A 57,671-nucleotide genomic window follows, 5' to 3' on the forward strand; every position below is an offset into this window, starting at 1 on the left:
TGACTTTCATCCGAAATCGGATTATAATACAAATTATCCGGTTTCGGATGAAATGGAGGGGCGAATGGCAAAGAACACGACCGATCCGCTTGCGGTGTTTAACCAGCTTTATAAAAAAATGGATGAGATATATCACCTCTATGCGAAACGGATGGGAATATCCGACACGGCGCTATGGTTGCTTTATTCTCTTTATGAGGAGGGCACGGCCTATACGCAAAGGGAGCTCTGTTCAATTTGGCAGCTCCCGCCGCAGACTGTAAATTCAGCATTGAAAGCGCTGGAACGGCAGGAAATCATCGCGCTGGTTCCCATTCCCGGAAACCAGAAAAATAAACGGATTGCTCTGACAAAAAAGGGAGAGGAGATGACGCGCGAGATCATTCATCCCCTGATTCTTGCCGAGCAGAGGACGTTTGCGGGGCTTACGGAAGCGGAAAGGGAGGCGCTGCTTTCGCTGACGCAAAAGCATGTGGATCTTTTGCAGGAGGAGATCGGCAAAATATAGGCGCCGCGGCAAACTTTTGCAAGTGTAATAGACAAAGGAAGGAGCCGCCCCTTTTCGGACGGCAAAAACGACGGGCACGCCCGGTTATTGCAAAAGATAATCGGGCATTTTTATGGCTAAATTGCAAAACACTCGAAAGGAAGAAGGAAATGATATGAAATCTACAGCATTATTTTCAAAAACACCGCCGCTGAAGCTGTTCTTTCTTGCCTCCATTCCTGGAGCAGTGAGCATGCTGGCTTCTGCGTTATATCAGACGATTGACGGCATTTTCGTCGGCCAGTTTTTAGGGGCGACAGCCTTTGCGGCCCTGAACCTCGCCATGCCGTTTGTGATTATCAATTTTTCGCTGGCAGATCTGATCGGCGTCGGCTCGGCGGTTCCCATATCCATCTGCCTGGGGAAAAAGCAGGAAGGGGAAGCCAACAACATCTTCACCTGCGCCTGCCTCATGATCGTGGGCACCAGCGTGGCAGTCGGCGGCATCCTGTTCGCGGCGGCTCCGCTTCTCATGCTGCTCATGGGGGCCCAAGGGGAATTTGCCAGGCTGGCGGTCCAATATTTGCAGGTGTATGCCCTTTGTTCTCCGGTGACGACGATTATATTTGCCGTGGACAACTATCTGCGGATCTGCGGCCATATCCGGGGCAGCATGCTCTTGAATATCCTGATGTCCGCCCTGAGCGCCGGCCTGGAATTTCTGTTCCTGGGGGTTTTCGGCTGGGGGATCTGGGGTGCGGCCCTGGCAACCTGCTCGGGCATGATGGTCTGCGCCGTCATCGCCTTTATTCCGTTTTTCCGCAAAAAGGCGCTGCTCCGGTTCTGCCGGCCGCGCTTTTCCGGACGGATGATCCGGCAGATTGTCGCCTGCGGAAGCCCGAACTTTTTAAACAACATTGCCGGCAGGGTCACGTCCATCATTATGAACGCCATTCTGGTGCGTCTGGGGGGAGAGACGGCGGTTTCGGTATATGGCGTTCTGATGTTTGCAGAAGGGTTCATCCAGCCGCTGCTTTACGGCATGTGCGATTCGCTCCAGCCCGCCGTGGGATATAACTGGGGCGCGCAGAAATTTTCCCGGGTGCGGGCCATTGAAAAATGCTGTTTTGCGGCAAGCGGCATTGTTTCCCTTCTGGCGGCGGCCGTCATTGCCCTGTTTCCGGGGCAGATTACGGCGCTGTTTATGCCGCAGGCCGGGCCGGAGGTCCTCGCCCTTTCCATCGCGGCGCTCCAGCTTTTCAGCCTTACCTATATTACCCGGTGGTTTTCCTTTGCCACGCAAAGCTACATGCTGGCCATCGAAAAGCCCCTTCCTGCGTCCCTCATTTCCGTGTCTACTGCGCTGGTATTCCCGGTGCTGCTGATCGGGGCCTTCTGGCCTTTGGGCTTGACGGGCATATGGCTGAATTTTGCGGGAACGTCGGTCCTTGCTGCCGTCCTTTCGCTGGTGATTTTGAAAAAGATGCGCCCTGAACTGAAAAGGCCGGATGCGGGCATAGAGGCCGCCTGAAAAGAGGAAACAAAACCAAAGATGATATAAAAAACCCCCGGGACAGCTTTGCTGCACCAGGGGTTTTTGCGACAAAACGAATATTTGGGAGATCTGTTTTTGCGCGTCAGGCCAGCCCCAGCAGCCGCGCGCCATTGGCCACGAGAAAGCAGAGAAGCAGGCCAGTGAGAGTGGGGATCAGGAAAGCGGCTCCCGTCCATTTCCAGCTTTGCGTCTCTTTTTTGATGGTCATGAGGGTTGTGGAGCAGGGCCAGTGCAGGAGCATAAACAGCATGGTGCAGACGGCGGTGAGCCAGGTCCAGCCGTTCTGGACGAGAAGGGTCTTGAGCTCCATGAGGTTCCCCATCTCCAGGAGACTGCCCGTGGAAAGATACGCCATCAAAATGATGGGAACAACGATCTCATTGGCGGGCAGCCCCAGGATAAAGGCCATGAGGATGACGCCGTCCATGCCGAACAGGCGGGCAAAGGGATCCAAAAAGGAGGTGCAATGGGCCAGGATCGTGACACCGCCGATCTGCACATTGGCAAACAGCCAGATAAGCAGCCCCGCCGGCGCGGCGACGGCCGCCGCCCGCCCCAGGACGAACAGCGTCCGGTCGAGGACGGAGCGGACGATGACTTTTCCCACCTGCGGCCGGCGATAGGGCGGCAGCTCCAGCGTAAAGGAAGAGGGAACGCCCTTTAAAATGGTTTTGGAGAGCAGCCGGGAGATGAGAAAGGTCATGAGCACGCCAAACACGATGACCGCCGTCAAAAGCAGGGCCGAGAGCACGGATTCTCCAAGGAAAAAGGAGCCGCCCACAAAGAACATGGAGATGATGGCGATGAGCGTGGGGAACCGGCCGTTGCAGGGGACGAAGTTGTTGGTGATGATGGCGATGAGGCGTTCTCTGGGGCTGTCAATGATGCGGCAGCCCACGACGCCTGCGGCGTTGCAGCCAAAGCCCATGCACATGGTCAGCGCCTGTTTGCCGCAGGCGCAGCATTTTTTGAAGGTATGATCCAGATTAAAGGCCACCCGGGGCAAATATCCAAGATCCTCCAGAAGCGTAAACAGCGGGAAGAAAATGGCCATGGGCGGCAGCATTACGGCGATGACCCAGGTAAGCGTCCGGTAAACGCCCAGCACCAGGACGCCATGGAGCCAGACGGGAGCATTGATGGCGGCAAACCAGGCGGTCAGCTGCTCCTGAATCCAGAGAAATCCCTCGGAAAGAAGCTGAGAGGGCAGGTTGGCGCCAGCGATGGTTATGTAGAATACGACGGCCAGCAGCGCCAGCATGATGGGAATGCCTGTCAGGCGGCTGGTCAAAATGCGGTCAATCTTCAGTTGGCGCTCGTTATATTTCGCGTCTTCATAGACGACGGCTCCGCGGCAGACATCTTCGGCGACCTGATAGACGCTGGTGACGATGGCATCCCGGAGAGCTTCTCCTTCCATGCCGTCTTCGGATAAAATTTCCCGGGCTTTTTGTATGGCTTCGGCGACGGCCGGGTTTTCCTGGGGGGCGAAGCCTAAAAAGCCCGCCATGGTATGAAGCAGGACGGGATCACCCTCCAGGAGCTTGAGCGCCGTCCAGCGAGGAGCCAGCCGGCCCTCCAGCAGAGGAGCCAGGGGTTGCTGCACCAGGGCCAGGGCGGCCTCCAGGGACTGTGGGTATTTCACCGACCGGGGAGCAGGGGCATCGCCCTGGGTTACTGCCTCCACCCGGTCCATCAAACGATCCAGCCCTTTATGGCTGCGGGCGCTGGCGGGAACCACGCTCACCCCCAGCCGTTTTTCCAGTTCCCGTATGTTGAGGCGGATATGCTTCTTTTTCGCTTCATCCATGAGATTTAAACAGACAACTACCCGGGGCGTGATCTCCATGGTCTGGAGAACGAGGTTCAGGTTGCGTTCCAGGCAGGTGGCGTCGCAGACGACCACCGCCGCATCCGCTCCGCCAAAGCAGAGGAAGTCCCGGGCGACTTCCTCTTCGGCAGACAGAGCCATCAGGGAATAGGAGCCGGGGATATCCACCAGGACATAGCTCCGCCCCTTGTGAATGCAGGTTCCCTGGGCGTTGCAGACGGTTTTCCCCGGCCAGTTGCCCGTATGCTGGTTCAGGCCGGTGAGCTCGTTGAACACTGTGCTTTTGCCGACGTTGGGATTGCCCGCCAGGGCGATCACCCGGTCCTCCGGGGATTTCTTCTGAATGACGAGCTGGCTGTCCTGGGCATTTTTCCCTGTGGAACCGACGGTCAGGCCCATGCGTGCACCTCCTTTTGCGAGACGGGAAGCACTGCCTGCGCCTGAACCCGGGCGGAATCCTCGCTGCGGAGCGCAATCACCGTGCCCCGGATCAGAAAGGCTTTGGGATCGCCGGAGGGCGCCGCATAGAGGCAGGTCGCCCGGGTTCCCCGGGTCAGGCCGATATCGAGAAGCCGCCGGCGGACGGCTCCATCCGCATGCAGCGATTCCACCCGCGCCGTCTGGCCGACACCTATATCAAATAAACGTGTTGTATACATATCTCATTTTCTCCCTTCATAAAAATATACATGCAGCATAAAAATGCTGGGGTTTTTCCCTCGTCTAATACTATGCGCCGGGGGAAAAATGTGTGAAGGAGGGAAAAACTTGAGCGAATACCGGACGATTTCCGGCTATACCCGGCAGGAGGCCAATCCTTTGACCCATACCATGGAGGATTATCTGGAGATGATCTGCCGGCTTTCCCGGGAGACTGGCTTTGTCCGCGTTCACCAGCTGGCGGAAACCCTGCATGTAAAACCCTCCTCTGTCACAAAAATGGCCAAACAGCTCCAGCAGCAGGGGCTGATCGAATACCAGCCCTATGGCTATATCCGCCTCACAGGGGAGGGCGCGGCAGAGGGAGAATACCTGCTATACCGCCATAATGTGCTTCTTCGATTCCTGCGCTTGGTAAACGGCGGAGATAATCTGGAAGAGGCCGAACAGATGGAACATTTCTTTTCCAAAAAAACTGTGCGGAATTTGGAACGGATTCTGGATGAATATGAGCGCCGGGGAATGCACCTGAAGAGTTAAAGATATATGTATATGATATGGAAAAAGGGGACAAGGGTTTCCGGAGGAAGGAGAGGGAGAACCTCTAAAGAAGCTGCAAATTTTCCGAAGGAATTGGGCGCATGAGGGATCATATTAAACGCCCGCAGCATCTTTCCGGTTTCTTTTAAAAGCATCCAGAGTTTATAGGGAGGCGAACCAGGCACATAAAATCTGTTAAAAAAGGGCGGCCAGTCCTGGAAAGACTGTTGAAACACATTCAAAAGAAAGAAAAAATATAGACTTTCCAACGCTTTCTTTGTGCAAAGATATTTGGGGGAGAGCTTATTTTCCTGCCCTGCGGCCCATATGAGGAAAAATAGTCCGGGAAAGTCCCGGCTATAGAATAATTTTCGTGCCTGGTTTCTTTTTAAAGAAAGCAGGTTGTATTTTGGAGGGAAGGTTGGTATAGTGGGGATATCCAAGGATGAAAAAGCCGGAGAGACTCCGGGAAATTAGGAGAGGAAAAGAAAATGGTAAAACAAGCGATTAAGGAGACGTATTTTGCCCTCAACGGGTTGATCGGCGTGGCGGGATTTGAACAGGACGTTGTCCGCTTCTGCCGTGACTGGCTTGCACCGCTGGCGGACGAGCTGACCGTGACAACGACGGGCAATCTCATTGCCACATTCCACGGCCGGCGGCCGGGATACCGGATGATGCTGGCGGCGCATGTGGATGAAGTGGGGTATATTGTCAAGCATATCCGGCCGGACGGATTTTTGCTGTTTGAGCGGCTGGGCAATCCGGTGGCAAAAACCATGCCTTCCCGCCGCCTGCTTTTGCAGGGTAAACACGGTGTTGTTCCCGGTGTCATCGGGCTGACGCCCGGGCATGTGGAGACGGCGGAGGAAGCGGGGCGGGTCAACGCTTCGAAAGACAGCTATATCGACGTGGGCGCGGCAGACGCGGCGGATGCGGCGGCTATGGGCATCGAGGTGGGAACTGTGGCCGTTCCGGACAGCCCGGCTATTGAAATGTATCACAAGGACCTTATCATGGGGCGCGCGGCGGACGACCGGATCAACTGCGCCGTGCTGCTGGAGCTGGCGAAGGAACTCAAAGAGATGGATTTCGCAGGCACGGTAGACCTGGTGCTGTCCGTACAGGAGGAAATCGGCGTGATTGGCGCCAAACAGGTGACGGCGGCGCTGCGGCCGGATTACTGCGTGGTGTTGGATACCTTCCCGGCTGGAGGCACGCCGGATGTGCCGGTAACCCGGCTGCCCGTGCGGATGGGCGGCGGCCCGGTTATCAGCCTGGTGGATACGCTGGTCGGCCCGATGACCTGCGGCTATGTCACCAATAAAAAGCTGGTGGAGCTGGCGCGGGATGTGAGCCAAAAGGAGGGGATTTCCCTTCAGTTTATCACCATGTGTGAGGATCACTATGGTACGGACGCCATCGGCATCACCAACGAGGGAAGCCATTGTCCCTGCGTATCCCTGGGCATGCCCCGGCGGTATTCCCATGCGCCCAACGAGATGTTCAGCGTGGCGGATGCGGCAGATATATACCGGCTGGTCAAGGGCATGGTGGAAAAAAACGGAGAGCTGAACCTTTCGTTTTTAGGCTGAGGATACAGGCAAGAAGAACGGCGGATCTGCCGTTCTTTTTTTGCGCCCGCCTATAATAGCTAAAGCGGGGGAGAAAACCGGCATAGGCATATGGGGTGACGGCAGAATAAAAAATAATCATGGCCGTCCGCAGCCGTTCCGAGCCAGAGAAAATAAAAAGAGCTGCACCGGATAGGGGACACCTTGCATCCATAGTTATTTCCAAACGAAAGATACGCCTGCCTGCCGGATATTCTGCGGGCAGGGCCGGGAGAATCCTCCGGGCCAAAGGGCAAACGGCTGGGAAGGTCATGCGCAATGGCCGGGCAAGGCAGGCGGGAGATAAAAAAGGAGGACGTGAAAGAACAGATAAGCGGGTTCCGGGGAAGCGGATGTGTAAAAAGGGTTCTCCCGTGGTATTATAACGTAGGCCGGCTTTGCCGCGCTGCATGACGGGGCAGGCCGTTTAGCGAAAAGCAGGACAAAAGAGGAGGATTGTTTTATGCTGACCATCGGATGCCATCTTTCGGCGGCCAAAGGATTTGCCCAGATGGGAAGGGACGCCGTGTCCATCGGCGCCAACACCTTTCAATATTTCACCCGCAATCCCCGGGGAAGCAAGGCCCGCGCCATCGACGAGGCGGATGTTGCGGCGCTTTTAAAGATCATGGAGGAGAACCATTTCGGCAAGTTGGTGGCCCATGCGCCCTATACGCTGAACGCCTGCTCAGCCGATCCCCACCTGCGGGAATTTGCCCGGGAGACGCTCCGGGACGACCTGCACCGGATGGAATACCTCCCGGGAAATTACTACAATTTTCATCCCGGAAGCCATGTGGGCCAGGGCGCGGAAACGGGAATCCAGGAGATTGCCGAGGCTCTCAACGAGATTCTATGGCCGGAGCAGCAGACAACCGTGCTGCTGGAGACAATGGCGGGCAAGGGAAGCGAGGTGGGCCGGAGCTTTTCCGAGCTGCGGGAGATTCTCGACCGGGTAGAGCTGCAGGATAAGATGGGGGTATGCCTGGATACCTGCCACGTTTCAGACGGCGGCTATGACATCATCCATAATCTGGATGGGGTTTTGGAGGAATTTGACCGGATCATCGGCATGGATCGGCTCAAGGCGCTGCATATTAACGACAGCATGAATCCCCCGGGAAGCCACAAGGACCGCCATGCCCGCATCGGGGAAGGAGAAATCGGGCTGGAGGCGATTGCCCGCGTTGTCTGCCATCCCCAGCTCAAGGGACTGCCCATGGAGCTGGAAACTCCCAACGATCTGGCGGGATATGCCCGGGAGATCGCCCTGCTGCGCGCCCAAGAAAACGGCTGACGCAGAAAAACCGGAGAAAAGGGAAAAATAAAGCGGCGGATGGAAATATCCGCCGCTTTCCTCATATATTTGGCGGCAAAAAAAGAGCTGCGCATTGCACAGCTCTTTTTGCTTGCAGGAATCAGGCCATTTCCTTGAAGGCTTTGCCCATGCTGTCGGCAGCCAGGATGGCGGCATATACCTTGTCCGGATCCACCGGGAAGGGCATATTGTGGAGCGTGTCGCCCTCGGCGCAGGCCAGCTTGGCGACCTCCATGATCTGCTCCTTGTTGACCTCCTTGATGCCCAGATCGGCCAGCGTCGTGGGCAGGCCGACGGATTCGCAGAAGTTGAGGACTTCGGCAAGCTCATCCATGCAGGCGTTTTGCAGGATCAGCTGCACCAGCGTGCCGAAAGCGACCTTTTCGCCGTGATACATGGCGTGGGTTTCGGGAATGGCGGTGAAGCCGTTGTGGATGGCGTGAGCGCCGGCCAGGCCCGCGCTTTCAAAGCCAATGCCGGAGAGGAGGGTGTTAGCCTCGATGATGTTTTCCACAGCCTTTGTGCAGACGTTGTTTTCCATGGCGATTTTGGCTTTCAAGCCATCGGAGATCAGCGTTTCATAGCAGAGCTTGGCCAGAGCCAGCGCCGCCATGGTGCACTTGCCGCCCGCGCAGTTGTCCGCGCCGGCATCCGCCGCCGCTTTTCCTTCAAAATAGGTGGCAAGAGCATCGCCCATGCCGGATACCAGCAGGCGAACCGGAGCCTTTGCCACGATGGCGGTATCTACCAGCACGATGTTGGGGTTCTGGGGAAGGAAAAGATATTCCTCAAAAACGCCGTCATCGGTGTAGATAACCGAAAGGGCGCTGCAGGGAGCGTCGGTGGATGCGATGGTGGGGACGATGGCCACCGGCAGCTTTTCATAGTAGGCGACCGCCTTGGCTGTATCCAGGGTTTTGCCGCCGCCGATGCCGACGATGCAGTCGCAGCCCTCTTTCTTCACAAGCTCCCGCAGACGGGCGATCTCATTTTTCGAGCATTCCCGGTTGAAGGCTTCAAAATGCAGCTTGGCATCCGAGCCCTCAAAGCTCTTTTTAATGGTATCTTCTACCCGCTTTAAACCCGAAGAGCTGCCCAGCAGGAAAAAGTTGTTTCCCAGGCCGCCGATATGCTTTGCGATGTTGCCAAGTTCGCCGCTGCCCTGCACATAGCGGCTGGGGCTGATGATAATGTTTGCCATTTGTGTTGTTCCTCCTATATGATATATGCTATATTTTTCTCGTACTGACATTATTATAATAACCGTATATTTTAAAGTCAATCCCCAAATGGAAAACTTTCCAAATCTTCACAAATTGTTTATATATAAGTAGAAAATCCCGAAAATACGGGAATTTTGGCTTTTTTTAAAAAAATAAAAAATAGGGGTTGCAATCTGTGAACAACATGTTATAATGTAAGTACAAAAGGACAATGAATGGCAAGGCCATTCTCAATATTTAAAAAATGACTGGGAGGATGAAACCATGAAAAAAATGACCGTTGCTGAACTGGCAAACATGATCGACCACACTCTTTTGAAGCCCTATGCGGAAGCGCAGGACTTCGTAAAGCTCTGCGCGGAGGCTAAGGAATATGGCTTTAAGATGGTTGCCATCAACTCCGGAGAAACCGCACGCTGCAAGCGGCTTTTGCAGGGAACGCCTGTACACGTCGGCGCGGCCATCGGGTTCCCTCTGGGACAGACGACCATTGAAACCAAGGCTTTTGAAACCCTGGATTCCATCCTGAAGGGCGCGGACGAAATCGACTATGTGATCAATATCGTGGAGCTGAAAAACGCCAACTTTGATTTCATCAAGGAGGAGATGGAACGCATCGTCACCATCTGCCGCCGCTATGGCGTCATCTCCAAGGTAATCTTTGAAAACTACTACCTCACCAAGGATGAGATCAAGGTAGTTGCCGAGATCGCCAAGGAAGTCAAACCTGACTTCATCAAGACGTCCACTGGCTTTGCTCCCGGCGGCGCTACGCTGGAGGACGTCAAGCTCATGAAATCCATCGTGGGCGACGAGGTTAAGGTAAAGGCTGCGGGCGGCATCCGGGATCTGGAAACCTGCCTGGCTATGATTGACGCTGGTGCGGAGCGCATCGGTACCTCCAGCAGCATCAAGATCATCAACGCATATAAGAAGATGCTGGCGGAAGAGAAATAAGCGGAAACACAGAGAAAATGGGCGCCGGGCACAACAAGCCCCGGCGCTTTTTTCTTCACCGGCAGAGGAGGCGAGAAAATGGACGCGATATATTACCAGTGTAAGCTGGACCGAAAGATCCCGGTTCCGCTCTATTATCAGCTCAAACAATTCATGGTGGATCAGATCGAGGCGGGTGTTTTAAAAGAGGGGGACCCGGTTCCCTCGGAAGAGGAGCTTTGCAGCATTTTGAATGTCAGTCGGGCCACCATCCGCCAGGCATTCAGCGAGCTGGTAAACGAAGGCAAGCTCAGAAGGCAGAAGGCCAAGGGAACGTTTATCGCCAAGCCAAAAATTCAGGGGAGCTTTTTCCAGACGATCTCCAGCTTCAATGACGAGATGCGCGCCAAAGGGCTGGTTCCCTCCACCAAGGTGCTGGACTTCCGGGTAGCCCGGGAGGAGGAAGCGGCAAAAAAGCTGGGCCTGGATGCTCAGGCGCCGATAATTCATCTCAAACGCCTGCGCTATGCGGATGCGGAGCCTATGGTATTTGTAGAAACTTATCTGTCCTATCAGAAATACAGTCTTTTGCTTCAGGAGAATCTGGAGGAGAATTCCCTCTATGCCGTCCTGGACAAATGCTATCAGGAAGCAGTGCATAAGGTATCGCGCATTTTGCATGTGGAGCTGGCAGACCGCCCGCTGGCCCGCCTGCTGCATATCGACAGCGGCTCTCCTATTTACACAGTCGCCACATCCTCTTTCACCAAAGCAGGGCAGCCGGTGGCCTATTCCATTTCCAAATATCGGGGGGACCGCAACGAATTTCGGGTGGATCTGTATCGGGAATAACCTACTTTCTTTTTAAAGAAAGTAGGCAAAGAAAATTTATGACAGGGCGATCTCTCCGCTATAATTTTAAAATAGAAGCGATAGAATGGATAAAAAAGATTGCTTTGGGATGCCTCCGGTTCTTTAAAAAAAGAGTAGGCAAAAAATCTGCGACAGGGCTTTCTCTCCGCTATAATTTTAAAATAGAAGCGATAGAATGGATAAAAAAGATTGCCTTGGGGTGCCTCTGGCTTTTTAAAAAAGTAGGCAAAAAAGCACTGTGATCCGCTGGTCCCCAGAGGAAGGGAATGAACTTTCATGCCCATGGGGAAAACAAAAAAACGGCAGAACGCGAACCCTTGGTTTTCACTTTTCTTCGGGCCTTTCAGCCTCAACCGGAGTGAAGCTGAAGTTCATCACGTCGAATAGGCCCATGTCCGTAAGCTTCAGCTCCGGAATGACCGGCAGCGACATGAAACACAGCGTCATGATCGGCTCAACCTCGCCCGCAATACCCAGTTCCTGGAACGCCGCCTTGTGAATTGCCGTCAGGCGCTCATCAACCCACTGGCCGCTCTGATCGCTCATCAGCCCCGCCACCGGCATCGGCATCCTCTCAATCACCCTGCCGTCGCGCACTAGGACGATGCCGCCCTCTTGTTCGACGAGGGCTTCGACGGCGCAGGCCATCTCCTCGTCGCTGACGCCGACGACAATGATGTTATGTGAGTCGTGCGCCACGGAGAGGGCCACGGCGCCGCGCCGAATTCCATAGCCGCCCAGCAGCGCCACGGCGACATTACCGGTGTATTTGTGCCGCTCCACGATTGCTACCTTCACAATATCGACCGATGGGTCGCGGCGGAAGTTGCCGTTTTCGTCGCGGCTGACGCGGGCAATGCGGTTTTTGGATACTACGCCGCCGGGAATGATTTGAATCACATGGGCATAGTCACTCTTAAGCGGCAGACGCAGGCGTTCTACGGAGAAATCCTTCAAGTGGAGGCTGCCCTTGACGGCGGAAATGTCATGGCGATGGACCTCCGGGAGGTAATCGCCGTCAACGGCGCAGAGCTTTCCGGCCAGCCAGACCTTGCGCACGCGGAAGTCCTTCAGGTCATCGAGCAGCACGATATCCGCCCGAAGACCCGGAGCGATCGCGCCGCGGTCGCTGAGATGCCAGCATTCGGCGGCGTTGAGCGTCGCCATGCGGATGGCGCTGATCGGGTCAAGTCCTTCTTCGACGCAGATGCGCAGATGATTGTCAATGTGGCCCTCCTTGAAAATGGTTTTCGGCTGCCGATCGTCTGAACAAAGAAGGCAGCGGCGGCTGTTTTCCGGCGTGACGCCCTTCAGCAGCGAGCGCAAATTATGGCAGGCAGAGCCCTGCCGCAGCAGGACGTACATACCGCAGGAAATCCGCGCCTGCATTTCCTCGACCGTAGCGCACTCGTGGTCGCCGCGGATGCCGGGAGCGCTGTAGGCGTTCAGGTCGTTGCCCATGACCGTGGGCGCGTGGCCGTCGATGAGCTTGCCGTGATTGATCGCGACGAGCAGTTTGTCAAGCACTGCGTCGTCTGCGTCGATCACGCCGGCGTAGTTCATAAATTCGCCGAGGCCGAGAATGTTCTCGCGCGTGATGGGCTCGCGCATCTGCTCCGCGTCGATTACTGCGCCCGCGTTTTCAAACGGAGTAGCAGGAACACAGGAGGGAAGCATGAACTTGATGTCCAGCGCTGCGTCCTGTGCCGCTTCCATCATGTAGTCCAGTCCGCAGATGCCGCAGACATTGACGATTTCATGCGGGTCGGCAATGATTGTCGCCGCTCCATGCGGGATCAGCAGACGGCTGATCTCCTCCGGCGTCACATAAGAAGATTCAATGTGAATATGGCTGTCGATAAAGCCCGGCGCGGCATAGCGGCCCTCCGCATCTATGACCTCTATGCCATCATAGGTGCCGACACCGGCAATTTTTTCATCGCAAAGGGCAATATCGCCCTGCCGAATCGTGCCGGAATAGACATCCACAACGCGGCAGTTCTTAATCACAACATCGGCGGGGATGCGTCCGGCGGCAATATCGATCCGTTTTTTCAGTTCCTGTTTTGTCATGCTTTGCAGCACTCCTTTCATCTTTCCTATAATATAGCACAACGAATCTGCCGCGTGTACAAAAACTTTTAGCATTTTGGAACTTTTGGCAGAAGAAACAAAAAGACGGCGAGGATTTTGACGGTGCAAGCCGGTGCTTTTGTGCGATTGGCGGTTTTTCAAGAATAACCCAGAGAAAAGCAATGTAAATAGGCAAAATAATACCGCCGGCGTATAATGGCCGGCGGAGAAGGCCAACCATTTTTTTGGATCGCTTATTGCTCGCTGTCGGAACTACCGTCACCATCCGTAAGGCAGGCTTCCCTAAGTCCGCCGCAGGTAGTGGTAACGAGTGGACAACGGCGGTGTGTCTGCCGGAACGGATTGAAATCCGCGCTTCGCAGATTTCTTTACACAAGAGAGCCTTTTAGTACATTCTGCTGGATGAGAGCTTATCGCAATTCTTCGAGCCGCAGCACAGGAATACTAAAAAAGACGGCAGAAATGCCGTCTTTTTGTATCGGGATATTTTTGCTTAGAACAGCGGAACAACGCCGCCCGCATATTTTTCTTCCATGAACTTTTTGACTTCGTCGCTTTTGAGGGCTTTGGCGAGCGCCTGGATGGCCTCGTCGTTTTCGTGCCCTTCCTTGACGCAGAGCACGTTGACATATGTCTCTCTGGCGGCGGAATCGTCCTCCTCATGGGCGATGGAATCCTCAGCAATGCTCAGGCCAGCCTGGAGGGAATAGTTGCCGTTGATGACCGCCATGTCCACATCCTGGAGAGAGCGGGGCAGCTGGGCAGCTTCCAGCTCCACGATATCGAGATTTTTAGGATTCTCCACAATATCCAGCTTGGTGGCGTTGATGCCCGCGCCGTCTTTTAATTTAATCAGTCCCTGCGCTTCCAGAAGCATGAGCGCCCGGGCCTCGTTGGTGGTGTCGTTGGGAACCGCGATTTTAGCGCCGTCTTTCAGCTCTGCAATGGAAGCCGTCTTTCCGGGATAGAGGCCAAAAGGTTCATAGTGAACCTCTGCCGCAATGGCGAGGTGTGTGCCGCGCTCAGCATTGAAGTTCTCGAGATATTGTTTGTGCTGGAAATAGTTGGCGTCCAGGTCGCCGTCCTCCACGGCAGTGTTGGGAATCACATAATCCGGGAATTCCTGGATCTGAAGGTCATATCCCTCTTTTGCGAGAATTTCTTTGGCAACCGCCAAAATTTCCGCGTGGGGCGTCGGCGAAGCGCCAACCTTGATGACTTTTGTATCTCCCGAAGCGCCGTTTTCTGCCGGGGCAGATGTTTCCGTGTTCTGGGGCGCGCCGCAGCCGGCAAACAGGCCGACGGCCAAAAGCAGCGCCAGCACCAGGGCTATTGTCTTTTTCATTGAAATGTCCTCCTCATGATTAAAAAATTATATTTCCAGCGGGACAATCATTTCCGCCGGTCGCTTTTGGTTGCAATCCACATGCCGACTTCCTGGAAAATCTGGACGATGATGACCAGAATGGCCACGGTGATGAGCATGATGGTGTTGTCATAGCGGTAGTAGCCAAAGCGGATGGCGATATCCCCCAATCCGCCGCCGCCCACAAAGCCCGCCATGGAGGAATATCCCAGAATGGTGGTGATGGCGATGGCGCTGCCCACTAAAATCGAGGGACGGGCCTCGGGCAGCATGACATGGGTGATGATCCGCATGGGAGAAGCTCCCATGGACTGGGCCGCCTCAATGACGCCGGGGTCGATCTCCTTGATGGAGGATTCCACCAGGCGGGCAATGAAGGGAGCGGCCGCCACCACCAGGGGAACGATGGTCGCCGTGGCACCGATGCTGGTTCCGACAATGGCACGGGTAAAGGGCAGAATCGCCACCAGAAAGATCAGAAACGGGATGGAACGGGCGATATTGATGATGACGTTTAAAACCGTATAGACAAAGCGGTTGGGCTTGATGCCGTCCTTGGCTGTGACCACCTGGATCACGCCCAGAGGCAGGCCGATGATATAGGCCAGAAGCGTGGCCACTGCGGTCATATAAAGTGTGTCGACGATGCCCTGCAAAAGCATCTGAATGGTTGCCGGATCCATTATAGCTGCACCTCCTCTGCCGTGAGACCCTGTTCCTGAAGATACGCGATCATTTTATTGGCCGTGAGGGTATCCTCCGGCAGCTGCACGACGATCTGGCCGAAGGCCTTGCCGTCAATATCCTTGGTGTCGGCAAACATGATGTTGACAGGCGCATGGCAGGCCAGGATCATGTTGGCGACCACCGGCTCAAAGGAGGAATTTCCCTCAAACACGATGCGACAGCAGCGGCTGCCGATATATTTGGCTTGGTTTTCCCCGTCCGGGAACACCAGCTTGCGTGCCGCAGCCGTCTGGGGCCGGGTGAAGATGGAATCCACGCGGCCGGTTTCCGCGATGCGGCTGTCGTCGATAATGGCGACGCTGGTGCAGATCTCCTCAATGACCCGCATTTCATGGGTGATAACCACGATGGTAATGCCCATGCGCGCGTTGATATCCTTCAAAAGCGCCAGAATCGAGCGGGTAGTTTTGGGATCCAGGGCGCTGGTGGCCTCGTCGCAGAGAAGCACCTTGGGATTGTTGGCCAGGGCCCGGGCGATGGCGACGCGCTGCTTCTGCCCGCCGGAAAGCTCCGAGGGATAGGCCTTGTCCTTTTCCTTTAAGCCCACCAGCTCCAAAAGCTCATAGGCCCGCTTGCGAGCCTCCTCCTTGGGAACCCCAGCGATCTCCAGCGGGAAGCAGATGTTCCCAATGGTGGTGCGCTGCATGAGCAGGTTGAACTGCTGAAAGATCATGCCGATGGACTGTCGGGTTTTCTCCAGTTCCCTGCGGCTGAGCTTGGACATATCCAGCCCGTTAAAGAACACTTTGCCCTTGGTGGGCCGCTCGAGATAGTTGATGCAGCGCACCAGCGTGGACTTCCCGGCGCCGCTCATGCCGATGATGCCGAAAATCTCTCCCTCCCGGATGGTGAGGTTGATATCCCGGAGGGCTGTGACGGTATTTTTCTTTGTGATAAAGCTCTTTTCCAGATTTTCAATCCGGATGATGGCGTTTGGTTCGCTCATATTGCCTCCTGTATCTCCGGGGAGAATTCCCTTTCAATTATATCAATTATATCGGCCCGGAGAACGCATGTCAAAGGAAAATCGCCGGAAACCGCCGGAAAACCGGGGTTTTTTCGAAAAACAGCCGGTTTTTTTGAAAGAGGGCGGTTCCGGGAGCCGTGCGCATGGGCCGCAGAGCAGCTCGGATAAAACCTTCTATTATATAAATATACTGTTTCGCGCAGATTTTCCAATAAAAAAACCGGGGCTTCTCCAAAGCTCCCGGGCAGACGGCGCATGCGCATTGTTCAGGCGCATATTGCAGGCGCGGCCGAAAACAGGCAAAGGCGCCTGGCCATGGAATATGCCCGGGAGAAACACATTCGGCAGCAACGCATCATAGGATTCCAAAGGGCAATGTTTCTCGCGGTCATTTTCTTCGCCTCCTCACATTCCAGTCTTTTAACCTTATGGGAATGTCATATGTCTATAAACCCATCTTGTCAATGGGTTTATGGGCTTTTTTGCGGAAAATTTTTCCGCGTCTGCGGTGTAATAGATTTATAAACAGGAGAAACGCGCGTAATTTCAACGAAGGGAAGATGCACCCTGCGAGGAACAGGCCTATGCCTCCTCGGGGAATCCTTCCGCCTCCAGGGCGGCAATGCGGGCCTCGTCTACCCGCATGGCCAGCAGGGTTTTCTGCAAAAGGTCGTCTAGGTTCCATCCCAGCATCTCCGCGCCCCGGGCAATGACCTCCCGGGAGCAGCCGGCGGCAAAGGAGGGGCTCTTATATTTCTTTTTCAGGGACTTCAGCTCCATATCCATAACGCTCCGGGAAGGGCGCATCAGAGCCGCCGCCTGGGTGAGGCCGGTGAGCTCGTCGGTGGCATACAGCACTTTTTCCATTTCGTGTTCCGGGCGAATGTCCACGGTGATGCCATAGCCATGGCTGGCTGTGGCGTGGATCAGCTCGGGGGAAAGGCCGCGCTGCGCCATGATCTCCTGGGATTTTTTGCAGTGTTCCTCCGGGAAACGCTCAAAATCCAGATCGTGGAGCAGGCCAACAATCCCCCAGAACTCCTCCTCATCTCCATAGCCCAGCTCCCGGGCAAAGACGCGCATGACGCCTTCCACTGTGAGCGCATGCTTTAAATGAAAGGCGTCCTCGTTATATTCCCGGAGAAGCGCCCAAGCCTGGGCGCGGGTGCAGTTGGTTTTCATGTCATCAGCTTCCTTCCTTAATAATATAACGGCAATAATATAACGGCCGCTGCGGCAGCCGCGGATGTATCCTATTTATTCCCCCAAAGGATATAGCCGGAACGCGGGATACGCATGGGAAAAACGGTACCCCAGCTTTTCCGCCAGGGCCTTGGAGGCCGGATTTGCCGCATCCCAGCTGGGATACAGGCCCCGGGAAAGGCATTCGAGAATCAGCCGGGAGGCACAGACGACGGCATAGCCCCGGCGCCAGAAGCCAGGCCTGGTGTCAATCTCGATCTCGATGCCCTGGGTATAGATGGTATAGGAGGAGGCGCCGGATACAAGAATGCCGTCCAGCCGCAGGCCAAAGCCCAGCCCCCGCCGGGCGTATTCCTCTGCGCTCCCGAATTGGGAGACGAGATCCGTGGACCAATCTTCGCTCCGCGCCTCTGCATAGCAGGCGGACAGGGGAACCAGCTCCCCGCCCGGCGGCAGTGCCCGGGCCCAAAGGGAGAGAAGCTCCGGGCGAAACCCGCCGGAATCCTTATGAAAGGCATAACGGGTGACGGGCTGCGCCCGTTTCCCATAATGAAGCTGCATGCGCCGCCGCCAGCCCTCTTCCGGCGGGACAGGGAATACGGTGCGGCGGGAGGGGGCGGCGTCCAGCAGCTCCTCTGCACCGGGAGCCTCCGGATCTCCGGCAAAAAAGCGGAAATCCCCAATAGCGATACAGCCGCAGGCCGATTCCGGCCCAGCCAAATAGCCCCGGCCCATATGCCCCTCCAGATAGGAGAGAATCATGGTGTTCTCCGTGGGGAGAAACAGAGGCTCGAGCTGTCTGCGCTCGGCGTGGGTCAGGGGAATCATAGGCAGGGCCTCCTTTGCATGCCAGGTTAGTGCAAGTATACCGCAATGCCTCCTAAAAAGAAAGAGATAGACGGCAAAAAACTCCCGAAAATGAAGGAATATTTTTGGGAACATGCAATTTTATTTGCGCCAAAAAGCAAAAGGAATTGGAAAATTGTAAAGGAACTGTAAAAAAATATGCAAGTTTTTTTTGCAAAAATTGTTGCGCCTTGCGGGGGAAGTGGTATATACTAAGAAAAAAGTGAGCAACGCCTTTCCCAAAGGCCGCTGCATGGGGAAAAACCGGCGCGGGCGGGAAAAGCGATTGTATAAAATTTTAATCAGGAGGACGGAAAATGAAAAAACGTGTTTTGGCAATTGCATTGGCGTGCATGATGCTGCTTCCGATGCTGGCTGCCTGCGGCGGGCAGGGCGGAAGTACGGGGGATGCAGACACCATTAAAATCGGCGGGCTGGCCCCTCTGACCGGCGAAGTTTCCCAATATGGCGTTGCCGTCAACAATGGCGCAAAAATGAAGGTAGAAGAGCTGAATGCGGCGGGCGGCATCAACGGCAAGCAGATCGATTATGTCGTATACGATGAAAAAGGCGATGCCACCGAGGCAGTAAACGCCTATAACCGGCTCCTTCAGGACGATAAAATCGTAGCTTTGGTGGGAGACGTTACCACACAGCCCACCCAGGCGGTTGCCCAGCAGGCCGCAAAGGACGGCATCCCGATGATCACAGCGTCGGCTTCGGCCCTGGCGGTCACGACGCCTGGAAAGAACATTTTCCGCGCCTGCTTCACAGACCCGGCCCAGGGCGAGATTCTCGCTTCTTATGCATATGAAGAAATGGGCGCAAAGACCGCCGCGGTGATCTATGACAACGGCAGCGACTATTCCGTCGGCCTGATGGAAACCTTCGAGAGCAAGGCCAAAGAGCTGGGCCTGGAAATCGTCGCCAAAGAGGCTTATAACACGGGCGACAAGGATTTCAAAGCGCAGCTGACCAACATCAAGGCGGCGAACCCGGATATCGTATTCATCCCGGATTACTATGAAACCGTGGCCCTGATCGCCGTGCAGGCAAAAGACGTTGGCCTTACCTGCCCCAAGATTGGCGCAGACGGCTGGGAAGGCGTTCTTGGAAAGCTGGATGCCAGCAACGTGGATGCGCTGGAGGGATGCTATTATTCCAGCCAGTTCACCAAGGAATCCACGGATGAGGCTATGCAGAACTTCTATAAGAACTATACGGAAAAATACGGCGAAGAACCCACGATGTTCGCGGCGCTGGGATATGACGCCATGGGCATGATGGCCCAGGCCATCGGCGAAGCGGGAACCACGGATTCTGCCGAGATTGTTGACGCCATGACCAATATCCAATACCAGGGCGTTACGGGCAGCATCACCTTTGATGAAAACCGCAACCCCACAAAGACCGTATTCATGATTTCGATTGAGGGCGGCGAATATAAATTTGCGGGCACCTATGACGCAAAGTAAAAAAACGTTGTCATACGAAACAGCAATATTGGCCGGGGGAGAATTCTCCCCCGGTTCAAAATATATGGCGGAACGCTCCCGGGAAACTTTTTGAAGCGGGGCGGAAGCCGCAAAGCAAGTCCGTTTCTGCACCAATGGTGTGGGAAAACAGGAAAAAAGCCATCTTTTTTTAACCGGAGCAGGCCCGGGAGGGCCAGGCAGGTGCCCGGGTTATAAAAAGATGAAAAAAACTCACGAATCTATGTAGATCGGATGGTACGAAGATGAATGTTTTATCCCAAATCATAAACGGCCTGCATATCGGCAGTATCTATGCGCTGGTGGCGCTCGGATACAGCATGGTATATGGAATTATCAAGCTGATCAACTTCGCCCATGGCGAGATCATTATGGTGGGCGCCTATGCCGTCTATGTCATGCTGGTGCTGGTGGGGACGCCGCTGTGGATTGCAGTTCTGGTGTCGCTCCTGTTCTGCGCCTGCATGGGCATGCTCATCGAGCGGGTGGCATACCGCCGGCTGCGCAATAAAAATGCCCCTCGCATTTCTCTTTTGATTACGGCCATCGGCGTCAGTATCTTTTTGCAGAACCTGGCCCAGACGATTTTCTCCTCCTCGGGGAAATCCTTCCCCAACGTTATGCCCCAGGGGAGCATCCGGCTGGGGGATGCCGAGATCAGCGCCCTCACCCTTATCACACTGGCGACAGCGGCGGTTTTGATGATCGGCCTGCAGCTTCTGGTCAGCAAAACAAAAATGGGCAAAGCCATGCGCGCGGTTTCTGAAGACGCCGGCGCGGCAAAGCTCATGGGCATCAACACCAACGTCACCATAACGTGGACTTTTGCCATCGGCTCGGCTCTGGCCTCCATCGCCGCGCTGCTCTATTCCAGCGCCTATCCCCTGGTGACCCCGTATATGGGTTCTACTCTGGGCCTCAAGGCTTTCATCGCCGCAGTCCTGGGCGGCATCGGCAGCGTTCCCGGCGCCATGCTGGGCGGCTTCCTTTTGGGCATTGCGGAGACGCTGGCCAAGGGATATATATCCTCGGTGGTGGCGGATGCCATCGTATTCGGCATTCTGATTCTGGTGCTGCTGATCCGCCCGGCGGGTCTTCTGGGCCGGAACGTAAAAGAGAAGGTATAGGAGGGGAATGGCATGATGAAGAAAAAAGGAAAATCCTATCTTATCAATTTTGCGTTGGTGGCCGTCCTGTTTGTGGTGCTGCAGGTGCTGATCTCTTCGGGGGTCATCAACCGGTATTATAACGGTATTCTGATGCTGGTGGGCATCAATGTGATCCTTGCGGTGAGCCTGAATCTGGCGACGGGGTTTCTCGGCCAGCTGGTTCTGGGCCATGCAGGCTTTATGGCTGTGGGCGCCTATACTGCGGCGCTGTTTACCCTCAATTCCAGCCTGCCCGAAGGTTTGGCCCTGGTCGTCGGCATGGTGCTGGGGGGCCTGGTGGCGGCAGTGTTCAGCGCGGTTATCGGCATTCCGGCCCTGCGGCTGCGGGGCGACTATATCGCCATTCTGACTCTGGGCTTTGGAGAGATTATCCGCGTGCTTTTGAACTCCCTGGAGTTTACCGGCGGGGCCAAGGGACTGAACGGCATTCCGGCCTATACGACCTTCCCCTCGGTGTTCATCGTGGCGGCGCTTACGGTCTATATAATCTATGCCTTCATCAATTCCCGGCACGGGCGGGCAGTTATCGCCATCCGGGAGGATGAGATTGCGGCGGAATCCGCCGGCATTCACACGACCTACTATAAAATGCTCGCGTTCATCCTCTCCGCCTTTTTTGCGGGAGTGGCGGGCGCGCTTTATGCCAACTATATCGGCGTGCTGGCGCCGGCAAAGTTTGATTTCAACTATTCCGTGGAGATCCTCCTCATGGTGGTTATGGGCGGCATGGGATCGATTACCGGCTCCATCGTGGCGGCGGTGGTTCTGACCTTCCTGCCTGAGCTGCTGCGGGGCTTCTCGGATTACCGCATGCTGATCTATTCGGCCATCCTCATCGCCATCATGCTCTTTAAGCCCACGGGGCTTCTGGGGCAGCAGGAATTTTCCCTGGCCGGGCTGGCAAAGCGGGGCAAACGCTGGTTTGCTAAACGGAAAAAGGGAAAGGAAGGAGCGTAAACCATGGCCAAATTGTTGGAAACAGAAAACCTGGGAATTGCATTCGGCGGGCTGCGCGCCCTTTCGGATGTGACGCTGGAGATCGGCAGGGGAGAGATCGTCGGCCTGATCGGGCCGAATGGCGCCGGAAAGACGACGGTATTCAACCTGCTGACGGATGTATATATGCCCACCGAGGGAACCATTACCCTGGAGGGCAAGAGCATCGTCGGGAAAAAGACATATCAGATCACCCGCGCGGGCATCGCCCGGACCTTCCAAAATATCCGGCTGTTCAAGGATATTTCGGTGATCGATAACGTGAAAATCGCCATGGAGGGGGATATGCACTATTCCGCTCTGGCCGGGATTTTGCGGCTGCCCTCCTATTGGCGGGAGGAAAAGGCGGCAGACCTGCGGGCGCGGGAGCTTCTGCGGGTGGTGGATCTGGAGGATTTTGCGGACGCCAAGGCCAAAAATCTGCCCTATGGCCAGCAGCGCAAGCTGGAGATCGCCCGGGCGCTGGCAACGCAGCCCAAGGTTCTGTTGCTGGATGAGCCGGCCGCGGGCATGAATCCGACGGAGACCCAGGAGCTGGCGGAAATGATCGAAAAGATCCGCAAAAAGTTTGACGTTGCCATTTTGCTCATTGAACACGACATGAGCTTTGTCATGGAGATCTGCGAAAAGCTCTATGTGCTGGACTACGGAATGGTGATTGCGCAGGGCAAGCCGGAGGACGTCCGCAAAGACCCAAAGGTAATCGCGGCCTATCTGGGAGGTAACGAAGATGAGTGAGATGCTGCGGGTCAAGGACCTGCATGTATATTATGATGCGATCCATGCCATCAAGGGCGTGAGCTTTGATGTGCAGGAGGGCGAGATCGTGACGCTCATCGGCGCCAACGGCGCCGGTAAGACCACGATTTTGCAGGCGATTTCCGGGCTTTTGAAGCCCAAAGAGGGCGAGATTGATTTTCTCGGGGAAAATCTGCTGGCCCTTCCCGCCCATACGATCGTGCGGCGCGGGGTGGCCCAGGTTCCCGAGGGACGGCGGATCTTCTCCCAGCTCACCGTGCAGGAAAATCTGGAGATGGGCGCGTTTTCCCGCAAGGATACCCGGAACTTCTCCAAGGACTATGAGATGATCTTTGAACACCTGCCCCGGCTCAAGGAGCGGCGCAAGCAGATGGCGGGAACGCTCTCCGGCGGCGAGCAGCAGATGCTGGCCATCGGCCGGGCGCTCATGTCCAAGCCCAAAATGCTCCTGCTGGACGAACCCTCCATGGGGCTGTCCCCGATTTTGGTGCAGGAAATTTTCCATATCATCGAAAACGTCAACAAGACGGGGATGACGGTTCTGCTGGTGGAGCAGAATGCCAAAATGGCCCTAAAGATCGCCAGCCGGGCCTATGTTTTGGAGACGGGAAAAATTGCCATGTCCGGCGATGCCGGGGAGCTGGCCAAGGACCCCAAGGTGCAGGAGGCATATCTGGGGGGCTGATCTGATAAAAGGAATGCCCGCCGTCGGCGGGCTTTTTTATACGGGGGAAACCGGACGGAGGAAAGGCCTGTGGTGCATGAAGCGATGGCCTGCCTGCTGAATCTTTTGGAGCAGCGGGCGGCGCTGGAAAAAAAGAAGAGGGGATGGGAGATCCTGCTGGATGGCCGGGAGCGGCTGGGGTGCTTGTTTGCGCAAACAGAGGCCCTGGTGTTTTGCCATGGTATCTGCCGGCCTTTTCCCTATCGGGCATATAAAAGGCCGGAGAAGCTGGCCCATGCCCTTTATGGGCAGCTTTTGCTGTTCCTGGACCGCACGGTCCGGTTTTCCTATCTCTATCAGGAAGGGGAGCGCAAAAAAGTGGCGCTGTTTGCCATGGATACCGGGGAAAAGCTGGCGGAGGTGCAGTTAGGGCGGCTGAACCGCGGCCCCCGGGTAGTGCATGAAGAGATTGTGCGTTTTGCCCGGCGTTATTGACGCTGATCTTGCAAAAGCCGCAAGAAAGGGCAGCTCCGGAGAAAGCCCCCTTCTATTTTCCCAAAGAAGGGAAAATCTGTTTTAAAATGTAATTCTCTCATAGTATACTATACTATACAAAAAAGGCAGCCGGGGCCACCTGCACGGCATAAGGAAAAAAACAGGAGAAAGGAAAAAGCCGATGAAAATATACAAGGATGTTACGCAGCTCATTGGGAGAACCCCTCTTTTGGAACTCTCGAATTACGAGAAGGCCCATCACCTGCCGGCCAGGATCGTGGCCAAGCTGGAGGGCTTCAACCCGGCGGGAAGCGCCAAGGACCGCATCGCCAAGGCCATGATCGAGGATGCCGAGGCCCGCGGCCTGCTGCGCAAGGACAGCGTCATTATTGAGCCCACCAGCGGCAACACGGGCATTGGGCTGGCCAGCGTGGCGGCGGCGCGGGGATACCGGCTGATTCTGACCATGCCGGAAACCATGAGCGCGGAGCGGCGCACGATGCTCAAAGCCTATGGAGCGGAAATTGTTCTCACCGAAGGCGCCAAGGGGATGAGCGGAGCGATTGCCCGGGCGGAGGAGCTGGCAAAAGAGATTCCCCATGCCTTCATTCCGGGGCAGTTTGAAAATCCGGCAAATCCAGCGGCCCACAAGGCGGCGACGGGGCCGGAAATCTGGGAGGATACGGAAGGAAAAATTGATATCTTTGTGGCTGGGGTTGGAACCGGCGGCACGGTCAGCGGCGTGGGAGAATATCTGAAGAGTCGGAACCCGGATGTCCGGATTGTAGCGGTGGAGCCGGAAAGTTCGCCGGTTCTTTCGGGAGGAGAGCCGGGGCCCCATGGTATTCAGGGCATCGGCGCGGGATTTATCCCAAAGACCTACCATGGCGAGTTTGTGGATGAAATCCTTCAGGTGAAGGATGAGGACGCTCTGGCGGCCGGCCGGGAGGTATCGAGAAGCGAAGGCGTGCTCATCGGCATTTCCGGCGGTGCGGCGGTTTGGGCGGCGGCCCAGGTGGCTGTGCGCCCGGAAAATCGGGGGAAGCTCATCGTTGTTTTCCTGACGGACGGCGGGGACCGCTATCTTTCCACCAAGCTGTTTCTGGATTAGAGAAATGGAGCGCCGCGCCCCTTTCCGGCGGGCATAGAATGCGGCCCTTTGGAATAGATATGGAAAAAACGCGGCGCCGTCCGCGAAAGGAGAAAAGGGATTCAGATGAAGGTGGAAAAAGCACAGCCCCAGGATGCCGCGGAGCTCTCCCGGTTGCTCTCGCTGCTTTTGGAGGAGGAAACGCCAGAGGAAACTGTAAAAGACCTGATCGAAAAGCTCTCGATCCGGGAGGAATATGCCCTTTTGGCCGCCAAAGAAGATGGAAAGGTACTGGGAACGGCCATGGGTGTTCTCTGCCAGGATGTCTGCGCGGGCGCACGGAAGTTTCTGGTGATTGAAAATGTCGTGGTAGACGAGCGCAGCCGGGGAAAGGGCGCGGGACGGGCGCTGATGGAAACGCTGGAGGCCTGGGGCAAGGCGGGCGGAGCCTACTATGCCATTCTGGTTTCCGGCCGGAAACGCCGGACAGGGCATGCGTTTTACCGTGCCCTGGGATTCCAGGAGGAGAAGGGATTCCGAAAGTATTTTTAGGCCTGGGGCAATACAAAAGAAAAGGAAAAATAGTTGAAGGATTTTTTACGGCGGAGCATTGGAATATTTCTGGGGGACTATGGCAGCCGGACCTTGCTGGTTTCGGCGGGATCGTCCATCCTTAATGCGCTCATCGGGGCGGCGAAACTGGTTTTGGGAATTGTATTTTTTTCGCCGTGGCTGATTGTGACGGGAATATACTATCTTGTGCTTTGCGCCGCCCGCGGACGGATTCTGAAAATATACAGCGGGATTCGCCGCATGAATGAGGAAGCAGACAGAGAAGCCCGGCAAACCGCCCTGTTCCGGCACAGCGGCTTTTTTATCTGCATGATTGGCCTGTCCTATCTGGGGGTGTGCCTTTGCATGTATTTTTGGGGCGAGGTCGTCACCTACCCGCCGTATCTCATCTATGGAGTAGCGGCTGTTGCCTTCTATAAGATCGGCATGGCAATCCGCGGCATGATCGTCACCCGGAAAATGCACAATCCAGTTCTTTCGACTCTGAAGATTATCAGCTTTATCGACGCCTGTGTTTCCATTATGATGGTGCAGTGCGCTCTTTTGGCGATGAAAGGATCTCCGGAAGCCTCCAGCAGCAGCGCGCTGCTGGGAATGGCGTGCAGCGTCCTCTTTTTAGGGATCGGCTTATATATGGTGTGCAGCCGGAAGGATAGAAAAGCGCCGCCTGCCGCAAATACCCCCTACTTTCTTTAAAAAGAGAGCAGGACGAATGATAGGATGGAATTTTTCTCTGCCCTGGATCTGTGCACTGACAGAAATTTCCCTGCGGGGTTTTGGTTTCGTTTTTTAAGTATGCGGGGAAAAATGCTGCGGCTGGGGTTAGGAAGCCGGGGATGATCCCGATTCCTATTGCCGCTGTCTCTGGATTTTTGAAGCTGCGGTCCTTCTGTGAGGCGGCAGGAGCTGCGGTTTTTTGTGACGGCATACTATAGGCGCCATTTGGGCGGCTGAAAAAGAAATCATTCCAAAGGATTCGGCGGGATGGCCCTGGTTCTCGGATACGATTTGGAAAGTGAAAAGCGGGGAATTTCCCTTCTTCCCGAAGGGGCAAAAATTCCTGCTGCCGGTTTTCTTCCAATAAAAAGAGCGCGGATGCTTTTTAAAAAGCTGCCGCGCTCTTTGGTTGTCTTTTCCTCTCTAGGACTGCCGCTTTAGGTTGGCCCGGAGCCGCATATTGTGATCCAGAATCCGCTTGCGGATGCGGATGGATTTGGGCGTGACCTCCACCAGCTCGTCATCCCGGATGAACTCCAGCGTTTCCTCCAGGCTCATGACCTTGGGGGGCGTCAGCCGCAGCGCGTCGTCGGAACCCGAGGCGCGGACGTTGGAAACATGCTTTTTCTTGCATACGTTCACGACGATATCGTCGCTCTTGGGGGAACAGCCCACCACCATGCCGCCATATACCTCCGTGCCCGCCCCGATGAAGAGCATGCCGCGCTCCTGGGCATTATAGAGGCCATAGGTGACGGCCTCGCCGGTTTCAAAAGCGATGAGAGAACCCAGATTCCGCCGGGGGATCTCCCCCTTGACCGGCTCATAGCCATAGAAAATGGTGTTCATGATGCCCTCGCCCTTGGTGTCTGTCAAAAACTCGCTGCGATAGCCGAACAGGCCCCGGGAGACGATATGGAATTCCAGGCGCATGCGGCTGCCGTTGGGGTTCATCTGGATGAGCTCAGCCTTGCGGGCCCCCAGCTTCTCGATGACGCTGCCCACCGCATCTTCCGGCACATCCACCACCAATTCTTCCACCGGCTCGCATAGCTTGCCGTCGATGGTCTTATAGAGCACCTTGGGAGCGCTGACCTGCAGCTCAAAACCCTCCCGGCGCATGTTTTCAATGAGAATAGAGAGATGCATTTCGCCCCGCCCCATGACGCGGAAGGAATCAGCGCTGTCCGTCTCTTCCACGCGCAGGGAAACATCCTTTTGCAGCTCACGCATCAGGCGCCCGCGCAGATGACGGGAGGTAACGTATTTCCCTTCCCGCCCGGCAAAGGGGCTGTCGTTAACCGAGAAGGTCATTTCCACCGTGGGTTCGGAAATTTTCACAAAGGGAATGGGTTCAATGGCCGCCGGATCGCAGATCGTGTTGCCGATGTTTACATCCTCGATGCCTGAGAAGGAGACGATATCTCCGGCTGTGGCATGGTCTACGGCCGTCCGCTTGAGCCCGTCAAACTGATAGATGGCCGTGACCTTGGCCTTGGCAGAAAGCTCGGGCGTGTGATAGTCGCAGAGGGCGACCTCCTGGTTCTGCCGCAGGCATCCCCGCTCGATGCGGCCCACGGCGATACGGCCCACATAGTCATTATAGTCGATGGAGGAAACCAACACCTGAAGCGGCCCCTCCGGATCGCCGGACGGCGGGTCAATATGGGAAATGATGGTTTCAAACAGGGGAGTCAGGTCGGTTCCTGCCTCACTGGAAGAGAGGCTGGCCGTTCCTTCCCGGGCCGAACAGAACACCACCGGGCTGTCCAGCTGTTCGTTGGTGGCGTCCAGCTCCAAAAGAAGCTCCAAAACTTCGTCCACCACGTCGTCCGGGCGCGCATCCGGGCGGTCTACCTTGTTGACGACGATGATAACCTTGTGGTTGAGTTCCAGTGCCTTTTGCAGGACAAACCGCGTCTGGGGCATGGGCCCTTCAAAGGCGTCCACCAGCAGCAGAACACCGTTGACCATTTTCAGGGAACGTTCCACCTCACCGCCAAAATCGGCGTGCCCGGGGGTGTCCACAATGTTGATCTTAACGCCATTGAATTCTGTAGAAGTATTCTTGGCCAAAATGGTGATGCCGCGCTCCCGCTCGATATCCCCGGAATCCATGACCCGTTCGTTTACAACCTGGTTGTCCCGGAAGATGCCGCCCTGTTTGAGCATCTGGTCTACCAGCGTCGTCTTGCCATGGTCAACATGGGCGATAATGGCGATGTTGCGCAAATCATTTCTAACTGTTTCCAAACTTTCTCCTTCTTTCAAATAAAAACTTTTGTATTCTCATCCGCCCGGGGCGGAATATGTCCAAAAACACTCATTTATTCTACACCGCCAAACCGGGATTGACAAGGGTTTGCCGGGAAAAAAGGGGAAAACCTGCGGCAGAAAAAGAAACGGCGTTGGGGAACGGGCAGGCGGGAGCCAGGGGACACCCGCCTGCCCTGAAACAAGATTGTTACAAACCTGCGGCCCGCGTTATGATAGAATAAAGACAATTCCGGAGGCCTGCACGGCGGCAGGGGTTTCCATCCGCCGCAAAATGCGGCATGTTGCCGGAATCCAAAAACACAGAAAACAGCCAAAAAGGAGCATATATCCATATGAAAATGGTTTTGGGTACTCTTTGGTCCTATATTCTTCAGGCTCTTCCCTATATCATTGTTTTCTTCCCTCTGTATATCGCCGCGCGGGCGGTGTGGCTGAAAGTATGCCGAAGGCGTGTGCGGTTCCGGCGGGAGATCGGCCTTTCGGCCTTGTGTCTGTATACGATTTTTGTGCTGACAGTAACCGTGCTGCCGGAAGTCAGCATGCAGCGCGGACTGAATCTCTATTATCCGGGAGGGAGCTTTGGGGCGCATAATGCAACCTCCTGGAACCTTGTTCCCGGCAATTTTTTAAACTATGTGGGAAATTCTCTCCAATACTACGGCGGGGCGGCGCTGTATGTATCCCTTCTTGGCAATGTGTGCCTGTTTGTTCCCCTGGGCCTTCTGGCAGTGCTTTGCTATGGAGGCGCCTGGTGGAAATATCTGGCGGCCGGGGCTGCTTTTTCAATATGTATTGAGATGTTTCAGCTGCTTTTGCCCCGGGCGACGGATATCGACGACGTTCTATGCAACACGGCGGGGATGCTGCTGGGATATTTGCTGGGCAGGCTGTGCCTGCGCCTTTCGGGCAGAAAAAAACTGCCCCACAAAAGCCGGCGGAGCAGGAAAACAGCAAAAGGGTTTATTTAAAATAATTCGGGCATTGCGCCTGTTTGCGGATGGGGAGCAGGGCGGCTGCAAACCGGGAAAGCCTATGTTTCCTCTTTCTGGACGTTTTCCAAAGCAACCCAGGCATAAACAAACCAGGCCAGATAGAGCCCGCCGAACAGAACATAATAGATGATATCCGTGGCCGGCGCTTCCACGCTGGATTCGCTCACATAATAGGGATAAAAAAGGGCGGAAAGATCCTCGTCGGTGACCGCTCCTTCATCCAGCCAGGCATCCAGCTGGGTCTTCAGGGTTTCCCGAAGGGAAGGGGTGATTTGCTCCAGCGTTCCCGTGACCTCCATCGTGACTCGCTGGGACTGTGTATTCCCGGGATTCTGCGACTGTTCCAAAAGGGCGGAAAGATCTTCATTCTGCTGGCTTTCCCGCAGGGCAATGACCGCTATGCGCCCTTCCTCCCCGTCCTGGGGAAGGAAAAAATAATAATAAAGATCGGGCTCCTGGGCGGCGAAAGGCCCCTGGAGCGCATCCAGCGTCAGCTGCACACGGCCTTCGGCTCCGGTTTCCAGCTGGGCAGCAGAAAGGGCAGCCGGCGAGAAACCATTTTTGCGCAGCAAATACTGATTGCCCACATAAGCCAGGATAGCAAGAACGGTGATGCAGGCAAAGGCGATGAGAATGTTTTTTCGGACGTCGGCGCCTTTCTGCGCTTGTTTCATAGCCAGACCTTTCCCCTGTCTTTTTGGAAAGAGCGATGATCTTCTGCCCTAACGTTAAACAGGCATTATTATAAAATGTATTGTAGCAATTTTTTGCCTTTTGCACAAGTTTTATGCTATACTATGTGTAAAATACACCGAGATTCCCGCCGCGGCGTCCCAGGGCCGTCCGGCGGAAAACGCGGCAGCCCGCCTTTTCCCCAGCCCCATGCCAAAGGGGCGGTTTCCGGGGAAACATCCTTTTTTCTATCGTAAAACTAAAAATAAGCGGAGGACTTTCATGAAACGAAAAACTGGCACGATACTCGCGGCCCTTTTGGTGATTGCCGGCGGCATCCTTTTGATTCTTCATGCCACCAATGTCATCCGGATCTCCCTCTTTCCCGGCTGGTGGACGCTGTTCATCATTATCCCGACGCTCATTTCCATGCTGAATACCCGGATCAACGCCGGGCATTTGATCTGTCTCAGTGTGGGGATTATTCTCCTGCTCCGGGCGAATGGGATTCTGACGGGGATCAACCTCTGGCTGCTGCTTCTGGGTCTGGTGGTGGTATGCGTGGGTATTTCGCTTCTCTGGCGGCGTCCGGCTCCCGGCCGGGAGGCCAGCGGCAAGGCGGAGGAGACGTATACCGCAGTATTCGGCGGGGTCGACGGCCTGAATAATTCCAAGGATTTTCACAGTGCCGCAGTCTATGCAGTATTTGGCGGCGTGGATCTGGATCTGAGGGAAATCGGCTTGCTGGGGGATGCTTATGTGGATGCGACGGCGGTATTTGGCGGCATCGAGATCTATGTCCCCGGCAATGTGCATGTGGAAATTTCCGGAACGCCGGTGTTTGGCGGCGCAGATGACAAGACCCGGCATGCCGTTTTGAACGGCCCCACGCTCTATATCCGCTATACGGCGGTTTTTGGGGGAGTGACGGTCAGCGAGGAGAAAAAATAACCGGGGGAGGCTCTCGGAGTTTTTATGAAATATGCAGAAGGCTTCCTCTGAAATTTCCGGGAAGCGGCGCACCTTTGAACCTGTGCAAGAGAACAAGCAAAGGACTTTTTCATAAGGAGGGGATATTATGAAAAAAATCATGGCGTTTTTGTTGGCAGGAATTCTTATCTTATCGCTGGCCGCGTGCAGCGGCGCCCCGATGAATGAAGCGGCGCCGTCCCAGGGCGCATCCCAAGACACAGAGGCGGAAGCGCCGGCGGAGGCTCCGCTTGAGGCGGGAGAGGTAGCCATCCAGGCACCGCAGAATGGGCAGAAGCTGGTCTATCGCGCCGAATATACCCTGGAAAGCCGGGATTTCGATGCCGACCGGCAGGCCATCCTGGCGGCAGTGAAGGAACAGGGCGGCTATGTCTCCATGGAACAGAACACCGGACGCAAGCCCACGCAGTACGGAGAGAATGGGAGAAACACCCAGATCGAGGCCCGCATTCCCTCGGAAAACTATGAGGCATTTTGTGCAAAACTGGAGACCGTTGGGGAGGTTCTGCATAAAAATTCCTCTGTGGAGGATGTTTCCGAGCAATATTACGACACGGAATCCCGCATTTCGTTTCTGGAGCTGCGCTACGCGAAGCTGGAGGAACATCTGAAACAGGCGGAAAAAATGGAGGATATCATCACTCTCGAAAAGGAGATGGCCCAGATTCTCACGGATCTGGATATATTAAAAGGCGAAAAGCGGCATATGGACAGCCAGGTGCAGTATTCCACCATATCCATCTATCTGGATGAAAATGCGTCGGCCGGACTGCCGGCTGGGAATGGCGATGTGGGAAACCGGGCGTCCGACGCTTTTTCGGGGACCATGAAAGGCATTGGCGCGTTCTTTGAGGATGCCGCGGTGGCTCTGGCCGGGGCGGCGCCGGTGCTGCTTCTTTTGGCAGGGATCGCGGGGGTCACGCTGGCCATTGTTCTCCCTCTGCAGCGGCGGAAGAAGAAAAAGCAGAAGAATGAGACGGATTCCTGAAAAAAGGCCGGAAATTTCCGGCCTTTTTTTCTTTTTGCGTTAAAACGGCGGGGGAATATGAAATTTTGCCCAGGCATCGCCGAACCTTATGTTTTTATGGTATAATACATAAATAGTCCTTGCCGGGCAGGAGCAGCAACGCGAAGTGCCGGGGAATATACCGGCTGTTCTTTTGTGCGCCGCCTGCGGGGGCCGGAGTATTTATATTTTTTATTTTGATTCGAGGTATTATATGGTAGAAATTAAAGAAGCAAACACGAAACGGCTGCGAAAAAAATTTATACAGTTTCAAAATGAGCTGTATAAAGACTGCCCGCAGTACATTCCCACCATGCTCTCCGACGAGATGGCGAACCTGAACCCGGAAAAGAACCCGGCGTTTGACTATTGCGATATGAAGCTGTTTCTGGCAATGCGGGACGGGAAGATCGTCGGTCGGGTTGCCGGCATCATCAGCCACAAGGCCAACGAGATTTGGAAGCAGAAGCGCATCCGCATTTCCCGATTTGACTTTATCGACGATGCGGAAGTGGTGGACGCCCTGGTTGGGGCCGTGGAGCAATGGGGACGGGAAAACGGCCTGAACGAAGTGGTCGGCCCCCTGGGTTTTTGCGACCTGGATAAAGAGGGAATGCTGGTGGATGGATTCGAGAAGAAAGGCCTGTTTATTACCTACTATAACCATCCCTACTATGTGGAGCATATGAACCGCCTGGGCTTTGAGAAGGATGTGGACTGGACGGAACACAAGGTATATGTGGAGTCGGTGGATGAGGAAAAGCTGGCCCGGATCTGCAGGCGTGTGATTGAGAAAAACAAATTCCGGGTCGTGCATGTAAAGAGCAAAAAACAGGTGAAGCCCTATATCGGCCGTATTTTTGAGCTGCTGAACAGCGAATATAAAAACCTTTATGGCGTTGTTCCCCTGACCGAGCGGCAGAAGGAATACTATGTCAGCCAGTTTTTGCTGCTGCTGAACCTGGATTATGTGGGGCTGATCGAAAATGAAGAGGGCGAATTGGTGGCCATGGGTGTGCTGGCGCCGGGAATGGCAGATGTGATGAAAAAGACGGGCGGCAGGCTGTTCCCCTTCGGCTGGATTCCGGTTCTGCGCAATATTCAAAAGCCCCGGTTTTTGGATATGTATTTCATCGCCGTGGATTCGAGATACCGCAACACCGGCCTTTCCGCCGTGCTGCTCCATGAGATCACCAAACGCGCCGCGGACAACGGCATTCTCTATGCCGAAACCGGCCCGCAGCTGGAGCAGAACTACAACATTCAAAAGCTCTTTGCGGCCTATAAGGTGGAGAGCAATTTTAAACGCCGTCGGTGCTTTAAAAAGGCGATTGGCGAATAAAAGATGGAATAAGAACCCGGGCAGACCAAAGCTGTCCGGGTTTTTTATGGGAAAATTTTCTGACGCAGGCAAGCCCGCAATATTTTGAAAAAGAAAATTTTTGTCCTGTAAGGGGGAGCGTTCGTCTGTTTGCAGTGGGCGGTTTATGGGATGAGCGCGGGAGATGAACGGCCAGACAGGGCTTGCATTGATGATAGAAATAACGATTAGAGGAACTGCCGGCTAAAAGCACCGGGGAAAGAACCGGGCAGAGGAGCTGCCTTGCGGGCCAAAATCGGCGGAGCAGAGGAAACCAGTCATACAATTTCTTTGCCTGTTTTCTTTTTAAGAAGCAGGAGAAAAAAGAGTTATCCACAATTCTGCGGAGAATTTTGTGGATAACTCTTTTTTTGTGTGGATAACTTGTGGTATTTCCGGGGAATCCCCGGGGATTGTTACAGCAAGGATGCGACGGCCTCTCCCATCTGTACGGTGGAAAGAATTTTTTCCTCCGGAGTAGAAGCGTCGGCAATATCCGCCGTGCGCCAGCCATCTGCCAAAGCGGCGGCGATGGCGCGGTCGACAGCGTCCGCAGCCGCCGGCTGATCCAGAGAATAGCGCAGCATCATGGCGGCGGAGGCGATGGTTGCCAAAGGATTGGCCAGGCCCTTTCCGGCAATATCCGGCGCAGAACCATGCACCGGCTCATACATCCCCAGCCGCGTCGCTCCGAGGGAGGCGGAGGGAAGCATGCCGATGGAGCCGGTGAGCATACTGGCCTCATCCGAAAGAATGTCGCCAAACATGTTGGTGGTGACGATTACATCAAACTGGGCCGGGTTATGAACCAGCTGCATAGCGGCGTTATCGATGAACATGTCGTCGGCGGTCACGTCCGGATATTCCCGGGCAATTTCGTGGAACACGGTCCGCCAGAGGCGCGAACTTTCCAGCACATTGGCTTTATCCACGCTGGTGACATGGCCCCTGCGCTTGCGGGCGGATTCAAAGGCGACCCGGCAGATGCGCTGGATTTCCGGAACGCTGTAGCATTCGGTGTCAAAGGCAGCAGGAGCGCCGTTTACCTTGGTGCGGCCCCGTTTGCCAAAATAAATGCCGCCCGTCAGCTCCCGGACGATAAGGATATCCATGCCCTCCCCAACGATTTCGGGTTTCAGAGGGCAGGCATGGGCCAGAGCCGGCTGGAGATAGGCCGGGCGCAGATTGGTAAACAGGTCGAGGCCGCTGCGCAGCCCGAGAAGAGCGCGTTCCGGGCGCTTCTCGCCGGGAAGGGTATCCCACTGCGGGCCGCCGACTGCGCCCAGCAGCACACTGTCGCTTGCCAGGCAGGCCTCCAGAGTCTCTTCGGGCAGCGCCTGGCCTGTGGCTTCAATCGCGCAGCCCCCGGCAAGAACCTCATGAAACTGGCAGAGAAAGCCGAATTTTTCTCCCGCGAGATGCAAGATCTTCATGGCCTCGGTCACAATCTCGGGGCCGATGCCGTCGCCCTTGATGACGGCAATATGATAGGTTGTTCTTCCGATTTTTCTCATACACGTCCCTCCTTGATGGCGTTCACCAGCCCGCCGGCGGTGATGATCTCCTGGATAAACGGCGGGAAGGGCTGAGCCTGAAAGGTTTTGCCCGTGGTGATATCCCGGATGGAGCCGGTGTCAAAATCCACCTCCACCTGGTCGCCGCCGCGGATCTCCTCCGCGGCTTCCGGGCATTCCAGAATGGGCAGGCCGATGTTGATCGCGTTGCGATAGAAAATCCGGGCGAAGCTCTTGGCGATGACGCAGGAGATGCCCGCCGCCTTGATGGCGATGGGAGCATGCTCCCGGGAGGAGCCGCAGCCGAAATTCAGCTGCCCCACCATGATATCGCCCTTCTGCACCTTGTGAATGAATTCTTTGTCGATATCCTCCATGCAGTGCGCAGCCAGTTCATCGGGATCGCCCGAGAGGAGATACCGCGCCGGGATGATTACGTCTGTGTCGATGTTGTCGCCATAGGCGAATACATTGCCTTTTGCCTTCATTTGCGTTTCCTCCTTTACAGATCTTCCGGGCTGGCGATATAACCCTTGACGGCGCTGGCAGCGGCAACGGCCGGGCTTGCCAGATATACCTTGGAATCCACATGCCCCATGCGCCCCACGAAGTTGCGGTTCGTCGTGGAAATGGCGGCCTCTCCCGAGGCCAGAATGCCCATATGCCCGCCCAGGCAGGGGCCGCAGGTGGGGGTGGAAACGGCGCAGCCGGCTTTCACGAGAGCCTGGACATAGCCCTTTTCAATGGCCTCCAGATAGATTTTCTGGGTGGCGGGGATGACAATGGCCCGAACGCCTTTCGCCACCTTCCGCCCGCGGAGGATCTCCGCCGCCGCTTTGATATCCTCCAGCCGTCCGTTGGTGCAGGAGCCGATGATGCATTGCTGAATGGCAATTTTTTCTGAAATCTCCCGCACCACATGGGCATTGCCCGGCAGGTGAGGGAAGGCTACCGTGAAATCCAGTTTGTCTAAATCGATATGCACGGTGCGGGTATATTCCGCATCCGGATCGGGCGCAAAGAACGTTCCGCTCTCCCGGGCATGCGCCGCAAGATAGGCCTTTGTCTTTTCATCCGCCGGGAAGATGCCGTTTTTGGCCCCCGCCTCGATGGCCATGTTGCAGATCGCAAAGCGGTCGTCCATGGAAAGAGAGGCGACGCCGTCCCCCACAAATTCCAGAGACTGATAGAGAGCGCCGTCCACGCCGATTTCGCCGATCAGATGGAGAATCAGATCTTTGCCCGAGACATGGGGGCGAAGCGCGCCCGTCAGCTCCACCTTGATGGCGGAAGGCACCTTAAGCCATGTGCGCCCCAGGGCCATGGCGCAGCCCATATCCGTGGAGCCGACGCCGGTGGAAAAGGCGTTGAGCGCGCCATAGGTGCAGGTGTGGGAATCCGCGCCGATGACGATATCCCCGGCCTTCACCAGCCCCTTTTCCGGGAGCAGAGCATGCTCAATGCCCATCTGGCCCACATCGAAGAAATTCACAATTCCCATTTCCCGGGCAAACTCCCGGCTCACCTTGCACTGCTCGGCGGCCTTGATATCCTTGTTGGGGGTAAAATGATCGAGAACGATGGCGATTTTCTCCCGGTCAAAGACATGTTCCCGGCCGCAGCGGCGGAATTCCCGGATGGCGACCGGGGTGGTGATATCGTTGCCCAGCACCATATCCGTGGGGACGGTGATGAGCTGGCCGGCCGTCACCTGGGGCAAACCCGCGTGGGCGGCCAGTATTTTCTGCGTCATTGTCATAGCCAAATGCGTTTCCTCCTTATCTTTATGCCTGCCGGTCTTCGTCCATGGCCAGCTTATATTCGATGGAATCCCGGAGGGCCAGGAAGCTGGCCTCGATGATATCCGTGGATACGCCGACCGTCGTCCAGGTATGCTCCCCATCGGTGGATTCGATGAGCACCCGGACGGTGGCGGCGGTAGTAGCGTCGCTTTCCAGTACCCGAACCTTGTAATCCGTCAGCCGGACCTGGGCCAGAGACGGATAGAAATGGGTGAGCGCCCCCCGCAGCGCCAGGTCCAGGGCGTTGATGGGGCCGTTGCCTTCGGCGGCCGAGATCTGCGATTCCTCGCCCACCCGGATTTTCACCATGGCGGAGGAAGGATGCAGGCGGCCGAAAAGCGGCTGTTCCCCGATGGTCTTGAAATGGTCCAGGGTAAAATATTTCCTTTGCAGCCCCAGAGCGCGCCGGATCACCAGGTCAAAGCTCTCCTCCGCCGCTTCAAACTGATATCCCCGGTATTCCAGGGCTTTCAGCTGTTCCAGAATCTCCTGGGTTTTGGGAGAAGTTTTGGTGAGGCTGGGGTCGTATTTCTGAATGCGGGCCAGCAGCCCGGATTTCCCGGAAATCTCGCTCATGAGGAATTTGCGCCGGTTGCCCACGCTTTCCGGAGAGACATGCTCAAAGGATGAGGGGATTTTGGTCACTCCGTCGATATGCATGCCGCCTTTATGGGCAAAGGCGCTCCCGCCCACATAGGGCCGGTTGCCAGGCAGAGAGAAGTTGGCGATATCGGCCACCTTCCGGGCCGTGGCGGTCAGGCTGGGCATGCAGTCCCTGGGAATGCAGGAATACCCCTGTTTGAGCTGCAAATTGGGGATGAGGGTGGAGAGATCGGCATTCCCGCAGCGCTCCCCGAAACCCAGCAGCGTCCCCTGCACATGGCTGGCCCCCGCCCGGACGGCCTCCATGCTTCCGGCCACCGCCAGGCCGCAGTCGTTATGGCAGTGGATGCCGATACAGACACCGGGAAAGGCCGCCGCTGCCGCCCTGGTCATCCCGGCAATGTCCGCCGGATACGCTGCGCCGTTGGTGTCGCAGAGGCAGAGGATCTCCGCCCCGCCCTGAAGCGCGGCGCGCAGGGTTTCCAGGGCATACTGGGGATCCAGGGCATAGCCGTCGAAAAAGTGCTCGGCGTCATAGATCACCCGCCGCCCCTGCTCCTTCAAGAAGGCGACGCTTTCCCGGATCATGGCCAGGTTTTCTTCCAATGTCGTCTCCAAAACCCGGCGGACATGCAGGGGAGATGTCTTTCCAAAGAGGGAAACCACCTGGGTTCCCGCCCGGAGCAGGCCTTTTAAGCCGGCATCCAGATCTGCCCGGCTGTTTTTTCGGCGCGTGCTCCCAAAGGCCACCAGCTGAGCATGGGAAAGGGAGATCCCCTGCAGGCTTTGGAACAGGTCGGCGTCCTTGGGATTGGAGGCGGGGTTGCCCGCCTCAATATACGCAATTCCCAGCTTGTCTAATGCCAGGATGACTTTTCTTTTATCGCTCTCGGAAAACGAGACGCCTTCGCCCTGCAGGCCGTCCCGCAGGGTGGAATCCAGAATGGTGAGCTTCATGCCTGTTTCTCCAGACTGATGAATTTATTGATGGCATGGAGATAGGCCAGGATGGAGGATTCCAGAATATCCGTCGAGAGGCCGCGGCCGGTGAGCGTCTTGCCGTTGCAGGTGACCTTGACAGACACCTGGCCAAGGGCGTCCTCGCCCTCGGTTACCGAGCGGATAGAATAATCCTCCAGCTTGAGGTTCAGGGGCGACATCTTCTCAATGGCCTTATAGCAGGCAAAGATCGGGCCGTCCCCAATGGCGACATCCTCGACCTCCCGCCCGTCGATCTGCAGGCGGACAATGGCTGTAGCCCGGATGGTGTTGCCGCTGTTGATGACGAACCGATCCAGCTTATAGTGCTCGGGAGTATGGGAGGTGCTCTCCACCAACGCCTCCAGGTCATAATCTGAGACGTCCTTTTTGCGGTCGCAGAGGACTTTGAATTTTTCAAAAAGCTTGGCAATGGCCTCCTCGGGCAGCTGATAGCCCAGGGAAACCAGGCGGTCCTCAAAGGCATGGCGGCCGGAATGCTTGCCCAGCACGATATTGTTTTTCACGATGCCGATGGACTCAGGCGTCATGATCTCATAGGTCTCCCGTTTGGCGAGAACGCCATGCTGGTGAATGCCGGATTCATGCAGGAAGGCGTTCGCCCCGACAATGGCCTTGTTGTTGGGGATATCCTGCCCGATGATCCGGGCCAGCCGGGTGCAGGAGCGGTAGATCTGGGTTGTGTCGATGCGGGTGGTGCAGTCGAAGAAATCCCGGCGGGTTTTGAGGGCCATGACGATCTCCTCCAGCGCCGCGTTGCCCGCCCGCTCCCCGATGCCGTTTAAGGTGCATTCCACCTGGGTCGCCCCGGCCTTGATGCTGGCCAGAGAGGTGGCTACGCCCAGCCCCAGGTCGTTGTGGTTATGGACGGAGATGGTGGCTTTGTCGATGTTGGGCACATTATTTTTGATATAGGAAATGAGGTCAAACATCTCCTCCGGCGTGGCATAGCCGACGGTATCCGGGATATTCACGGTGGAAGCGCCGGCACGGATGGCTCGCTCCAGGGCGCGGCAGAGGAAATCCCGGTCGCTGCGGCTGGCGTCCTCCGCCGAGAATTCCACATCCGGGCAGAGATTGCGGGCATAGGTGACCAGCTCGTCGATCTGGGAGAGGACGTCCTCGGGCTTCATCTTGAGCTTATAGCGCATATGCAGGTCAGAAGTTGCGATAAACGTATGAATGCGGGGGCTTACCGCGTTTTTCAGGGCTTCTGCCGAAGCGTCGATATCCTTTTTTACAAGACGGCTCAGGGATGCCACTGTGCAGTCCTTGATGGTTTGGGCAATAGCGGCCACGGACTCAAAATCCCCGGGGCTGGCAATGGCGAAGCCGGCCTCGATGATATCCACACGGAGGCGCTCCAGCTGGCGGGCCATCTTGAGCTTTTCATTCAGGTTCATGCTGCATCCGGGGGACTGTTCCCCGTCCCGCAGCGTCGTGTCAAAAATCTTGATCTGCTGACTCATAGGAAAAAATACACTTCCTTTCTGAATTCTCTTGAAAGAATAAATAATGAATATAGGAAAGAAACCCTCCGCCGCATCCGGCATGCGGTTTCTTTTTTACAAGGCGATACAATTATTTTTCCAGCGACAGATGCTTTTCGCCCCGCTGGAGGCCGGCGGCGCCCGTGCGGGCCACCTCTAAGATGCCATATTCGGCAAGCAGGTCCAAAAACGCGTTGTTTTTGGCGGGGGTGCTGGTCATTTCAATGGTGGCCGTAGTGGGAGAAAGGTCGGCGATGGTGGCATGGAACACATTGCAGATTTCGATGATCCCGGCCCGGCTGCCCGCCGACGCCCAGACCTTCACCAGCATCAGCTCCCGGAACACCGCAGAACTGGGCTCTACCTCCACGATTTTTTCCACTTCCTCCAGCTTGGCCAGCTGTTTTTTGATCTGCTCCAGGATATATTCATTGCCATAGAGCACGATGGTCATGCGGGAATAGCGCGGATCGAGGGTTTCGCCCACCGTCAGGGAGGTGATGTTATAGCCCCGGCGGCCGAACAGGCCGGATACCCGGCAAAGCACGCCGGCATTGTTCTGCACCAATACAGATAAAATATATTCTCTTTCCATTGTCGTTTCCTCTCCTGTCTATTTGGCGAACACGGCCTCTTCCGGATCAATGACGCATTCCACGACGCAGGGCCCCTGGCGGGATGCGGAAAGGGCGCTTTGCAGCACGCCTGCGATATCCTCCCGGGCCGCAATGCGATAGGCCTTGGCCCCGAAGGCCCGGGAAAGGGCCAGAAAATCCGTGGGGCGGTTCAGATCCACGGCGCTCAGCCGCCCGCCGCAGGCGGTTTTCTGCATCTGCCGCACCATGCCCAGAGTTTTGTTGTTGAACACGATCTCCAGGATGGGAAGGTGATAGGCCATGGCGGTGGAAAGCTCGGCCAGGTTCATATAGAAGCTGCCGTCCCCGGCAATGTTGATGATCCGTTCCCCCGTGCCGAAGGCTGCCCCGATGGCCGCTCCTAGGCCAAAGCCCATAGCTCCCAGTCCCCCGGGGGTCAGAAATTTGCGCGGCCCGCCAATGGGCAGGAAGGACGCCGCCCAGATCTGGTGTTCCCCCACCTCAGTGGTATAGATCTGGCCCGGCCCGGCCATTTTGCCCAGCCGGGAGAGAATCTGGGCCGGATGAAGTCCGGGAGAGGCGGGCATGGGAAGAAGGGGCGGCTCAATATGGGAGCATAACACATTTTCCTTTTTTTCCGAAACGCTTTGCAGCAGGCGTGACAGCAGTTCCTGCGCGTCCCCGATGAGGGAGATATCCGCCGGGAGATTCTTGTTGATTTCCGCCGCGTCGATATCGATATGCAAAAGACGGGCATCCGGGCCGATGCAATCCCGGCTGGGGATGGAGCGGTCGGAAAGCCGCGTGCCCACGGCAATGACGAGGTCGCTTTCTGCGAGACATTCTGCCGCCGCCGGCGTTCCAAACATGCCGAGCATGCCGGCATAGAGGGGATGGGTGGCGGGAAAGGCGCCGATGCCCATGAGAGTCAGCGCCACGGGAGCATGGAGTTTCTCGGCCAGGGCCAGGAGCTCGGCTTCAGCTCCGGCGCTGATGATGCCGCCGCCGGCGATGAACATGGGCCGCGCCGCCTCGTCGATCAGGGAGGAGGCGGCCAGCAGATCCACGCCGTCGGCATGCAGAACCGGCGCCGGACGGGCCGGGGGCCGCGGGGAAAATTCGCATTCCGCCTCGGCTACGTCCGACAGGATATCCACCAGCACCGGGCCGGGCCGCCCGGATGAGGCGATGCGGAAGGCGCTGCGCAGGGTATCCGCCAGGGCATGAACATCCTTTACCATATAATTGTGCTTGGTTACCGGCATGGAGACGCCATAGATATCCACCTCCTGAAAGCTGTCCTTGCCGATGGACGGCCGGTTGACGTTGCATGTGATGGCGACCACCGGCGTGGAATCCATATGCGAGGCGGAAAGACCGGTCAAAAGGTTGGTGGCTCCGGGGCCGGAGGTGGAGAGGGCAACGCCCGTCCTTCCGGTGGCCCGGGCATAGCCGTCCGCCGCATGGGCGGCATGCTGTTCATGGGTCATGAGCACATGATGGATGGAATCCCGGTATTCATAGAGGGCGTCATAAATTTTCAGGGCGGCGTTGCCCGGATAGCCGAACACCCGATCCACGCCCTGTTCCAAAAGGCATTCCATGACGATCTGCGCGCCTGTATACAGCATATGCACCCTCCTGCGATTCCCGTTGAATTTACAAAACGGCGGCGGATACGGCATGTTCCCCGCCGAACTTGCGTATATTTTAGCACAAAAGGGCGGTTTTTTACAGATTTTTGACCGGAAAACACGAAAGTTTCACAATTTGTTTTCGGGTCTATTTAATAAAGGAAGGGAATATCCTTCAAGATTATGGAAATACTAGGCGGAGAAACTTTTTTGAGGAGGGTTCAAAGCATGATTATCAGAGAGGTTACGGGCCGGGAAGTGCTGGATTCCCGGGGCTTCCCTACGGTATATGCCCGGGTCGTGAGCGAGGACGGCGCCGTGGGCGAGGCCAGCGTCCCCTCGGGCGCATCGGTCGGGAAATTTGAGGCGGTGGAGCTTCGGGACGGAGATCCGCGGCGGTTTGGCGGAAAGGGCGTGCTGAACGCCGTCCAGAATGTGAACACGGTCATCGCCTCCAAAATGGTCGGGAAGAACTTCACGGCCCAGGCCCAGGTGGACGATTTTCTCTGCCGCCTGGATAACACCAAAAACAAATCCTGGCTGGGGGCCAACGCCATTCTGGCGGTTTCCATGGCGGCCGCCCGGGTGGGGGCCAAAAGCTGCCGCATGGAGCTATATGAATATCTGCGGGACGAGCGGGGGAAATATATCCTCCCCACGCCCATGATGAACATTTTAAACGGCGGCGTTCATGCGGGAAATACCGTGGACATTCAGGAATTCATGGTCATGCCTGTGGGGGCGGGAAACTTCCGGGAGGCCATGCGCATGGGAAGCGAGGTCTATATGGCCCTGAAGGCCAACCTGAAAAAGGACGGCCTGGGGACGGCTGTTGGGGATGAGGGCGGCTTTGCCCCGGACCTGAAGGCGGATGAACAGGCCATCGAATATCTTTTGAAGGCGGCGGCAGACGCCGGTCTGTCCCGGGATATCGCCATTGCCCTCGACGCGGCTTCCAGCGAATGGGCCATTGGGGATGGAAAATACCGCCAGCCCAAGAGCGGGCGGGAGATGAACCGGGCGCAGCTGGCGGAATATTTCGCCGGGCTGGCAAAGGCATATCCCATCATCTCCATGGAGGACCCGCTGGCAGAGGAGGATTTCGCCGGATTTGCCATCCTGGGCGAGATGACGGATATCCAGGTCGTGGGCGACGATCTGTTTGTCACCAATGTCGAGCGTATTTCCAAGGGAATCGAAGAGAATATCGCCAACGCAATCCTGATTAAGCCCAACCAGATCGGGACAATTACAGAAGCCAAAAATGCCATTGAGCTGGGGCGGCGCCATGGCTATGCCTCCATTGTGTCCCACCGTTCCGGAGATACCGAAGACGCGTTTATCGCGGATCTGGCTGTGGCCACGGGCGCCGGGCAGATCAAGACCGGCGCGCCCTGCCGAGGGGAGCGCACGGCAAAATACAACCGGCTGCTGCAGATCGAAGACGAGCTGGGAAGCCAGTCCGTCTATCTGGGGGGCAAGGCTGTGAAAAACTATGGCTAAGGCGTTTTTCGCCTGCCGCCGGCTGTATAAGCTGGCCAAGGTCGTCTATTATTTGAACCGGCGGTGAGGGCAGCCTCGCCGCCCTTTTGCTTGACAAACGGAAAATCTTCTTCTATTATAAAGGGCAGTCCGGCGTGGAATCTTGACACAAAGGGCGCATATGATAAAATAGAGGGGAAAAGCTGCGGCTTACCAAAAAAAGGAGGAGCAAAAAACATGGAATTTGAAAAGATCAGGGATATCATCGCTGAAAAGATGGATATGGATCCTGCCGACATCACCATGGAATCTTCGTTTGAGGATATGGAGATTGATTCTCTTGATATGGTGGAAATCGTTATGGATATCGAAGAAGCCTTCGACATCTCCATTGAAACGGGCGATGGCCTGAAGACGGTTGCCGATCTGGTTGACTATATCAAAAACAACAAGTAAGGGAGCCGGCGGAAGCTCAATCTGTCATAAATTTTCTGCATTTGCACTTATCGCTTATCATGGATTTATAAAAGCTGACAGATTGGGCCCGCATGGGGCCTGCGCAGCATGGGCGGCGCAGGTCTTTTTTTGTGCCCGCGGATTCCCGGGGCGGCGGATAAAGAAAAAGTAAAGAAAAAGGGATTTTTTCCTTTGCAAACTTTGGCGAAAACGGTATAATGATGCTGTATTATGGAGGAAAACACATGAGCCTTAGCATTTCGCCTCTGTTCAGCAGCTCCAGCGGCAACTGCACCTATGTGGGCACAGAGAGAACCGGCCTGATCGTGGATGCGGGGCTGGCGGGGAACAAAGTGGAAGGGGCTTTACAAAATATCGGCAAGCGCCCGGGCGAGCTTTCCGGCATTCTCATCACCCATGAGCATACCGACCATATCCGCGGCGTGGGCGTGCTGAGCCGGAAATATGATCTGCCCGTCTATGCCAATGCCAAAACCTGGGAGGCCATGCAGGCCAAGGTGGGGGAAATTTCCCTGAAAAACACCCGGGTCATCGACCGGACCGAGTTTTACATTGGCGATATCTGCGTGGCACCGGTTCCCATCCACCACGATGCTGCCGATCCCACCGGCTTTGCCTTTTTCGGCGCGGGGCGTAAGGTGGGTGTGATGACAGACACCGGGCATATCACCCGGGATATGCTGGATGCCATGGAGGGGGCGGCGATTGTGCTTTTGGAATCCAATCACGATATCGAGCTTCTGAAAAACGGAAGATATCCATATTATTTAAAGAAACGCATCCTTTCAGGAAAAGGGCACCTTTCCAACGAAGCCGCGGGAGCGGCGGCGGGAGAGCTGGCAAAGCGAGGCGTGCGGGGGATTCTCCTGGGGCATTTGAGCCGGGAGAACAACCGCAAGCTGCTGGCCTATGAGACTGTGTTTGCGGCGCTCAAAAGCGAAGGGATTGAGCCGGGGCGGGATCTGGCCCTGGGGACGACGCGCAAAAGCCATGTCACTGGCTTTTATACATTGAAATGAGGCGGCGGGGTTGCAAAAGATCCGAATTGTCAGCGTAGGGAAAATGAAGGAGAAATACTGGCTCGCAGCCCAGGCGGAATATCAGAAGCGCCTGGGGCGGTATGCTTCCCTGGAAATCGTGGAGCTGAAGGACGAACCGACCCCCGAAAATCCCACGCCCCGGGAGCGGGAGGCCGTTCTCAAAAAGGAAGCCGGGCGGGTGGCCAAGGCCATGGAGGGCTTTGATGCGGCGGCTGTGATGGCCATTGAGGGCAGGGAGTTTACTTCGGAGGGCTTTGCCCAGGCGCTCAAGCCGTATGTGGACGGCGGAAAATCCATTTGCTTTGTAATCGGAGGGTCCCTGGGCCTGGCCCAGGAGATCAAGGAACGAGGAGAGCTGTTCTCCCTTTCCCGGATGACCTTTCCGCACCGGCTGGCGCGGGTGGTGCTGCTGGAGCAGATTTACCGGGCTTTCAAGATACTGAACAACGAAAACTACCACAAATAGGTCCTCGGCGGACGGCCATAAACGCACCCAATATGGAGGAAGCCGACAGGGATGCGCCCGGCATATAGGGCAGAAGAAACCGCGGAAACAGGAGTCCTCGGCGGACGGCCGCATACGCACGCAACGCGGAGGAAGCCGACAGGGATGCGCCCGGCATATAGGGCAGAAGAAACCGCGGAAACAGGAGTCCTCGGCGGACGGCCGCATACGCACGCAACGCGGAGGAAGCCGGCAGGGATGCGCCCGGCATATAGGGCAGAAGAAACCGCGGAAACAGGAGTCCTCGGCGGACGGCCGCATACGCATCCGACCCGGGGGAAACCGGCGGCAAAGCCCCCGGCATATAGGGCAGAAGAAACCGCGGAAACAGGAGTCCTCGGCGGATGGCCGCATACGCATCCGACCCGGGGGAAACCGGCGGCAAAGCCCCCGGCATATAGGGCAGAAGAAACCGCGGAAACGGGAGTCCTCGGCGGACGGCCGCATACGCATCCGACCCGGGGGAAACCGGCGGCAAAGCGCCCGGCATACGGAACAGAGCAGCCATATGGGAAGAACGGCCTTGCGGCGGGAGCCCCTTATATGCAATGCGCAGGCGGAAAGCGTGCGCCGCGGGGAATGAAACGGATAAAAGCCGTTCGTTAGATATCGGTTCATCGCGCAGGAGATGCGCTTCTTATAGAGGAAATTAGGAAAAAGGAAAGCGAAAAGATGGGAAAAACGAAAAACAGAGGCTATGTGTTCTTTGGATGCCTGCTGCTCTTTGCCCTGGGTTTTATTTCTTCGGGCAACCAGTTAATCCTGATGGAGGTGACTGAGGACTTTCAGATGGATGGGAATACGGGCGTCGGCATATTGGCGGCAATGTCGTATGCGGGGATGATCCTGTCAACGATTCTATTCGGCGGACTCACGGATCGATTTGATAAAAAAAAGGTGCTGTGTGCCTTTGGGCTCGTGGTGGTCGGAGGAACCGCTGTGGGATGTTTGTCCCAGAGCGCTTTTATGGTGGCCCTCAGCATTTTTATTTACGGCATCGGCTTTGCTATTGTCAACGGAACGGTGGGGGCGGCTCTCATGGAGACTGACCCCAGCCGCAGCAATACCTTTACCAACCTGAGCCAGATGTTTTTCAGCCTTGGGTCGGTCGTTTCTCCGCTTCTGATCGCATGGCTCATGGAACGGGGCATGAACTGGCGGGGGCATTTTGGCATCGGCGCCGGCCTGTTCCTGGCGGCGGTGATCTGCTTTTTCTTCACCAGGCGCCCGGCTGTCCCCGAAGGGATGAAAAGCGCCGGGGATAAGGGGAGCTTCCGGGCCATTGCCTGCGCGGCGCTCTTTCTGCTGGCTCTCTCTATCGGCATGTATGTGGCGATGGAATCCGGGCAGGTATTTTTCACCAAGCCCTATTTCATTCAGGAACTCAAGGACCCGCAGAACGCGGCCCTCTCCATTTCGCTTATCTGGATTATGATGATCCCCTCCCGCGTGATCGCCAGCCGCATTCATAAGAAAAAGACGCTTCTGGTCTGCGGGTGCTTTGCTCTGGCCTGCATAAGCTGTCTTTTGACGGCTCTGGTGCGTGTTCCGGGGCTTTCGCTTGTCTGGAGCGCCCTCTTCGGCTTTGCGGCAGGGCCGATCTTCCCGACCATCATGAGCGCGGCGATGGATGCGTTTCCGCATCATACCGGGCGCGCCTCCAGCGTTCTTGTCACGGCGGCGGGCATCTTCGGCGTGCTTTCCAACATCGGCATGGGCGCGGTTTCGGACGCCATCGGCCTGGGCAATGGGTTTTTCATGGTGGCGGGCTTCGCGGCTCTGGGCATTTTGCTGTTCTATCTGGCGCGGAAGAAATCCAGCCCGGGCAGGAAATAAGGGGAGGAAAAAAAGATGATGCAGAGCTTGAGCAAGGCGAACAAGCGGTTCGCGGTTTTCGGATGTATGATTATGTTTACCCTGGGCTTTGAGATCGCCGGCTTTCAGGCGGTTCTTCTGGATATCGCCCAGGAATTCTCCATGAATAATACGCAGATGGGCATGCTGGCCGCTGTGCAGTCGGTGGCATCGGTGATTTCCACGCTGTCCTTCGGCGGCCTGGCGGATAAAATGCGCAAGAAAAAGGCGGTCGCCCTGTTTGGATGCGTGCTGATGACGGGAATTATCCTGGCGGCCTTTTCGGGAAGCGCCCTCATGATTGGCTCCAGCATTTTCGTCCTGGGGCTGGGCTTTTCCATGGTGGAGGGGACGACGCCGGCAACGCTTTGTGAGCTGAATCCCCATAAAAGCGCCATGTATACCAACCTGGCCCACACCTGCTATAGCCTGGGGGCGGTCACCTCGCCGCTGATCGTGCAGGCGCTCATGAGCGCGGGCATGAACTGGCGGGGGCACTTCTGGATTGCCTTGGCGCTGGTGGCGCTGGTCATGTCCCTGTTCTATTTTACAAAAAATACCGTGCATCCCGATGCTCTGGCCCTGAAGGAAAAGGCGGGGGAAAAGGGCAAAGGGGACTTCAAGGCGGTGGCCTGCGGGGCGCTGTTTCTGATCGTCGGGTCCATGGCCATCTATGTGGCGATGGAATCCGGGCAGATTTATTTTACCAAGCCCTATTTCATCGAAGAGCTGCATGACAGCAGGAACGCGGCCCTCTCCATTTCGCTCATCTGGGCATGCATGATTCCCTCCCGGCTGCTGGCCAGCCGAATCCACCGGAGAAAAGGCCTGTTTATCAGCCTTTGCTTTGCCGTGGCGGCGGCCGCCTGCTTCCTGAAGGCCACGCTGCGAACGTCGGGCATGGCGCTCCTCTGGAGCGGATTGTTCGGCCTGGCGGCCGGCCCGATTTTCCCCACGGCCCAGAGCGTCTGCATGGATACCTTCCCGGGGCACACCGGGCGGGTTTCCAATCTGACGCTGACGGCGGGCAGCGCGGGCGGCATGCTGGCCAATATTAGCATGGGCGCGGCGGGAGACGCCTTTGGCCTGGGCAACGCCTATTATATCGTCGCCCTGCTGGCTCTTTCGGGCATTCTGGTCTTTGGGCTGGGCTTCAAAAAGGCAGAGATTCGGCGGCGGAAGTATTACGATTCACTGTAAAACGATAGAATAAAAAATGGGGAAAAGCGGCGCTTCTTTGGAGGAGGCCGGAATTTTCCCCTTCTTTTTTGAAAGGAGATAGGGAGGGGCAGGATGAAGAACGGACAGAACACCCGATTTGCGTTTTTGGGATATATGCTGTTGTTTACGTTGGGATTTGAGGTGGGCGGATACCAGGCAGTTTTGCTGGAGATTTCTCAGGAGTTTGCCATGACGGGGACGCAGATGGGGATTTTGGCGTCCGTGCAGTCGGCGGCGACCATTCTCTCCACACTGCTGTTCGGCGGCCTGACCGACCGGATGAGCAAGAAAAAAGCGGTGTCCCTGTTTGGCTGCCTGCTGATTGCCGGCTGTATCCTGGCGGCGCTTTCGGGAAGCGCCCTGATGATTGGAGCGAGCATTTTCGTTCTGGGGCTGGGGTTTTCCATGGTGGAGGGGACGACGCCCGCCGCCCTGTCGGAAACCGACCCGGAAAAGAGCACGCTTTTCAGCAATATGGGGCAGACATTTTTCAGCATGGGAGCGGTTTTGTCGCCCCTTATTTTACAGGCGCTCATGGGCGCGGGGATGAATTGGCGGGGGCATTTTTGGATATCCACGGCCCTGGCGGCCCTGGTGGTTTCCCTGTTCTATATGACCCGGCAGACACTGCATCCTGGAGTGACGGAGGCCAAAGAGAGGGAGTGCGGCGGCATCCGGTCTGTGCTATGCGGGGCGTTCTTTTTGGTGGCCGGGGCGATGCTGCTCTATGTGGCCGTCGAATCCGGGCAGCTCTATTTCACTAAGCCCTATTTCATCGAGGAACTGCATGACAGCGGGAACGCGGCTCTTTCCATTTCCCTCATCTGGGCGGCGATGATCCCATCCCGGCTGCTGGCCAGCCGCGTGCAGAAAAGGAAGGGAATATTCGTCTGCATCTGTTTCGCCGTTGCGGCGCTGGCCTGTTTTTTGACGGCGGCTGTGCGCGTACCCGGACTGGCCCTTGTTTGGAGCGCTTTGTTTGGACTGGCGGCAGGGCCGATTTTCCCGACGGCGGTAAGCGTCTGTATCGACACCTTCCCGGGGCACACTGGGCGGGTTTCCAATCTGATGCTCACGGCGGCAGGGATCGGCGGTGTGGGAGCCAATGTGGCCATGGGCGCATTGGGAGACGCTTTCGGCCTGGGCAACGCCTATTATATGGTGGCGCTGCTGTCGGCGGCTGGGGTTGTGGTTTTCGCATGGGGATATAAAAAGGCGAAGGCCCGGCAGAAAAAATATAGAGAAAGCATGTGATTCTCCCCCGCCGCCCCTTGCCGAATCCGCAAAAAAACGGTAATATGATAGAAAACCGCCTTGGCGGCGAAGAATAACAGCCGCGGGGAAAAGGAAATATAGAAACAGAAACAAACCAGGCGCACCTTGCCGGTGAGGCATGATGAGCGGGCGGGGAGAAACAGACGGAACACGCGAAAGAAGCGGGCGAAAAAGGAAGTGCCGCCGCGGAAACCTGCCGATTTGCAGGCTATTTCCGGGCGGGAACTGGATTTTGAAAAGCGAGTAATAAACCGAGCGAAAAAGGTGCCCCGCCGCACCTCGCCGGTGAGGCACGATGAGCGGGCGGGGAGAAACAGACAGAACGCGCGAAAGAAGCGGGCGAATAAGGAAGTGCCGCCGCGGAAGCCTGTCGATTTGCAGGCTATTTCCGGGCGGGAGTCAAATTTAGGCAAACAGAAATCAATTGAGCGAAAAAGGCGCCCCGCCGAGGGGCAGGAAGGATGCTGGATATGGAAAAAAACACCATGGAAACCAAAGAAGGAGCGGTGCGCTCCCGGAACTTTATTGAGGAGATCATCGACGCAGATCTGGCGGCCGGACGGCATGACCATGTTCTGACCCGGTTCCCCCCGGAACCCAACGGCTATCTGCATATCGGACATGCCAAGGCGATCTGCCTGAACTTTGGTTTGGCCCAGCAATACGGCGGCGCGTGCAATCTGCGCTATGACGACACAAACCCCGCCAAGGAGGATGAGGAATATGTCCGCTCCATTGAAGAGGATATCCATTGGCTGGGCTTTGCCTGGAAAAATAAGCTCTATGCATCCGATTATTTTGAATATATGTACGAATGCGCCGTCCGGCTCATCAAAAAAGGGCTGGCCTTTGTCTGCGACCTGAGCGCCGAGCAGATCCGCGAGACCCGGGGGACGCTCACCGAGCCAGGGAAGGAAAGCCCCTTCCGCAGCCGTTCGGTGGAGGAAAACCTGCAACTGTTTGAGGAGATGCGGGCCGGCAGATTCGCCGACGGCGAAAAGGTGCTGCGGGCCAAAATCGATATGGCTTCGCCCAACGTCAACATGCGCGACCCGGTGATCTATCGCATCAGCCATGCCGAACACCACCGCACAGGCAGCAAATGGGTCATCTATCCCATGTATGACTTCGCCCATCCCCTGGAGGACGCCTATGAGGGCATCACCCATTCCATCTGCACGCTGGAATTTGAGGCGCACCGGCCTCTCTATGACTGGGTGATCGAGAACTGCGAATGCGAAAATGTGCCGCATCAGTATGAATTTGCCCGGCTCAACCTGACCCGGACGATTATGAGCAAGCGGTATTTGAAAAGACTGGTGGACGAAGGGGTTGTGTCCGGCTGGGACGATCCCCGCATGCCCACGATTTCCGGCCTGCGCCGCCGGGGCTATACGCCCGCATCCATCCGGGATTTCTGCGAGCGGATCGGCGTGGCGAAAGCCAACAGCGAGGTGGACGCGCGCCTTTTGGAACACTGCGTCCGGGAGGACCTGAACGCCCATGCTCCGCGGCTGATGGGTGTGCTGCGCCCCCTGAAGCTGGTGATCGAAAATTATCCCGAGGGCCGGAGGGAAATGCTCGCGGCGGAAGACCTTCCCGGCGGCGAAACCACCCATGAGGTGCCCTTCTCCCGGGAGCTTTATATCGAACAGGACGATTTCATGGAGGAGGCTCCCAGCAAAAAATATTTCCGCCTGGCCGTGGGCAAAGAAGTACGCCTGAAAAATGCCTATATCATCAAGTGTGAGCGGGTGGAAAAGGACGAGGCGGGCCATGTGGTGAAGGTGATCTGCACCTATGACCCCCTTTCCAAGAGCGGCGACGTCAATGCCGGCCGCAAGGTGAAGGGGACGCTGCACTGGGTGGAATGCCAAACCGCCGTGCCGGCGGAGATCCGGCTTTATGACTATCTGCTGCGGGAGGACGACGCAGAAGGGGACTTCATGGAGCGGCTCAACCCGAATTCCCTGGAGGTTTTGCAGGGCTTTGTGGAGCCGGAGGTTTTGAAAGCCCGGCCGGGGCAGCAGTTCCAGTTCCTGCGCCAGGGGTATTTCTGCGCGGACGCCAAGGATTTCTCGCCGGAACATGTGGTGATGAATCAGATTGTCGGCCTGAAAGACAGCTTTTCCAAAACTTTGAAATAGACGATAGGAGAACGAGGAAAATGGAAGTACGGACGAGATTTGCGCCCAGCCCCACGGGCTATCTGCATATCGGCGGGCTTCGGACGGCGCTTTATGCCTGGCTGTTCGCCCGCAAGAACGGCGGAAAATTTATCCTGCGCATTGAGGATACCGACCGCAACCGGCTGGTGGACGAGGCCTGCGAGATCATTTACCGGACATTGAAGGACACGGGGCTTACCTATGACGAGGGCCCGGATGTGGGCGGGGACTTTGGCCCCTATATCCAGAGCCAGCGCCAGGAGATCTATCGGAAATATGCCGAGGAGCTGGTGGAAAAAGGCGCGGCCTATTACTGCTTCTGCACCAAAGAGCGGCTGGACGGCCTGCGGGAAGAGGCGCAGAAAAAAGGCGAGGTCGCCAAATATGACAAGCACTGCCTGCACCTTTCCAAGGAGGAAGTGCAGCGCCGCCTTGCCGCCGGGGAGGAATACGTTATTCGCCAGAATATCGGAACCGAGGGAGAAACCGAATATGAGGACCTGGTCTATGGAAAAATTACCGTGCCCATGAGCGATCTGGAGGACAATATTCTTCTAAAATCCGACGGCTGGCCCACATATAACCTGGCCAACGTCATCGACGACCACCTGATGGGCATTACCCATGTGATCCGGGGGATCGAGTATCTTTCCTCCACGCCGAAATACAACCTGCTCTATGACGCCCTGGGATGGGAGCGGCCGACGTATATCCATCTGCCCCCCGTGATGAAGGACAAGCAGCATAAGCTCTCCAAGCGCAATGGCGACGCTTCGTATGAGGATTTTATCGCCAAGGGCTATTTAAAGGAAGCGATTTTGAACTATATTGCCCTTCTGGGATGGAACCCCGGCGGCGAGCGGGAGATCTATTCTCTGGAAGAGCTGGCGGAGGTGTTCACGCTGGAGGGGATCAGCAAGTCTTCTTCGATTTTCGATGTGGAAAAACTGACTTGGATGAACGGCGAATATATCCGCGCCCTCTCTCCCGAGGAATTTGAAAAGCGGGCCCGGCCCTATCTGGACGAGGCGCTGGGCGGCAGCTTCGATTACAAGGCGGTCTGCGCCCTCATTCAGCCCCGGCTGGAGGTGCTGACGCAGATTCCCGAAAAGGTGGGCTTCCTGAAGGAAATGCCGGATTACGACCTTTCCCTCTATACCCACAAGAAGATGAAGACCACGCCGGAAAATTCCCTGCCGGTTTTGAAAAAGGCGAGGGAGGTGCTGGCCGCCCAGGAGGACTTTTCCAACGACGCGCTCTATGAGACGCTGCAGGGCATTGCCGGGGAACTGGAGGTCAAAAACGGCCGGGTGCTCTGGCCGGTGCGGGTGGCGATATCGGGCGTGGCAGTAACGCCCGGCGGCGCAACCGAGCTGGCGGCGCTTCTGGGGAAACAGGAGACGCTTGCCCGGATGGATAAGAGCATCGCCAAGCTGGAAGAAGCAGTGAATGCCCAATAAACGGGGAAATCACGGTATATTTTAAAAAGAAACTTGCAACAAAATTACAATTTGTATACAAAGCCATGCTACACTGGGAGAAAAGGATTTGCCTTTTCTCCCAGTTTTATTTATTTCAGCATTGGAATAGTCCTGGTTTTGCCCAGATGGGGTTCTGCACCGCGGCGGGAAACCACACCGGAGGAAGTTTGAGGGGAATTTGCTCGGGCTTCCAAGCGGCGGAGAGGGAAATATACGGCGAAAAGACAGCACGGCATCTTTGTGGGCAGAATGGCAGGAAGTATCCGGCGGGGAATCTGCCGGAAGGGATGTAAGTAAACATGTGCCGGCCAAATACGGCAAAGAGAGAAAGGAGAGAACTATGAAGAGACGCTTTTTCACGATGATGCTGGCCGCCGCCCTGCTTTTTTTGTATGCCTGTCAGCCGACGCCGGACACTGGCTATGTGCAGCAAAAACAGGGGGATTTGACGGAAAAGATTGAGGAGACGGCCAAAGCCGGGCAGGCGCCCACAGGCGTGGGGAGTCATTATACTCTGGAAAAAACCTATGCGGAATCCGGAAAAACACTGGTGGTGGATGCGGATATCACTGGCGGAGATGAAAGCCAAATGGCGGTGCTGACCGTAGCGCCTCGGTATTTTGAAAGCGGGGACTCTTTGCGGCAGATGACGGAAGGCCTGTTTCCGGGGTATACAAAATATAAGTATGGAATTTTCACAAAGATTGATTTGGAAGAACAAATCCGAGAAATGGAATTTCAGATATTCCGGGCAGAAAACGGACTGAATCCAGCGACCGGAGAGCCGGAAGATGGGGAAGCAGGGGATTATCACGGACCAATTCCCAGCCGCTTTGGGGATGGGGAATATCTAACGATGCTCCCTAAAGAGCTTCTTCGGATTTGGGCAGAGGAGGACGGGAAAAAGATGCTGCAAGAACTGCAGCAGGCGTATTTAAACGCACCGACAGATGAGGAACTTGGCGCGCCGGATTATATGTTTGCAGCGGGAGATGATGGAAAGGAGTGGGTATCCATTCTCTGCAAAAAAGACAGGGCCCGGTATTATGTGGGGTTTTGTAATCCGGAGGAAGGGGAGATGGATGCCATGCTCTGGGTAGACCGCCAGGATGGATATACAGAGATCGGAAATATGCTGGAAGAGAGTCTGCCTAAGAAATGGACGCCGGGGTCACAAGTGCAGGAAACCCCGGAACTTCAAAAAGTGAAAGAGATGCTGAAAATCGCTGGCATTGACTATATGGAACTATATGAAGCTAGACAAAGTGATAAAGGGGGCGAATACGTCTTCACCCGCTCCTATAACGGAGCTGTGGAGGACTATGCCGCCCAGTATCTGAATTTGAAACCTACGGACGGCGATGGTGTGGTGGTGCAGCGGCTCTGGGAGCCCGAGAGCTTTACAGTGGAGATGTATGAAGGGGAGATCTATACCATCCGGTGGTATAATCCGTCTAAAATTATAAAGGTAGATAATGAAAACACAAAGATCCTGTCCTGGCAGGAGATCCAGACGGTTTTTGAGCGCCAGATGGGCTATATGCTGACCCCGGGGGAGGAACAGCAGGGCTGGTGGGACCCGGATGAGGTGCGTGTGGAACGGATTTCCCTGGAGTTAGGAAAAGTGCTCATGAAGGATTCGGGGGAATATAAGCTGATCCCAGTCTGGAATTTTTTCGGCCGGGACGACAGCATCGGAAAAATCGAGGATGCGGAAGAAAAGTGCTATCTCTCGGTTAACGCTCTGGATGGGACAGTCATCGACCGAAATCTGATGTATTAACATTGGCGGGAAGGAAAAGAATAAGAGGAGGGCACCCTGCTCTCCCTTTTTCTTTGTGAAGGATGGAATTTTTGAAATTGCACAAGAAAAGCATGAAAGGCAGGGCCGGCATAAAGAAGAGACGCCCCGGAGGGTTTTCAAAATCCCCTGCTGGCGGCGATGATCTTAATAATATGGTTTTTTCGAGCAATTATGAATAAATGAAAAATAAATTGTAGATTTTTTCACAAATTTTTGATTCTAGGAAGGAAAAAAGGATTATATATAGAATAATAAAAATATGGGCAACGTTCTGGACGTTAGAGAATGCTGCCCGGAAAGCCCGCTTCTTTTTCTGCCTGAAAGGGGAAAAACAAGCGCAAAATTATAGCAACTATTATATTTTTAGGAGGTACATAATGGAGACTTATGGTCTGGAAAAACTGGGGATTCTGAACCCCACGGCGGTTTACCGCAATCTTTCTCCCGCGGCCCTTGTAGAGGCGGCTCTGCGCAGAGGCGAAGGCCAGCTGAGCGATAAAGGCGCCCTCACGGTGACCACCGGGAAATACACGGGTCGTTCGCCTAAGGACAAATTCATTGTGGACACGCCTGCCGTGCACGACACCATCGCCTGGGGCAGCGTCAACGTTCCTATCACCAAGGAAAAATTCGACGCCATCAAAAACAAAATGGCGGCTTATCTGCAGAACCGTGAGATCTTTATTTTCGACGGCTTTGCCGGCGCCGACCCGGCCTGCACCAAGAAATTCCGTATTGTCAATGAGCTGGCCAGCGAAAACCTGTTCATTCACCAGCTGCTGATCCGTCCCACTGCGGAAGAGCTTGCTGACTATGGCGAAGCTGATTTCACCATCATTGCGGCTCCCGGCTTCAAGTGCATCCCGGAAGTGGACGGAGTGAACAGCGAAGCGGCCATCATGATCGACTATGAAGCGAAGATGGTTATTATCGCGGGTTCCCAGTATGCAGGCGAGATCAAGAAGAGCGTATTCTCCGTTATGAACTATCTGATGCCCAAGGAAGGCGTTCTGCCCATGCACTGCTCTGCCAACATGGATCCCGAAACCGGCGACACCGCCGTGTTCTTCGGCCTCTCCGGCACGGGCAAGACCACCCTTTCCGCCGACCCGAACCGCAAGCTCATCGGCGACGACGAGCACGGCTGGTCGGATCGCGGCATCTTCAACTTTGAAGGCGGCTGCTATGCCAAGACCATCAACCTGGATCCCGAGGGCGAGCCGGAAATTTACGGCGCGATCCGCTTCGGCAGCCTGATGGAGAACGTAGTTCTCGATCCCGAAACCCGCGTTCCGGATTTCAATGACGGCAGCCTGACGGAAAATACCCGCGTGGGATATCCGGTGGACTTCATCTCCAACGCAGCCATTCCCGGCATCGGCAAGATCCCGAAGGTAGTTATCTTCCTGACGGCGGATGCTTTCGGCGTTCTGCCTCCCATCAGCCGGCTGGATGAAAACGCGGCGATGTATCACTTTGTAACCGGCTTCACCTCCAAGCTGGCTGGAACCGAGCGCGGCATCACTGAGCCGCAGCCCACGTTCTCGACGCTGTTCGGCGCTCCCTTCATGCCCATGGATCCCTCGGTCTATGCGGAAATGCTGGGTGAACGCATTGAGAAATACAACACCAAGGTATATCTGGTGAACACCGGCTGGTCCGGCGGCCCCTATGGAGTGGGCAGCCGCATGAAGCTGAAATATACCCGCGCCATGATCACCGCCGCTCTCAACGGCACGTTCGACAATGCAGAATATAAGCACGATGAGATCTTCAATGTCGACGTTCCCCAGAGCTGCCCGGATGTTCCTGCGGAAATCATGAACCCCCGCGACACATGGGCGGATAAGGCTGCTTATGACGAAGCCGCCAAGAAGCTGGCCCGGATGTTCCAGGAGAACTTTGCTAAGAAGTATCCCAATATGCCCAAGCACATTGTGGATGCCGGCCCGAGAGGCTAAAAACCGATATAACACAGAAAAAAGGCTGCCGAGAGGCAGCCTTTTTTATTAGATCACAAAAGAAAATTATAAAGGAATGAAAAGACGCGGGCATCATGCGCGGTGAAGCTCAGAAACCTGCGTCAACGGTCATTGCGGATAGCCACGGTTATTTGACTATAGTCATAGCGGACCGGGTCTAAAATCCTGGTCATGAGAATGCGGAGCAGCATTTCCGTGTCATAATGAGATTCCACAAACAGATTTCGGTCCA

Annotated in this window: 51 protein-coding genes (1 of these 51 cut by a window edge); 32 read left to right on the plus strand and 19 right to left on the minus strand. The window is 55.9% G+C overall.

Annotated elements, in window-relative coordinates; genetic code table 11:
- The first annotated feature begins 64 nt into the window (after positions 1-64).
- Both H8693_RS06195 and H8693_RS06200 read left to right on the plus strand, forming a co-directional pair.
- Positions 65-508 carry a MarR family winged helix-turn-helix transcriptional regulator gene (locus H8693_RS06195; protein WP_178620984.1) on the plus strand — a complete coding sequence of 148 codons (444 nt, stop codon included), beginning with the start codon at positions 65-67 and terminating at the stop codon, positions 506-508.
- Positions 509-662: 154 nt separating this feature from the next.
- Complete coding sequence (locus H8693_RS06200; RefSeq protein ID WP_249280269.1) at positions 663-2,018, plus strand: MATE family efflux transporter; 1,356 nt, start codon at positions 663-665, stop codon at positions 2,016-2,018.
- Between the two features lie 106 nt (positions 2,019-2,124).
- On the opposite strand, the gene feoB is transcribed toward H8693_RS06200, so the two are convergent.
- Both feoB and H8693_RS06210 read right to left on the minus strand, forming a co-directional pair.
- Entirely contained in the window at positions 2,125-4,272 is a 2,148-nt protein-coding gene (feoB, locus tag H8693_RS06205; RefSeq protein WP_249280270.1) for a ferrous iron transport protein B, read from the minus strand.
- The gene (locus H8693_RS06210; RefSeq protein WP_249280271.1) at positions 4,263-4,532 is read right to left on the minus strand and encodes a FeoA family protein; all 270 of its coding nucleotides are present in this window, start codon (positions 4,530-4,532) and stop codon (positions 4,263-4,265) included. Before H8693_RS06210 ends, feoB begins: the two co-directional genes overlap by 10 nt.
- 109 nt (positions 4,533-4,641) lie before the next feature.
- Between H8693_RS06210 and H8693_RS06215 the strand changes: the two genes are divergently transcribed.
- From H8693_RS06215 to H8693_RS06225, 3 genes are all read left to right on the plus strand, one after another.
- The gene (locus H8693_RS06215; RefSeq protein WP_249280272.1) at positions 4,642-5,073 is read left to right on the plus strand and encodes a metal-dependent transcriptional regulator; all 432 of its coding nucleotides are present in this window, start codon (positions 4,642-4,644) and stop codon (positions 5,071-5,073) included.
- 491 nt (positions 5,074-5,564) lie between these two features.
- The gene (locus H8693_RS06220) at positions 5,565-6,668 is read left to right on the plus strand and encodes a M42 family metallopeptidase (RefSeq protein WP_249280273.1); all 1,104 of its coding nucleotides are present in this window, start codon (positions 5,565-5,567) and stop codon (positions 6,666-6,668) included.
- Positions 6,669-7,149: 481 nt separating this feature from the next.
- A complete protein-coding gene (locus H8693_RS06225; protein ID WP_178621388.1) occupies positions 7,150-7,983 on the plus strand; it encodes a deoxyribonuclease IV in 834 nt (277 codons plus the stop codon).
- 121 nt (positions 7,984-8,104) lie between these two features.
- On the opposite strand, the gene H8693_RS06230 is transcribed toward H8693_RS06225, so the two are convergent.
- Complete coding sequence (locus H8693_RS06230) at positions 8,105-9,205, minus strand: glycerol dehydrogenase (protein WP_249280274.1); 1,101 nt, start codon at positions 9,203-9,205, stop codon at positions 8,105-8,107.
- A 286-nt stretch (positions 9,206-9,491) separates the two neighbouring features.
- Here H8693_RS06230 and deoC point away from each other — a divergent pair, with 286 nt between their 5' ends.
- The 3 genes from deoC (at position 9,492) to H8693_RS06245 (ending at position 11,278) form a co-directional block, all read left to right on the plus strand.
- Positions 9,492-10,184, plus strand: a complete 693-nt coding sequence (gene deoC, locus H8693_RS06235) for a deoxyribose-phosphate aldolase (protein WP_249280275.1) — start codon at positions 9,492-9,494, stop codon at positions 10,182-10,184.
- A gap of 78 nt (positions 10,185-10,262) precedes the next feature.
- Positions 10,263-11,015: a GntR family transcriptional regulator gene (locus H8693_RS06240; protein WP_178621394.1), complete on the plus strand. Its 753-nt coding sequence runs from the start codon at positions 10,263-10,265 to the stop codon at positions 11,013-11,015.
- 38 nt (positions 11,016-11,053) lie between these two features.
- Entirely contained in the window at positions 11,054-11,278 is a 225-nt protein-coding gene (locus tag H8693_RS06245; protein WP_249280276.1) for a hypothetical protein, read from the plus strand.
- An 82-nt stretch (positions 11,279-11,360) separates the two neighbouring features.
- Here H8693_RS06245 and ade read toward each other — a convergent pair whose 3' ends face one another.
- The 6 genes from ade to H8693_RS06275 all read right to left on the minus strand — a co-directional run bounded on the left by ade (position 11,361) and on the right by H8693_RS06275 (position 18,241).
- Positions 11,361-13,109: an adenine deaminase gene (gene ade, locus H8693_RS06250; RefSeq protein ID WP_249280277.1), complete on the minus strand. Its 1,749-nt coding sequence runs from the start codon at positions 13,107-13,109 to the stop codon at positions 11,361-11,363.
- Between the two features lie 514 nt (positions 13,110-13,623).
- The gene (locus tag H8693_RS06255; RefSeq protein ID WP_249280278.1) at positions 13,624-14,475 is read right to left on the minus strand and encodes a MetQ/NlpA family ABC transporter substrate-binding protein; all 852 of its coding nucleotides are present in this window, start codon (positions 14,473-14,475) and stop codon (positions 13,624-13,626) included.
- Positions 14,476-14,522: 47 nt separating this feature from the next.
- Positions 14,523-15,182 (minus strand): methionine ABC transporter permease, encoded by a 660-nt coding sequence (locus tag H8693_RS06260; protein WP_249280330.1) that lies wholly within the window; start codon positions 15,180-15,182, stop codon positions 14,523-14,525.
- Entirely contained in the window at positions 15,179-16,189 is a 1,011-nt protein-coding gene (locus H8693_RS06265) for a methionine ABC transporter ATP-binding protein (RefSeq protein ID WP_249280279.1), read from the minus strand. Before H8693_RS06265 ends, H8693_RS06260 begins: the two co-directional genes overlap by 4 nt.
- A gap of 603 nt (positions 16,190-16,792) precedes the next feature.
- Positions 16,793-17,392 carry a hydrolase gene (locus H8693_RS06270; protein WP_249280280.1) on the minus strand — a complete coding sequence of 200 codons (600 nt, stop codon included), beginning with the start codon at positions 17,390-17,392 and terminating at the stop codon, positions 16,793-16,795.
- Between the two features lie 75 nt (positions 17,393-17,467).
- Positions 17,468-18,241: a GNAT family N-acetyltransferase gene (locus H8693_RS06275; RefSeq protein WP_249280281.1), complete on the minus strand. Its 774-nt coding sequence runs from the start codon at positions 18,239-18,241 to the stop codon at positions 17,468-17,470.
- Between the two features lie 335 nt (positions 18,242-18,576).
- Between H8693_RS06275 and H8693_RS06280 the strand changes: the two genes are divergently transcribed.
- From H8693_RS06280 to H8693_RS06320, 9 genes are all read left to right on the plus strand, one after another.
- Entirely contained in the window at positions 18,577-19,734 is a 1,158-nt protein-coding gene (locus H8693_RS06280) for an ABC transporter substrate-binding protein (protein ID WP_249280282.1), read from the plus strand.
- A 263-nt stretch (positions 19,735-19,997) separates the two neighbouring features.
- Positions 19,998-20,879 (plus strand): branched-chain amino acid ABC transporter permease, encoded by an 882-nt coding sequence (locus H8693_RS06285; RefSeq protein ID WP_178619617.1) that lies wholly within the window; start codon positions 19,998-20,000, stop codon positions 20,877-20,879.
- A gap of 12 nt (positions 20,880-20,891) precedes the next feature.
- Complete coding sequence (locus tag H8693_RS06290) at positions 20,892-21,878, plus strand: branched-chain amino acid ABC transporter permease (protein WP_178619620.1); 987 nt, start codon at positions 20,892-20,894, stop codon at positions 21,876-21,878.
- Positions 21,879-21,881: 3 nt separating this feature from the next.
- Entirely contained in the window at positions 21,882-22,655 is a 774-nt protein-coding gene (locus H8693_RS06295; RefSeq protein ID WP_249280283.1) for an ABC transporter ATP-binding protein, read from the plus strand.
- Between the two features lies 1 nt (position 22,656).
- The gene (locus H8693_RS06300; protein ID WP_330605721.1) at positions 22,657-23,361 is read left to right on the plus strand and encodes an ABC transporter ATP-binding protein; all 705 of its coding nucleotides are present in this window, start codon (positions 22,657-22,659) and stop codon (positions 23,359-23,361) included.
- A gap of 69 nt (positions 23,362-23,430) precedes the next feature.
- Complete coding sequence (locus H8693_RS06305) at positions 23,431-23,835, plus strand: hypothetical protein (RefSeq protein WP_249280285.1); 405 nt, start codon at positions 23,431-23,433, stop codon at positions 23,833-23,835.
- A 181-nt stretch (positions 23,836-24,016) separates the two neighbouring features.
- Entirely contained in the window at positions 24,017-24,946 is a 930-nt protein-coding gene (gene cysK, locus H8693_RS06310; protein ID WP_249280286.1) for a cysteine synthase A, read from the plus strand.
- A gap of 105 nt (positions 24,947-25,051) precedes the next feature.
- Positions 25,052-25,477, plus strand: a complete 426-nt coding sequence (locus H8693_RS06315; protein WP_249280287.1) for a GNAT family N-acetyltransferase — start codon at positions 25,052-25,054, stop codon at positions 25,475-25,477.
- A 33-nt stretch (positions 25,478-25,510) separates the two neighbouring features.
- Positions 25,511-26,194: a hypothetical protein gene (locus H8693_RS06320; protein WP_249280288.1), complete on the plus strand. Its 684-nt coding sequence runs from the start codon at positions 25,511-25,513 to the stop codon at positions 26,192-26,194.
- A gap of 444 nt (positions 26,195-26,638) precedes the next feature.
- Here H8693_RS06320 and typA read toward each other — a convergent pair whose 3' ends face one another.
- Positions 26,639-28,468: a translational GTPase TypA gene (gene typA / locus H8693_RS06325; RefSeq protein ID WP_178621229.1), complete on the minus strand. Its 1,830-nt coding sequence runs from the start codon at positions 28,466-28,468 to the stop codon at positions 26,639-26,641.
- A gap of 356 nt (positions 28,469-28,824) precedes the next feature.
- Here typA and H8693_RS06330 point away from each other — a divergent pair, with 356 nt between their 5' ends.
- Positions 28,825-29,460, plus strand: coding sequence for a VanZ family protein (locus H8693_RS06330; RefSeq protein ID WP_249280289.1), 636 nt, complete (start codon positions 28,825-28,827; stop codon positions 29,458-29,460).
- Between the two features lie 62 nt (positions 29,461-29,522).
- On the opposite strand, the gene H8693_RS06335 is transcribed toward H8693_RS06330, so the two are convergent.
- On the minus strand, positions 29,523-30,158 hold the full coding sequence (locus H8693_RS06335) for a DUF6709 family protein (RefSeq protein WP_249280290.1): 636 nt from the start codon (positions 30,156-30,158) through the stop codon (positions 29,523-29,525).
- A gap of 280 nt (positions 30,159-30,438) precedes the next feature.
- On the opposite strand from H8693_RS06335, the gene H8693_RS06340 reads away from it, so the two are divergent.
- The 3 genes from H8693_RS06340 to H8693_RS06350 all read left to right on the plus strand — a co-directional run bounded on the left by H8693_RS06340 (position 30,439) and on the right by H8693_RS06350 (position 33,494).
- On the plus strand, positions 30,439-31,107 hold the full coding sequence (locus H8693_RS06340) for a LiaF transmembrane domain-containing protein (RefSeq protein WP_178621235.1): 669 nt from the start codon (positions 30,439-30,441) through the stop codon (positions 31,105-31,107).
- A 127-nt stretch (positions 31,108-31,234) separates the two neighbouring features.
- A complete protein-coding gene (locus H8693_RS06345; RefSeq protein ID WP_249280291.1) occupies positions 31,235-32,134 on the plus strand; it encodes a DUF4349 domain-containing protein in 900 nt (299 codons plus the stop codon).
- A gap of 232 nt (positions 32,135-32,366) precedes the next feature.
- On the plus strand, positions 32,367-33,494 hold the full coding sequence (locus H8693_RS06350) for a GNAT family N-acetyltransferase (protein ID WP_249280292.1): 1,128 nt from the start codon (positions 32,367-32,369) through the stop codon (positions 33,492-33,494).
- Positions 33,495-33,928: 434 nt separating this feature from the next.
- On the opposite strand, the gene leuB is transcribed toward H8693_RS06350, so the two are convergent.
- The 7 genes from leuB to ilvB form a co-directional block, all read right to left on the minus strand.
- Positions 33,929-35,026: a 3-isopropylmalate dehydrogenase gene (gene leuB, locus H8693_RS06355; protein ID WP_178621240.1), complete on the minus strand. Its 1,098-nt coding sequence runs from the start codon at positions 35,024-35,026 to the stop codon at positions 33,929-33,931.
- The gene (gene leuD / locus H8693_RS06360; protein ID WP_178621242.1) at positions 35,023-35,514 is read right to left on the minus strand and encodes a 3-isopropylmalate dehydratase small subunit; all 492 of its coding nucleotides are present in this window, start codon (positions 35,512-35,514) and stop codon (positions 35,023-35,025) included. The genes leuB and leuD overlap by 4 nt, the downstream gene beginning before the upstream one ends.
- 14 nt (positions 35,515-35,528) lie before the next feature.
- Positions 35,529-36,791: a 3-isopropylmalate dehydratase large subunit gene (gene leuC, locus H8693_RS06365; RefSeq protein WP_249280293.1), complete on the minus strand. Its 1,263-nt coding sequence runs from the start codon at positions 36,789-36,791 to the stop codon at positions 35,529-35,531.
- A 19-nt stretch (positions 36,792-36,810) separates the two neighbouring features.
- Positions 36,811-38,388, minus strand: coding sequence for a citramalate synthase (cimA, locus tag H8693_RS06370; protein WP_249280294.1), 1,578 nt, complete (start codon positions 38,386-38,388; stop codon positions 36,811-36,813).
- Positions 38,385-39,899: a 2-isopropylmalate synthase gene (locus H8693_RS06375; protein ID WP_249280295.1), complete on the minus strand. Its 1,515-nt coding sequence runs from the start codon at positions 39,897-39,899 to the stop codon at positions 38,385-38,387. The genes cimA and H8693_RS06375 overlap by 4 nt, the downstream gene beginning before the upstream one ends.
- A gap of 112 nt (positions 39,900-40,011) precedes the next feature.
- Complete coding sequence (ilvN, locus tag H8693_RS06380) at positions 40,012-40,515, minus strand: acetolactate synthase small subunit (protein WP_249280296.1); 504 nt, start codon at positions 40,513-40,515, stop codon at positions 40,012-40,014.
- Between the two features lie 18 nt (positions 40,516-40,533).
- Positions 40,534-42,147: a biosynthetic-type acetolactate synthase large subunit gene (ilvB, locus tag H8693_RS06385; protein ID WP_249280297.1), complete on the minus strand. Its 1,614-nt coding sequence runs from the start codon at positions 42,145-42,147 to the stop codon at positions 40,534-40,536.
- A gap of 231 nt (positions 42,148-42,378) precedes the next feature.
- On the opposite strand from ilvB, the gene eno reads away from it, so the two are divergent.
- From eno to pckA, 11 genes are all read left to right on the plus strand, one after another.
- Entirely contained in the window at positions 42,379-43,653 is a 1,275-nt protein-coding gene (gene eno / locus H8693_RS06390; protein ID WP_249280298.1) for a phosphopyruvate hydratase, read from the plus strand.
- 216 nt (positions 43,654-43,869) lie between these two features.
- A complete protein-coding gene (locus tag H8693_RS06395) occupies positions 43,870-44,088 on the plus strand; it encodes an acyl carrier protein (RefSeq protein WP_178619783.1) in 219 nt (72 codons plus the stop codon).
- 245 nt (positions 44,089-44,333) lie between these two features.
- Positions 44,334-45,128 (plus strand): MBL fold metallo-hydrolase, encoded by a 795-nt coding sequence (locus H8693_RS06400; protein ID WP_178619785.1) that lies wholly within the window; start codon positions 44,334-44,336, stop codon positions 45,126-45,128.
- Between the two features lie 10 nt (positions 45,129-45,138).
- Complete coding sequence (gene rlmH, locus H8693_RS06405) at positions 45,139-45,615, plus strand: 23S rRNA (pseudouridine(1915)-N(3))-methyltransferase RlmH (protein ID WP_249280299.1); 477 nt, start codon at positions 45,139-45,141, stop codon at positions 45,613-45,615.
- A 711-nt stretch (positions 45,616-46,326) separates the two neighbouring features.
- Positions 46,327-47,490: an MFS transporter gene (locus tag H8693_RS06410; protein WP_249280300.1), complete on the plus strand. Its 1,164-nt coding sequence runs from the start codon at positions 46,327-46,329 to the stop codon at positions 47,488-47,490.
- A 15-nt stretch (positions 47,491-47,505) separates the two neighbouring features.
- Positions 47,506-48,708 (plus strand): MFS transporter, encoded by a 1,203-nt coding sequence (locus H8693_RS06415; RefSeq protein WP_249280301.1) that lies wholly within the window; start codon positions 47,506-47,508, stop codon positions 48,706-48,708.
- A 93-nt stretch (positions 48,709-48,801) separates the two neighbouring features.
- Complete coding sequence (locus H8693_RS06420) at positions 48,802-49,983, plus strand: MFS transporter (RefSeq protein ID WP_249280302.1); 1,182 nt, start codon at positions 48,802-48,804, stop codon at positions 49,981-49,983.
- A gap of 491 nt (positions 49,984-50,474) precedes the next feature.
- The gene (locus H8693_RS06425; protein WP_249280303.1) at positions 50,475-52,151 is read left to right on the plus strand and encodes a glutamine--tRNA ligase/YqeY domain fusion protein; all 1,677 of its coding nucleotides are present in this window, start codon (positions 50,475-50,477) and stop codon (positions 52,149-52,151) included.
- 20 nt (positions 52,152-52,171) lie between these two features.
- Positions 52,172-53,632, plus strand: a complete 1,461-nt coding sequence (gene gltX / locus H8693_RS06430) for a glutamate--tRNA ligase (RefSeq protein WP_249280304.1) — start codon at positions 52,172-52,174, stop codon at positions 53,630-53,632.
- A 361-nt stretch (positions 53,633-53,993) separates the two neighbouring features.
- Positions 53,994-55,436, plus strand: a complete 1,443-nt coding sequence (locus H8693_RS06435) for a DUF6034 family protein (RefSeq protein ID WP_249280305.1) — start codon at positions 53,994-53,996, stop codon at positions 55,434-55,436.
- A 398-nt stretch (positions 55,437-55,834) separates the two neighbouring features.
- Entirely contained in the window at positions 55,835-57,418 is a 1,584-nt protein-coding gene (gene pckA, locus H8693_RS06440; protein WP_249280306.1) for a phosphoenolpyruvate carboxykinase (ATP), read from the plus strand.
- A 122-nt stretch (positions 57,419-57,540) separates the two neighbouring features.
- Here the strand turns inward: pckA and H8693_RS06445 are convergent, their stop codons facing one another.
- Positions 57,541-57,671: the final stretch of a hypothetical protein gene (locus H8693_RS06445; protein WP_249280307.1), read on the minus strand. The gene runs 397 nt beyond the window's last position; only the last 131 of its 528 coding nucleotides appear in the window; the start codon falls outside the window, past its right edge — the gene reads right to left on this strand; its stop codon occupies positions 57,541-57,543.

This window comes from Guopingia tenuis (genome assembly GCF_014384805.1).
GTDB lineage: Bacteria > Bacillota > Clostridia > Christensenellales > Christensenellaceae > Guopingia > Guopingia tenuis.

Bases quoted from the DNA above. Each gene is read 5' to 3' on its own strand.
- H8693_RS06195 (WP_178620984.1), top strand. From the start codon at position 65: ATGGCAAAGAACACGACCGATCCGCTTGCGGTGTTTAACCAGCTTTAT.
- H8693_RS06200 (WP_249280269.1), top strand. From the start codon at position 663: ATGAAATCTACAGCATTATTTTCAAAAACACCGCCGCTGAAGCTGTTC.
- feoB (WP_249280270.1), bottom strand. From the start codon at position 4,272: ATGGGCCTGACCGTCGGTTCCACAGGGAAAAATGCCCAGGACAGCCAG.
- H8693_RS06210 (WP_249280271.1), bottom strand. From the start codon at position 4,532: ATGTATACAACACGTTTATTTGATATAGGTGTCGGCCAGACGGCGCGG.
- H8693_RS06220 (WP_249280273.1), top strand. From the start codon at position 5,565: ATGGTAAAACAAGCGATTAAGGAGACGTATTTTGCCCTCAACGGGTTG.
- H8693_RS06225 (WP_178621388.1), top strand. From the start codon at position 7,150: ATGCTGACCATCGGATGCCATCTTTCGGCGGCCAAAGGATTTGCCCAG.
- H8693_RS06230 (WP_249280274.1), bottom strand. From the start codon at position 9,205: ATGGCAAACATTATCATCAGCCCCAGCCGCTATGTGCAGGGCAGCGGC.
- deoC (WP_249280275.1), top strand. From the start codon at position 9,492: ATGAAAAAAATGACCGTTGCTGAACTGGCAAACATGATCGACCACACT.
- H8693_RS06240 (WP_178621394.1), top strand. From the start codon at position 10,263: ATGGACGCGATATATTACCAGTGTAAGCTGGACCGAAAGATCCCGGTT.
- H8693_RS06245 (WP_249280276.1), top strand. From the start codon at position 11,054: ATGACAGGGCGATCTCTCCGCTATAATTTTAAAATAGAAGCGATAGAA.
- ade (WP_249280277.1), bottom strand. From the start codon at position 13,109: ATGACAAAACAGGAACTGAAAAAACGGATCGATATTGCCGCCGGACGC.
- H8693_RS06255 (WP_249280278.1), bottom strand. From the start codon at position 14,475: ATGAAAAAGACAATAGCCCTGGTGCTGGCGCTGCTTTTGGCCGTCGGC.
- H8693_RS06265 (WP_249280279.1), bottom strand. From the start codon at position 16,189: ATGAGCGAACCAAACGCCATCATCCGGATTGAAAATCTGGAAAAGAGC.
- H8693_RS06270 (WP_249280280.1), bottom strand. From the start codon at position 17,392: ATGAAAACCAACTGCACCCGCGCCCAGGCTTGGGCGCTTCTCCGGGAA.
- H8693_RS06275 (WP_249280281.1), bottom strand. From the start codon at position 18,241: ATGATTCCCCTGACCCACGCCGAGCGCAGACAGCTCGAGCCTCTGTTT.
- H8693_RS06280 (WP_249280282.1), top strand. From the start codon at position 18,577: ATGAAAAAACGTGTTTTGGCAATTGCATTGGCGTGCATGATGCTGCTT.
- H8693_RS06285 (WP_178619617.1), top strand. From the start codon at position 19,998: ATGAATGTTTTATCCCAAATCATAAACGGCCTGCATATCGGCAGTATC.
- H8693_RS06290 (WP_178619620.1), top strand. From the start codon at position 20,892: ATGATGAAGAAAAAAGGAAAATCCTATCTTATCAATTTTGCGTTGGTG.
- H8693_RS06295 (WP_249280283.1), top strand. From the start codon at position 21,882: ATGGCCAAATTGTTGGAAACAGAAAACCTGGGAATTGCATTCGGCGGG.
- H8693_RS06300 (WP_330605721.1), top strand. From the start codon at position 22,657: ATGCTGCGGGTCAAGGACCTGCATGTATATTATGATGCGATCCATGCC.
- cysK (WP_249280286.1), top strand. From the start codon at position 24,017: ATGAAAATATACAAGGATGTTACGCAGCTCATTGGGAGAACCCCTCTT.
- H8693_RS06315 (WP_249280287.1), top strand. From the start codon at position 25,052: ATGAAGGTGGAAAAAGCACAGCCCCAGGATGCCGCGGAGCTCTCCCGG.
- H8693_RS06330 (WP_249280289.1), top strand. From the start codon at position 28,825: ATGAAAATGGTTTTGGGTACTCTTTGGTCCTATATTCTTCAGGCTCTT.
- H8693_RS06335 (WP_249280290.1), bottom strand. From the start codon at position 30,158: ATGAAACAAGCGCAGAAAGGCGCCGACGTCCGAAAAAACATTCTCATC.
- H8693_RS06340 (WP_178621235.1), top strand. From the start codon at position 30,439: ATGAAACGAAAAACTGGCACGATACTCGCGGCCCTTTTGGTGATTGCC.
- H8693_RS06345 (WP_249280291.1), top strand. From the start codon at position 31,235: ATGAAAAAAATCATGGCGTTTTTGTTGGCAGGAATTCTTATCTTATCG.
- H8693_RS06350 (WP_249280292.1), top strand. From the start codon at position 32,367: ATGGTAGAAATTAAAGAAGCAAACACGAAACGGCTGCGAAAAAAATTT.
- leuB (WP_178621240.1), bottom strand. From the start codon at position 35,026: ATGAGAAAAATCGGAAGAACAACCTATCATATTGCCGTCATCAAGGGC.
- leuD (WP_178621242.1), bottom strand. From the start codon at position 35,514: ATGAAGGCAAAAGGCAATGTATTCGCCTATGGCGACAACATCGACACA.
- cimA (WP_249280294.1), bottom strand. From the start codon at position 38,388: ATGAAGCTCACCATTCTGGATTCCACCCTGCGGGACGGCCTGCAGGGC.
- H8693_RS06375 (WP_249280295.1), bottom strand. From the start codon at position 39,899: ATGAGTCAGCAGATCAAGATTTTTGACACGACGCTGCGGGACGGGGAA.
- ilvN (WP_249280296.1), bottom strand. From the start codon at position 40,515: ATGGAAAGAGAATATATTTTATCTGTATTGGTGCAGAACAATGCCGGC.
- ilvB (WP_249280297.1), bottom strand. From the start codon at position 42,147: ATGCTGTATACAGGCGCGCAGATCGTCATGGAATGCCTTTTGGAACAG.
- eno (WP_249280298.1), top strand. From the start codon at position 42,379: ATGATTATCAGAGAGGTTACGGGCCGGGAAGTGCTGGATTCCCGGGGC.
- H8693_RS06395 (WP_178619783.1), top strand. From the start codon at position 43,870: ATGGAATTTGAAAAGATCAGGGATATCATCGCTGAAAAGATGGATATG.
- H8693_RS06400 (WP_178619785.1), top strand. From the start codon at position 44,334: ATGAGCCTTAGCATTTCGCCTCTGTTCAGCAGCTCCAGCGGCAACTGC.
- H8693_RS06410 (WP_249280300.1), top strand. From the start codon at position 46,327: ATGGGAAAAACGAAAAACAGAGGCTATGTGTTCTTTGGATGCCTGCTG.
- H8693_RS06415 (WP_249280301.1), top strand. From the start codon at position 47,506: ATGATGCAGAGCTTGAGCAAGGCGAACAAGCGGTTCGCGGTTTTCGGA.
- H8693_RS06420 (WP_249280302.1), top strand. From the start codon at position 48,802: ATGAAGAACGGACAGAACACCCGATTTGCGTTTTTGGGATATATGCTG.
- H8693_RS06425 (WP_249280303.1), top strand. From the start codon at position 50,475: ATGGAAAAAAACACCATGGAAACCAAAGAAGGAGCGGTGCGCTCCCGG.
- gltX (WP_249280304.1), top strand. From the start codon at position 52,172: ATGGAAGTACGGACGAGATTTGCGCCCAGCCCCACGGGCTATCTGCAT.
- H8693_RS06435 (WP_249280305.1), top strand. From the start codon at position 53,994: ATGAAGAGACGCTTTTTCACGATGATGCTGGCCGCCGCCCTGCTTTTT.
- pckA (WP_249280306.1), top strand. From the start codon at position 55,835: ATGGAGACTTATGGTCTGGAAAAACTGGGGATTCTGAACCCCACGGCG.